This is a genomic window from Parasynechococcus sp. (assembly GCF_042954325.1).
Taxonomy (GTDB): domain Bacteria; phylum Cyanobacteriota; class Cyanobacteriia; order PCC-6307; family Cyanobiaceae; genus Parasynechococcus.
The window spans coordinates 1-51,604 of the sequence record NZ_JBGKDS010000018.1 but is presented as its reverse complement, the minus strand read 5'-3'; the positions used below and the strand labels follow the sequence as shown (position 1 = coordinate 51,604).

The 51,604-nt window shown below is 59.9% G+C and carries 48 protein-coding genes; 20 read left to right on the top strand and 28 right to left on the bottom strand.

Going from position 1 to position 51,604, the window contains the following annotated elements:
• Positions 1–690: 690 nt before the first annotated feature.
• Both ACGVKB_RS03215 and ACGVKB_RS03210 read right to left on the bottom strand, forming a co-directional pair.
• Positions 691–1,671 carry a molecular chaperone DnaJ gene (locus ACGVKB_RS03215; protein ID WP_392345313.1) on the bottom strand — a complete coding sequence of 327 codons (981 nt, stop codon included), beginning with the start codon at positions 1,669–1,671 and terminating at the stop codon, positions 691–693.
• A 59-nt stretch (positions 1,672–1,730) separates the two neighbouring features.
• Complete coding sequence (locus ACGVKB_RS03210) at positions 1,731–3,242, bottom strand: DUF3370 family protein (protein ID WP_392349835.1); 1,512 nt, start codon at positions 3,240–3,242, stop codon at positions 1,731–1,733.
• Between the two features lie 138 nt (positions 3,243–3,380).
• Here ACGVKB_RS03210 and ACGVKB_RS03205 point away from each other — a divergent pair, with 138 nt between their 5' ends.
• Positions 3,381–3,566 carry a hypothetical protein gene (locus tag ACGVKB_RS03205; RefSeq protein ID WP_392349834.1) on the top strand — a complete coding sequence of 62 codons (186 nt, stop codon included), beginning with the start codon at positions 3,381–3,383 and terminating at the stop codon, positions 3,564–3,566.
• Here ACGVKB_RS03205 and ACGVKB_RS03200 read toward each other — a convergent pair.
• The 3 genes from ACGVKB_RS03200 to ACGVKB_RS03190 all read right to left on the bottom strand — a co-directional run bounded on the left by ACGVKB_RS03200 (position 3,545) and on the right by ACGVKB_RS03190 (position 5,987).
• Positions 3,545–4,177, bottom strand: a complete 633-nt coding sequence (locus tag ACGVKB_RS03200) for a sigma-70 family RNA polymerase sigma factor (protein ID WP_392349833.1) — start codon at positions 4,175–4,177, stop codon at positions 3,545–3,547. The genes ACGVKB_RS03205 and ACGVKB_RS03200 overlap by 22 nt on opposite strands.
• 69 nt (positions 4,178–4,246) lie before the next feature.
• Positions 4,247–5,101 carry an ATP adenylyltransferase gene (locus ACGVKB_RS03195; protein ID WP_392349832.1) on the bottom strand — a complete coding sequence of 285 codons (855 nt, stop codon included), beginning with the start codon at positions 5,099–5,101 and terminating at the stop codon, positions 4,247–4,249.
• Positions 5,091–5,987 carry a SpoIID/LytB domain-containing protein gene (locus tag ACGVKB_RS03190; RefSeq protein ID WP_392349831.1) on the bottom strand — a complete coding sequence of 299 codons (897 nt, stop codon included), beginning with the start codon at positions 5,985–5,987 and terminating at the stop codon, positions 5,091–5,093. Before ACGVKB_RS03190 ends, ACGVKB_RS03195 begins: the two co-directional genes overlap by 11 nt.
• Positions 5,988–6,035: 48 nt before the next feature.
• Here ACGVKB_RS03190 and ACGVKB_RS03185 point away from each other — a divergent pair, with 48 nt between their 5' ends.
• Positions 6,036–6,809 (top strand): SDR family oxidoreductase, encoded by a 774-nt coding sequence (locus ACGVKB_RS03185; RefSeq protein WP_392349830.1) that lies wholly within the window; start codon positions 6,036–6,038, stop codon positions 6,807–6,809.
• On the opposite strand, the gene ACGVKB_RS03180 is transcribed toward ACGVKB_RS03185, so the two are convergent.
• A complete protein-coding gene (locus tag ACGVKB_RS03180) occupies positions 6,791–7,186 on the bottom strand; it encodes a DUF2237 family protein (RefSeq protein ID WP_392349829.1) in 396 nt (131 codons plus the stop codon). The genes ACGVKB_RS03185 and ACGVKB_RS03180 overlap by 19 nt on opposite strands.
• 111 nt (positions 7,187–7,297) lie before the next feature.
• Here ACGVKB_RS03180 and ACGVKB_RS03175 point away from each other — a divergent pair, with 111 nt between their 5' ends.
• Positions 7,298–7,528 (top strand): hypothetical protein, encoded by a 231-nt coding sequence (locus tag ACGVKB_RS03175; RefSeq protein WP_392349828.1) that lies wholly within the window; start codon positions 7,298–7,300, stop codon positions 7,526–7,528.
• A 21-nt stretch (positions 7,529–7,549) separates the two neighbouring features.
• Here the strand turns inward: ACGVKB_RS03175 and ACGVKB_RS03170 are convergent, their stop codons facing one another.
• From ACGVKB_RS03170 to ACGVKB_RS03160, 3 genes are all read right to left on the bottom strand, one after another.
• Positions 7,550–7,822 carry a DUF4090 family protein gene (locus ACGVKB_RS03170; RefSeq protein WP_392349827.1) on the bottom strand — a complete coding sequence of 91 codons (273 nt, stop codon included), beginning with the start codon at positions 7,820–7,822 and terminating at the stop codon, positions 7,550–7,552.
• Between the two features lie 63 nt (positions 7,823–7,885).
• Complete coding sequence (gene metH / locus ACGVKB_RS03165) at positions 7,886–11,524, bottom strand: methionine synthase (protein WP_392349826.1); 3,639 nt, start codon at positions 11,522–11,524, stop codon at positions 7,886–7,888.
• 47 nt (positions 11,525–11,571) lie between these two features.
• Positions 11,572–12,486, bottom strand: a complete 915-nt coding sequence (locus tag ACGVKB_RS03160) for a branched-chain amino acid transaminase (RefSeq protein WP_392349825.1) — start codon at positions 12,484–12,486, stop codon at positions 11,572–11,574.
• Between the two features lie 58 nt (positions 12,487–12,544).
• Between ACGVKB_RS03160 and cobN the strand changes: the two genes are divergently transcribed.
• Positions 12,545–16,285 (top strand): cobaltochelatase subunit CobN, encoded by a 3,741-nt coding sequence (gene cobN / locus ACGVKB_RS03155; protein ID WP_392349839.1) that lies wholly within the window; start codon positions 12,545–12,547, stop codon positions 16,283–16,285.
• On the opposite strand, the gene ACGVKB_RS03150 is transcribed toward cobN, so the two are convergent.
• Genes ACGVKB_RS03150 through ACGVKB_RS03120 form a run of 7 tightly spaced genes read right to left on the bottom strand, consistent with a single transcriptional unit; the run spans position 16,275 to position 22,405 of the window.
• Positions 16,275–16,826 (bottom strand): hypothetical protein, encoded by a 552-nt coding sequence (locus tag ACGVKB_RS03150; RefSeq protein ID WP_392349824.1) that lies wholly within the window; start codon positions 16,824–16,826, stop codon positions 16,275–16,277. The genes cobN and ACGVKB_RS03150 overlap by 11 nt on opposite strands.
• 27 nt (positions 16,827–16,853) lie before the next feature.
• A complete protein-coding gene (locus tag ACGVKB_RS03145) occupies positions 16,854–17,507 on the bottom strand; it encodes a PHP domain-containing protein (protein ID WP_392349823.1) in 654 nt (217 codons plus the stop codon).
• A gap of 1 nt (position 17,508) precedes the next feature.
• Positions 17,509–18,081, bottom strand: coding sequence for a protoporphyrinogen oxidase HemJ (hemJ, locus tag ACGVKB_RS03140; RefSeq protein WP_392349822.1), 573 nt, complete (start codon positions 18,079–18,081; stop codon positions 17,509–17,511).
• Positions 18,082–18,116: 35 nt separating this feature from the next.
• Complete coding sequence (locus ACGVKB_RS03135) at positions 18,117–19,604, bottom strand: cryptochrome/photolyase family protein (protein WP_392349821.1); 1,488 nt, start codon at positions 19,602–19,604, stop codon at positions 18,117–18,119.
• Between the two features lie 8 nt (positions 19,605–19,612).
• A complete protein-coding gene (locus ACGVKB_RS03130) occupies positions 19,613–19,903 on the bottom strand; it encodes a hypothetical protein (protein ID WP_392349838.1) in 291 nt (96 codons plus the stop codon).
• 54 nt (positions 19,904–19,957) lie between these two features.
• Positions 19,958–21,898: an excinuclease ABC subunit UvrC gene (gene uvrC / locus ACGVKB_RS03125; RefSeq protein WP_392349837.1), complete on the bottom strand. Its 1,941-nt coding sequence runs from the start codon at positions 21,896–21,898 to the stop codon at positions 19,958–19,960.
• A gap of 24 nt (positions 21,899–21,922) precedes the next feature.
• Entirely contained in the window at positions 21,923–22,405 is a 483-nt protein-coding gene (locus tag ACGVKB_RS03120; protein WP_392349820.1) for a flavin reductase family protein, read from the bottom strand.
• Positions 22,406–22,477: 72 nt separating this feature from the next.
• Here ACGVKB_RS03120 and coaD point away from each other — a divergent pair, with 72 nt between their 5' ends.
• A complete protein-coding gene (coaD, locus tag ACGVKB_RS03115) occupies positions 22,478–22,978 on the top strand; it encodes a pantetheine-phosphate adenylyltransferase (protein ID WP_392349819.1) in 501 nt (166 codons plus the stop codon).
• The gene (locus tag ACGVKB_RS03110; protein ID WP_392349818.1) at positions 22,971–23,903 is read left to right on the top strand and encodes a hypothetical protein; all 933 of its coding nucleotides are present in this window, start codon (positions 22,971–22,973) and stop codon (positions 23,901–23,903) included. Before coaD ends, ACGVKB_RS03110 begins: the two co-directional genes overlap by 8 nt.
• Here the strand turns inward: ACGVKB_RS03110 and dacB are convergent.
• Genes dacB through dapF form a run of 5 tightly spaced genes read right to left on the bottom strand, consistent with a single transcriptional unit; the run spans position 23,848 to position 28,745 of the window.
• Positions 23,848–25,170, bottom strand: a complete 1,323-nt coding sequence (dacB, locus tag ACGVKB_RS03105) for a D-alanyl-D-alanine carboxypeptidase/D-alanyl-D-alanine-endopeptidase (protein WP_392349817.1) — start codon at positions 25,168–25,170, stop codon at positions 23,848–23,850. The genes ACGVKB_RS03110 and dacB overlap by 56 nt on opposite strands.
• Entirely contained in the window at positions 25,167–25,673 is a 507-nt protein-coding gene (locus tag ACGVKB_RS03100) for a DUF4330 domain-containing protein (RefSeq protein WP_392349816.1), read from the bottom strand. The genes dacB and ACGVKB_RS03100 overlap by 4 nt, the downstream gene beginning before the upstream one ends.
• A 60-nt stretch (positions 25,674–25,733) precedes the next feature.
• Positions 25,734–26,447, bottom strand: a complete 714-nt coding sequence (locus ACGVKB_RS03095) for a DUF1995 family protein (protein WP_392349815.1) — start codon at positions 26,445–26,447, stop codon at positions 25,734–25,736.
• 26 nt (positions 26,448–26,473) lie between these two features.
• On the bottom strand, positions 26,474–27,649 hold the full coding sequence (locus ACGVKB_RS03090; RefSeq protein WP_392349814.1) for a cysteine desulfurase family protein: 1,176 nt from the start codon (positions 27,647–27,649) through the stop codon (positions 26,474–26,476).
• On the bottom strand, positions 27,636–28,745 hold the full coding sequence (gene dapF, locus ACGVKB_RS03085) for a diaminopimelate epimerase (RefSeq protein ID WP_392349813.1): 1,110 nt from the start codon (positions 28,743–28,745) through the stop codon (positions 27,636–27,638). The genes ACGVKB_RS03090 and dapF overlap by 14 nt, the downstream gene beginning before the upstream one ends.
• A 26-nt stretch (positions 28,746–28,771) precedes the next feature.
• Between dapF and ACGVKB_RS03080 the strand changes: the two genes are divergently transcribed.
• Both ACGVKB_RS03080 and leuS read left to right on the top strand, forming a co-directional pair.
• The gene (locus ACGVKB_RS03080) at positions 28,772–28,993 is read left to right on the top strand and encodes a hypothetical protein (RefSeq protein ID WP_392349812.1); all 222 of its coding nucleotides are present in this window, start codon (positions 28,772–28,774) and stop codon (positions 28,991–28,993) included.
• A 37-nt stretch (positions 28,994–29,030) separates the two neighbouring features.
• The gene (gene leuS / locus ACGVKB_RS03075) at positions 29,031–31,646 is read left to right on the top strand and encodes a leucine--tRNA ligase (RefSeq protein WP_392349836.1); all 2,616 of its coding nucleotides are present in this window, start codon (positions 29,031–29,033) and stop codon (positions 31,644–31,646) included.
• 23 nt (positions 31,647–31,669) lie between these two features.
• On the opposite strand, the gene ACGVKB_RS03070 is transcribed toward leuS, so the two are convergent.
• Complete coding sequence (locus tag ACGVKB_RS03070; protein WP_392349811.1) at positions 31,670–33,268, bottom strand: glucose-6-phosphate isomerase; 1,599 nt, start codon at positions 33,266–33,268, stop codon at positions 31,670–31,672.
• Positions 33,269–33,379: 111 nt separating this feature from the next.
• Here ACGVKB_RS03070 and ACGVKB_RS03065 point away from each other — a divergent pair, with 111 nt between their 5' ends.
• The 3 genes from ACGVKB_RS03065 to ACGVKB_RS03055 all read left to right on the top strand — a co-directional run bounded on the left by ACGVKB_RS03065 (position 33,380) and on the right by ACGVKB_RS03055 (position 38,510).
• The gene (locus ACGVKB_RS03065; protein WP_392349810.1) at positions 33,380–34,159 is read left to right on the top strand and encodes a helicase DnaB; all 780 of its coding nucleotides are present in this window, start codon (positions 33,380–33,382) and stop codon (positions 34,157–34,159) included.
• A gap of 526 nt (positions 34,160–34,685) precedes the next feature.
• Entirely contained in the window at positions 34,686–38,264 is a 3,579-nt protein-coding gene (gene mfd, locus ACGVKB_RS03060; protein ID WP_392349809.1) for a transcription-repair coupling factor, read from the top strand.
• 81 nt (positions 38,265–38,345) lie between these two features.
• On the top strand, positions 38,346–38,510 hold the full coding sequence (locus ACGVKB_RS03055) for a hypothetical protein (protein ID WP_392349808.1): 165 nt from the start codon (positions 38,346–38,348) through the stop codon (positions 38,508–38,510).
• A 51-nt stretch (positions 38,511–38,561) separates the two neighbouring features.
• Here ACGVKB_RS03055 and ACGVKB_RS03050 read toward each other — a convergent pair whose 3' ends face one another.
• Genes ACGVKB_RS03050 through ACGVKB_RS03035 form a run of 4 tightly spaced genes read right to left on the bottom strand, consistent with a single transcriptional unit; the run spans position 38,562 to position 42,165 of the window.
• Complete coding sequence (locus ACGVKB_RS03050) at positions 38,562–39,908, bottom strand: S41 family peptidase (RefSeq protein ID WP_392349807.1); 1,347 nt, start codon at positions 39,906–39,908, stop codon at positions 38,562–38,564.
• Positions 39,909–39,942: 34 nt separating this feature from the next.
• Positions 39,943–41,166 (bottom strand): (E)-4-hydroxy-3-methylbut-2-enyl-diphosphate synthase, encoded by a 1,224-nt coding sequence (ispG, locus tag ACGVKB_RS03045; RefSeq protein WP_392349806.1) that lies wholly within the window; start codon positions 41,164–41,166, stop codon positions 39,943–39,945.
• Between the two features lie 22 nt (positions 41,167–41,188).
• Positions 41,189–41,758 (bottom strand): uracil-DNA glycosylase, encoded by a 570-nt coding sequence (locus tag ACGVKB_RS03040; RefSeq protein WP_392349805.1) that lies wholly within the window; start codon positions 41,756–41,758, stop codon positions 41,189–41,191.
• Entirely contained in the window at positions 41,755–42,165 is a 411-nt protein-coding gene (locus ACGVKB_RS03035) for a VOC family protein (protein WP_392349804.1), read from the bottom strand. The genes ACGVKB_RS03040 and ACGVKB_RS03035 overlap by 4 nt, the downstream gene beginning before the upstream one ends.
• A 65-nt stretch (positions 42,166–42,230) precedes the next feature.
• On the opposite strand from ACGVKB_RS03035, the gene ACGVKB_RS03030 reads away from it, so the two are divergent.
• The 6 genes from ACGVKB_RS03030 to ACGVKB_RS03005 are packed head-to-tail and all read left to right on the top strand — an operon-like array spanning position 42,231 to position 47,475.
• Positions 42,231–43,409 carry a pyridoxal phosphate-dependent aminotransferase gene (locus ACGVKB_RS03030; protein WP_392349803.1) on the top strand — a complete coding sequence of 393 codons (1,179 nt, stop codon included), beginning with the start codon at positions 42,231–42,233 and terminating at the stop codon, positions 43,407–43,409.
• Between the two features lie 40 nt (positions 43,410–43,449).
• Complete coding sequence (locus ACGVKB_RS03025; RefSeq protein WP_392349802.1) at positions 43,450–44,367, top strand: putative selenate ABC transporter substrate-binding protein; 918 nt, start codon at positions 43,450–43,452, stop codon at positions 44,365–44,367.
• Positions 44,364–45,071, top strand: coding sequence for a phosphonate ABC transporter ATP-binding protein (locus ACGVKB_RS03020; RefSeq protein ID WP_392349801.1), 708 nt, complete (start codon positions 44,364–44,366; stop codon positions 45,069–45,071). Before ACGVKB_RS03025 ends, ACGVKB_RS03020 begins: the two co-directional genes overlap by 4 nt.
• Positions 45,050–46,576: a PhnE/PtxC family ABC transporter permease gene (locus ACGVKB_RS03015; protein WP_392349800.1), complete on the top strand. Its 1,527-nt coding sequence runs from the start codon at positions 45,050–45,052 to the stop codon at positions 46,574–46,576. Before ACGVKB_RS03020 ends, ACGVKB_RS03015 begins: the two co-directional genes overlap by 22 nt.
• 3 nt (positions 46,577–46,579) lie before the next feature.
• Positions 46,580–47,263 carry a GDSL-type esterase/lipase family protein gene (locus tag ACGVKB_RS03010; RefSeq protein WP_392349799.1) on the top strand — a complete coding sequence of 228 codons (684 nt, stop codon included), beginning with the start codon at positions 46,580–46,582 and terminating at the stop codon, positions 47,261–47,263.
• Between the two features lie 53 nt (positions 47,264–47,316).
• A complete protein-coding gene (locus ACGVKB_RS03005) occupies positions 47,317–47,475 on the top strand; it encodes a hypothetical protein (RefSeq protein WP_392349798.1) in 159 nt (52 codons plus the stop codon).
• Position 47,476: 1 nt separating this feature from the next.
• On the opposite strand, the gene ACGVKB_RS03000 is transcribed toward ACGVKB_RS03005, so the two are convergent.
• Positions 47,477–47,761 carry a PCP reductase family protein gene (locus ACGVKB_RS03000; RefSeq protein ID WP_392349797.1) on the bottom strand — a complete coding sequence of 95 codons (285 nt, stop codon included), beginning with the start codon at positions 47,759–47,761 and terminating at the stop codon, positions 47,477–47,479.
• Between ACGVKB_RS03000 and ACGVKB_RS02995 the strand changes: the two genes are divergently transcribed.
• The gene (locus ACGVKB_RS02995; RefSeq protein WP_392349796.1) at positions 47,760–48,446 is read left to right on the top strand and encodes a sigma-70 family RNA polymerase sigma factor; all 687 of its coding nucleotides are present in this window, start codon (positions 47,760–47,762) and stop codon (positions 48,444–48,446) included. The two genes, ACGVKB_RS03000 and ACGVKB_RS02995, sit on opposite strands and share 2 nt — an antisense overlap.
• On the opposite strand, the gene ACGVKB_RS02990 is transcribed toward ACGVKB_RS02995, so the two are convergent.
• Entirely contained in the window at positions 48,436–49,155 is a 720-nt protein-coding gene (locus ACGVKB_RS02990; protein ID WP_392349795.1) for a TIGR00297 family protein, read from the bottom strand. The two genes, ACGVKB_RS02995 and ACGVKB_RS02990, sit on opposite strands and share 11 nt — an antisense overlap.
• 85 nt (positions 49,156–49,240) lie before the next feature.
• Here ACGVKB_RS02990 and ACGVKB_RS02985 point away from each other — a divergent pair, with 85 nt between their 5' ends.
• Both ACGVKB_RS02985 and ACGVKB_RS02980 read left to right on the top strand, forming a co-directional pair.
• Positions 49,241–49,693, top strand: a complete 453-nt coding sequence (locus ACGVKB_RS02985) for a hypothetical protein (RefSeq protein ID WP_392349794.1) — start codon at positions 49,241–49,243, stop codon at positions 49,691–49,693.
• Positions 49,694–50,604: 911 nt separating this feature from the next.
• Positions 50,605–50,970, top strand: coding sequence for a hypothetical protein (locus tag ACGVKB_RS02980; protein ID WP_392349793.1), 366 nt, complete (start codon positions 50,605–50,607; stop codon positions 50,968–50,970).
• Positions 50,971–51,604 lie beyond the last annotated feature (634 nt).

The window sequence follows — 51,604 nt, the reverse complement described above, 5'->3', positions numbered from 1 at the left end:
ACTCATTGCGAGATACAGTCAAGACAAGCAAGACATAGCAAGCGGCTGTCGCTTGCTTTGGCGATGGCGATGGCGAACCAAGGCAGTTGCGGCGGAATCCGACCAGGGCGCGGCGCCTAACCCCGACAACACACAGCCTTGACTATCGCAAACGAGACGCAGATCCGGACTAAACCCGAGTCTCAAGCAATTTTTCTGCGACAGACTGTCGGCGCTCCTTTGCAATCGACACAAACCCCATCCGAGCCAGCCTGTCCAAACGCTGCGTACCTGCTTCTTAAGCAGGTACGCGACACCCAAAAAGACTGCTATAGCTGACATCACAACGGGACCAACCAGGACTGGACAGCGCCAGGACAAGCCCAAAGACCACTCGGAAGCAAGCCGCCACCTTCAATCATTGGAAAAGGCACATTTCTCCCCCGACACACGGACCAGGAGTAGACAACATCGCCACAAATAAAAATTCGATGAAAACAATTCAGTTGATTTAGCAGGGGCCTTGATCAAGACTCATCGCAAGACCCATGACGCGGCTTGACTGAGAGGCCTGAGACAGAAGAAGGCCGTCGGACTGGCCGACCACAGAGCAATGGACGAGGACGCGAGAGCCCATGCACGACCAAGACACAGATGCCTTACATGAGACCCGTCTTGAGTCCAGCAACTAGACCCAAATGAGATTGCTGATTAGCGGCTGCGGTACAGCTCGCGAAGCAACTTATAGGCTTCATTGAGGCGACGCATGCCATCCGTGGAGCCACCGGCGTCCGGATGCTCCTCCAAGGCACGACTTTTGTAAGCATCGCGAATCGATGTCAGCGTCATGGATGCACCGGGCTTGGTCGATAAACCAAGCAGCTTCAGAGCACCATGCACAGTCATCGTGGACTCAAGCGTCTCAAACGATGTGACCTTGCGGCTCCGGCGGAAGCGATTCACGAATCTGCGAATCATGGTGGGCATCCGCTCGGCCAGTGACGCCGTTGCGAAGGGGTCTTCCAGCGCTCCAGCAATCACCATGACCCTGCCAAGCGATGGCGGTTGCTCAACCCAACTCAGACAGAGCTCTTGAAGGGAGCGATTGGCTGAGGTCCAGGTAAACGGTTTCCCCTCGCTCGCATCAACGCTCGGCCAAACATCCTTGGACAACCAAGCCATCGCTGCTTCAACAACTGTTTCGCCGGGATCCTGGCCGTAGAGCGAGCGCCAATGAGCTTCCGCAGCTGCTCCGGCTTGGCTGAGATCCTCCCCAGACACCGTTGAGACGGGCAGGTCGACGGGATCCCGGACCGGCTTGGACTTGGCTTGAAGCGTCTCTTTGATTTCCGATGTTCGACGTCGGACGAATCCAGGGAGGTCAATGCCGGACCCACCGCTGGCTGGACTTGCCGCGTCAATCGGGTCGAACGTCTCAGACAGGCTGTTGTTCGTTGGATCATCGACACGGGTGATCAGAACGAGGCTGGTGGTCTCGTCCTCCACAGGCGAATCAGCGTCATCCTGGTCAACGCCATCGTTCACCAGAGCAATCGTGGAGTCATCCGTGGAGTGCTCTGGATCGGGAAGCAGCTCCTCAATCAGGCGTTCAACAACGGTGCCCCGGGCACGCATTCCCCACTCCGCCTTGAGTTGATCAATCAGATCAACGAGCTGACTGGACACCGTGATGGTGATTTTCCTGGCTTTGGTTCCGTCTCCAGACAAACGATCGACCTCTACTTCGGACCTTATCGGAGTTGAAACTGGTCCAGCCACTGCTGTTGAGACCGGATGGCTCCCTGATAGCGCATCGGCAGCACCGCCGGAACCGGTTGAGGAACAGGAGTGCGAACTGGTTGAGCCGCTGGCTGAACTGGGGCTGGAGGGGCCAGCTTTGGACCCACACGACGCCCCTTGTCCGTCTCAATTTTGCTCTTGGCGAGGGCCTGCTGTTGCCGGCGTTGATTGAGCAGGGCAAGTTGCTGAACGGGAACCACACTCAACAGATGCCCAGGGGTGGCATCGGCTGGATACACCAGGCTCAGCCTCACCCGCTTGTGCTCACCGGCGTTGAAACGAAGATCGCTGAGGGGAAGACTTTCACCTGAGCGAAGACCAACATGGACTTCCTGAACTCCCTCAGACGTTTCGATGCGCAAAGAACCACGAAATGCCGTGAATTGCTTCTTGCCTGACACCACAGGGTGACTCATCACGAGATGGTGATCCCCCTGACCTTGCAGATTCAAATCGATGTCATAACGAACGCCATAGGTACCGATATTGTTGACAGCAGAATCAATCATGCGCGTTGCCAATTGATTGACCTGGATATCACGCGTCCCGAAATGATGTCGGCGTGTGCTGGTCAAAGGAACATGCAGTGGCCCTTGGCCCAGGTCATGCTCAATCGAAGCTCGGTAGTGATCACCGAGGGCGACACCGGCCACGCGTGAGAAGACCCGTCCAAGCTCAATCTCCCGCACACGGCTGAGATAAATCCGACCCGGAGCCAACCGCCCGGAGTCCAAAACCTGCATGAGCTCCGCATGGCCGTTGGCTTGCTCAGCCGCCACAACCGCCATGGTGAAAGGTCCATCACTGGTTCCATGCAACAGCCCATTGGCAATGCCGCGGGCCGGAAGCTGCGTACTGACGATGACGCGACGGCTTCCGGCTGGAATCGTGACGGTGGTCGACAGTTTCCGATCGAGCTCGTTTCTGAGAACCTGAACCGCTGTGGCATCACCGGGACCGGTGTTCCAAGGACGCTTGCCTAGGGGTTTAACACCCATCAACCGATTGGGGAGATAGGGCGCCTCAAAACTATTTTTTACCGAACCTTTTTCGAACCTCAACGTGACTGGATCTGTCCCAGGATTGGTTGCGATGAGGGCGAGTGTTAGCAATCCCCGCTGACGGTGGCCCCCCAATTTGCTGGGATCAGCCGGGTAATACTTGTGGTGCATATGGACACCAAAAGCACCGTTAAAGGTGTACGAAGCGTTGCGCAAAGGTTGGTTGGTTTCTGCAGCAATCGCCTGGCCAGGGGCCGTATTCACCAGGATTCCTGGTCCTGTGACAATCTCCGGCTGATTGCTATGCAGCACTGGAACATTGTTGAAAGTTCCATTGAGAGGGCGGGCATTTTGACCCGCCATCAAGGCCACATAGGCCATCCCAGACGACGGGCAGACAACATCAACCGTCGCAAGCGAGACGCAAGCCGAGACCAAAGATAAGACTCGCTTGAGATGCATGGAAGAGGGACGGTCGTGCGTGTCGGCCTCGGCCATCCAGCACCTTCATCCTTCAACTTAATCACGCTCTCCATGCGCGCCAAGCAGGCACGGATCAGGTTCAGATCCGCCACGATTGGAGCGTCGATTCGCTTTTCAATGCTTCCTCCTTTCTGCGGCAGCAACACCGACCATCTGGCGATGCGCCGCCAGCACCAGGAACGCAAGCTGGCCATGCTGACCTTCTGGCGTGACGGTCTCGAGCGTCAACTGGCCGCATTAAACGCATCGATCAACACCCTGGAATCCCAGATCAAGCGAGATCAGGACACCCAGCCCAGCTGAGACGGATTCAAAAGCTCTGACAGCCGTTTGAGTCCACGTTTCAGCCGACGCTGAATCGTCATCGCCGAGACGTTGGCCCGATCGGCGGCGCTGCGAAGGCTGTGACCTTCCAACACCACGGCGGTGACGGCTGCCCTCTCATCGACAGAGAGGGCCATGAGCGCCTGTCTGACCTGTCGGTGCTGATCCTGTCGATCAAGCTGCTCCAACCGACTCTCAGCCCCATCGTGATGATGTTCCTGCAAGGCTGCCCATCGGGTCTTGCTGGCGTAGTGCTGCATCAGCAAATCGTCCTCCGGTGAGAGGTCTGCTGCGGGATTCCGTCGCAACTGCTGAACGCGTTCTTCCACGCGGCGCGGGAGGCGCACCAATCCGGCTTGATCGCGGAGGTAATGGAGAATCGCCCCGCGAATGTGTGGACGGGCATAGGCGCTGAAAGGCCGTTGATCGTCCTGTCGAAACCCCGATACAGCCTTGATCAGCCCGAGTCGTCCGACTTGCACAAGATCATCGTGGTCGTGCCCGGTCCGAATGGCGTAATGCCGTGCAATTGGCTGAACAAGCGCCAGGTGGTCATGGATGCAACGCATCTGACGGCTGGTTGGTTTCATGGCTGAACGGAGTCGGTGGGGTTGGTCCTTCCAGCCAGACACCGATTCGACGATCAGCCATCGGTGATCTCACGGAATGGGACGGACGACTTCACGCAACAACGCATCAGGCCCCTGGGTCTGAAGCCACTCCCGATCAGATCCGTCCGTGCTGAGGAGATAACCGGCAAACCCCAGGGCATTGACACTGAAGCCGTGAACACCGTCGCGTTCCCGAAGGATTAACGCCATCCACTGGCGCCCGATCAGCAGGTTGTAAGCCTGGCGGGGAAGTGGATCGAGGTCGGGCTGGCCAACACCCGCACGAGCGCAGAGGGACAAGTAGGTGCGTTGAAGTTCCTCTGGGCCGATGTCGTCGGTGGAGACGGAGGCCACCACACAACTTCGATCGAGAGGATCGGTCCCCTCGGCACTGCCCCCCCCCGTCCGTCGGGATGCGAACCAGGCGTCACGGGGACACAACGGATCACACGATCGGCGGGGCAGCAGTTGCAAATGCCGATGGGGCTGGCTGGCACCAGCCACGGGTCCGCAGTTGAAAAACCACAGACCTTTGACCTGGTCATTGACGGCGTTCACAGCACGCCAATCAGCGGCATCAAGCCAGCCGAGCTGGGGGGCCCACTCACGGGTGATGAGAAGCAAATGACCGATTTGAACCGGATATTTGTTGAGGATGACCACATGGCTCTGACCCACGGGATCAACTTCCAAGCGCGGGTCCCAGGGGCGAAAGGGATTCGGCTTCGGTCCTGCAGGCTTGAGGTGACGCGGTGGGGACCCGTTGAGATGGCGGAGATCAAAGCGACAGCCCGTATCGCCATCGATCTGTTCCATGCTCGTGGACAGCGGAATCAGGGCTCCGGCAGATCTGGCGGATTCACTGCGGCGAAGCGCACGATCGAGGAGCGGCTCAGTCGTCATCCCGGCGCAATGTTTTGAGTTGGGTTCCCGGGTAGAAATGGGCAAGGATCGCCGGGTAGGTCAGGCCGCGCTCGGCGAGATCTCTGGCACGGGTCTGACTCATGCTTGCCCCCAGATGGCGATGGGCAACGTCTGCAATCGCATGGGTTGCGGCATACAGACTTTCAACGACCCTTTCATCCTGGCTGAGGATGATCCCACGGGTGCCATGGGTTGCGCGGCTCGCTGCAGCCGAGCGGCTGCTGGCACCGCGATAGACCTGCCAACGGGTTGAATCTCCCAGGTGATAGCGCTGCGTTGCCGGACGGATCAAGTGGGTCAGCGCATAGGACCGCGCAGCGATGGCTTGCGCTTTTAGGGCCTGGGAAGGCCACGAGCTCGGCATCTCAGCGCCGACCACCGAGGCGACATAGCGCTCCAGTTCAACGGTGTGAATGGCCAACCAATCCAGCTCGGATCGTTCGATTTCAAGCCGACCCCAATAGCCCACACCATTGAGATGAATCCACCCGCCCGTGCACAACAGAGGCGGAAGCGATCCGGCCCGCAATCCGGCCTCGATCTGAGGCTTGAAGAGCTGTTGCTGAGATCCCGTCTGCGACTGGCAGATCACACCCTGGCCGAGGTCCACCCGTTGCAGGGGGCGTCGCTCAAGAAGTCCAACCCGGACCCACCAGCGCGGCTCGGACGCGGCCGTGATCTCCGTTGGAACCACCGTCGCTTGTGCTGGGACTGGGTCTGGGGCTGGGACTGGAGCTGTTGCTGGGGTCCAGGCGTGATCTGATTCCTCCTCGATCGCCCCTGTGATCGTGATCAAGGCAGCGAAGACAGCGCCGGAAAGCGCGAATGACACCACGGCGATCACCGGGGGAATGATCGACTGCACCCGTCCGCCCCCAAGCTCGAGCCCCAGTTTGTTGGCGTTCCCGTCAGCATGCGCGGGTCCGGTCAGGATCCTTTGCAGATCTCTTCCTCTCCCTCCACACCAAGCGAGACCTCCAACTGGTCCGGTCTGGCGGTCGTGGTCGGCATGGGCGGCATCGGCAGCGCTGTGGCCGACGCGTTGACGTTGCACTGCCCGCAGCTTGAGATTCTGCGCTGCAGTCGCCAAGGACACCCCCAGGCGGATCTCGCGGTGGATCTGGACCATCCCGACTCTTTGGACGGGTTCCAAGCCGCGTTGAAGGCCGATGGGCGACCTCTTCGCCTGGTGTTCAACTGCACGGGTCGCTTGCATGGACCGGGCTTGACTCCGGAAAAGCGCCTCAGCCAGATCCAACGTCCAGCCCTGCTGGAACAGTTTTCCATCAACGCCATTGGTCCGATTCTGTTGGCCCAGGCGGTCGAACCACTGCTCCAACGGGAGCGACCGTTCCATTTCGCCAGCCTGAGCGCCCGGGTCGGCAGCATTGGAGACAACCGGTCCGGCGGCTGGTATGGCTACCGGGCGGCCAAGGCGGCACAGAACCAGCTCCTGCGCTGCCTCAGCATCGAATGGGCGCGGCGCTGGCCCCAAGCCACGATCACCCTGCTTCACCCGGGGACGACGGACACCCCCCTGTCCAAACCGTTTCAGACATTCGTCCCCGCCGACAAGCTGTTTTCACCGGCTCGAGCCGCAGAGCAGCTCGTGAGGGTCTTGCTGGAGCAGCAACCGGAGCACAGCGGTGCCTTCCTCGCCTGGGATGGTCAGTCGGTTCCCTGGTAAGCGTGTTCCTTCAATTGGTCGATCGAGACCACGTGGAGTGCGGTGTCCTCTGTGGCTTCGAGTCGCACCGGAGGAGCCATCCCATCGTCGTAGGCCTGTTTCCAACGCGGTGCGCAGACACACCAGTGGTCACCGGGTTGCAGCCCCTTGAACTGAAACGCCGGCACCGGGGTTGAAAGGTCGTTGCCCTGGGCCTTGCTGTAGCTGAGGAACTGATCGGTCATGACACAACAGATGCTGTGCTGGCCCAGGTCAGCGGCATCCGTCTGGCAGAAACCATTCCGATACCAACCGGTCATCGGCTCGCATCCGCAGACCACAAGAGGCTGCCCAAGAACATTCTGAGGAGAGGACGAATCCGTGCTGGTGGCGGTCATCGAAGCGGTTTTGATGCAGGGAGTCTGCCGAAGGAGTGGCACATTTTGACGACAGGTGGTTGACGTACCCCAGGGGGCAGGCGTTAAAGGTCGTTCAGTTATGTCCACTCGATGGATTGGGAGTTCACTGAAGACGCTGCGTTTCTGGCGCTCTGCGATGCCTTTCGTGAGAGCGGCGAAAGCTCGGCGATCGAGTTCCTGGCCAACGGGGAAGGGGCATTTCATTTCCAGGACCTGGCTCAAAATGCAGCAGGCGAAGGCCTGGATCTGAGCGAGTCCAGTGCCCTGGACGACTTCCAGCAGGACGTGATCGACACCATGGAAAAACTCTGCCAGGGGTGAGCCCCCTGACAGAGGCGGAAATCAGCCGTAGAAAAACGCGATTTCCTTGTCTTTGAGACCATCCCAACCGGCGTCGATCAAACGTTGGTTGAGTGTGCTCTGGTCGAAGTGCTTGGCACCGGTTTTGACGACGCGGTTGCGCATCGATTTCAGCACCCCACTGCGCGCCCGCTGACTTTCGAGGTCCATCACCTCGTTGTAGAGGCTGAGCTTCTCTGCGGGAATGGGGGTTCCATCGAGATCAACTCCGGCCTTGATGGCTGCATCGACTCCATTCGGTCCTGCAATGGCCATGGTCTGAATCAAAGGCGCCTCAGGTTATTGGCCGGCGCCCCATGGATTCAGACACCGACAGCATCAGGCACTGAAGTAACGGGCTTTGCTGTGGATGGCCACCAGGGCTGTGGTGCTCTGTTCCGGGGACAGCTGGTCACTGGCATCCATGCTGAGCCCAATGCGATCGGCCTCCAGCCAGTCCAGCTGCTGGCGTGAGTCTGCGACGTTCGGGCACGCCGGATAGCCAAAGGAATAACGGCTGCCCCGATAGCGCTGGGCCAACACATCACGAAGGGGCATCTCGGTGGGATCAGCGAACCCGAGTTCTCGACGGATCCGAGCATGCACCCATTCGGCCATGGCCTCCGCCATCTGAACGGCGAGCCCATGGAAATAGAGGTAGTCGCTGTACTGGTCTGCCTTGAACAGCCTCTGAGCCACTTCACTGGCCTTCTCACCCATCGTCACCGCCTGCATGGGCAGCACGTCGCTCGGTCCGTTGGTCTTGGACAGATCGTTGTAGAAGTCGGCGATGCAGTACCGATTCCCCGAGCGTTGACGGGGCAGATCAAAACGACCCAATTCGGTCGTTCCTGCCGGATCAAACACCCGCAGGGCATTTCCGTCCCGGCCGACGGGGAAGTAGCCGTAGACCGCACGGGGCGTGAGCAGAGACTCGCTCACACAACGCTCCATCCAGTGCTGGAGAACCGGTTCAGCCTTCTCGAGCAGCATGGCCTCGTACTCCTCCCGGCTCTGCTGCTTGGTTTTACGGATCTGCCACTGACCCGCAAACAGGGCATTGCGGTCGAGGTAGGCAAAGATCTCCTCAAGGGCCACATCGGCCTCAGTGATCAGACGGCCACCCAGGAACGGAGGTTCTGGTGCGGCTTCAGCCGGTACGGCCTCCGAGCGCTCGCAACTGACTGGACCGTTGTCCGGTGAAACACGATCACTGGACCCACTGGAGCTGGTCTGTTCCGATGGGGAGTCACCGTCGACGTCATCAAGGCCAACACCATCCGGGGCTCCATGGAGGAATCCAGCGGTGTTGGTCCAAGCATCCGCCCCCTTGGCCGCCATCAGCGCATCCATGAAGCGGAGGTCCGCAAAGGCATCACGGCCGTAGACCACCTTGCCGTTGTAGACCTCGCGGCAATCTTTCTGAACGAAGCGGGGTGTCAAAGCTGCACCCCCAAGAATCACCGGAACATCAATACCGGCGTCGTTGAACGCCGACAGGTTGTCCTTCATGAAGGCGGTGGATTTCACCAGCAATCCGCTCATCGCGATGCAATCAGCCTGGTGATCCCGTTGGGCCTCAACAATCGCTTCACAGCTTTGCTTGATCCCCAGATTGATCACCTCGTAGCCGTTGTTGGTGAGGATGATGTCCACCAGGTTCTTGCCGATGTCGTGGACGTCGCCTTTCACCGTGGCAATCAAGAATTTGCCCTTGCTGCTGCTTTCGCCCTCTGTCGTCTCCATATGGGGCTCAAGATGAGCCACCGCTGATTTCATCGTCTCGGCGCTTTGAAGCACAAAGGGCAACTGCATCTGACCGCTGCCAAACAATTCCCCGACCACTTTCATGCCGTCGAGCAGGAAGGTGTTGATGATCTGGAGCGGTGGGTAGGTCTCCAACGCTTGATCGAGGGCAGGCTCGAGGCCAATGCGTTCACCGTCAATGATGTGCTGCTTGAGACGGGCCTCGATCGGCAAATCAGCCAAGGACGGACCCGAGGCGCGGGCTTCCTTGGTGCTGACGCCTTCGAACAGCGTTGTCAGTTCCGTCAGCGGGTCGTAGACGCAGATGTCGTTTTCAAAACGACGGTTGTCGTTGATCAGATCGCGACAAACACGCTGATGCTCCTCAGTGATCTTGACGAGGGGAAGAATCTTGGCGGGGCTGACGATGGCCGCATCCATCCCGGCTTCGCAGCAGTCATGGAGAAACACCGAATTCAGGGTGATCCGTGCCGCCGGGGAGAGACCGAAGCTGACATTGCTGACCCCCAACACCACGTGAACGCCGGGGAGGTTCTCGCGAATCATCCGAATGGAATCAACGGTGGCGCGGCCGTTGAGACGGTCCTCCTCGATGCCGGTGGAAATCGGAAGCGCTAGCGGGTCATAAAAGATTTCATGGGCGGGGATCCCATATTCCAGGGCATCCCGATAGGCACGTTGGGCAATGGAGAACTTGCGTTCAGCCGTCCGGGCCATCCCCTCTTCGTCAATGGTTCCCACCACAACGCCAGCCCCGTAGCGGCGGGCAAGCTCCAACACCTTGAAGAAGCGTTCATCGCCGTCTTCGTAGTTGGTGGAATTGAGGATGCACTTGCCTCCAGCCACCTTGAGGCCCGCTTCCATCTTCTGCCACTCGGTGGAATCGAGCATCAGCGGCAGGTTCACGTTGGTCACCAGCCGGCTGACCAACGCGTGCATGTCCTTCTCGCCGTCCCGCCCGACGTAATCGACGTTCACGTCGAGAACATGGGCGTTCTCCTTGACCTGCCCACGGGCCACAGAAACCAGGCCATCCCAGTCTTCTTCGGCGAGAAGTTCGCGTACCTTTCGGCTGCCACTGGCGTTGAGCCGCTCGCCAATGATCAGGAAGGAGTTGTCCTGGTGATACGGCGTGACGCCATAGATCGACGCCGCCGCTGGCTCGTAATTGAGTGATGCACGAACATCGGCGATCGCGGTGGCATCAGCGTTCTCAAGCCGTCGGGAAGGGCGTTGGGCCGGGGTGAGCTCTGAGGCCAACTCAGCCAGTGCGCCGATATGGGCCGGGGTGGTTCCGCAGCAGCCACCAATCACCTGAACACCGAGGTCCTCGACGAAGTGCATCAACTGCATCTTCAACTCGAGCGGTTGCAGGCGGTAATGGGCAACACCACCAACGTTTTCGGGGAGGCCTGCATTGGGAATGCAGCTCACCGTGAATGGAGAGTGATCCGAGAGGTAACGGATGTGCTCCTTCATCTGCTCGGGGCCCGTCGCGCAGTTGAGGCCGAGGATGTCGATGGGGAAAGGCTCGAGGATCGCCACGACAGCCGCGATATCCGAACCGACCAACATCGTGCCGGTGGTTTCCATGGTCACCGACACCATCAAGGGCCGGCGTTCCCCGGCTGCGCTGAAGGCCTCTTCGATGCCCTGCAGGGCGGCCTTGATCTGCAGAACGTCCTGACAAGTCTCCACGATGAAGAGATCGACATCCCCTGCAATCAGCCCTTCGGCCTGCTCGCGGAAGGACTCCCGCATCGTGTCGAAATCAATGTGGCCCAGGGTGGGCAACTTGGTTGTGGGTCCCATCGACCCCGCAACAAACCGGGGCTTCTCCGGTGTGCTGTATTCATCCGCCAAGGCACGGGCCAACTGCGCGGCCCGCTTGTTGAGTTCAAACGCCTTGTCTTCGAGGCCGTATTCAGCCAGCACAATCGAAGCGGCACCAAAGGTGTCGGTCTCGATCACGTCGCAGCCGACCTCCAGAAATTGACGATGGACCGTCTGGACGGCGTCGGGCCTGGTGATCACCAGATTTTCGTTGCAGCCCTCAAGCTCCGCCCCACCGAAATCCTCTGCGGTGAGATCGAGCTGCTGAAGGCTTGTCCCGGTGGCACCGTCGAACACCAGCACCGGGCGCCGGGGGCTGTGCAGATGATCGAGGAAGCGGGATGCGACGACAGGAGATTTGGTAACCGTCGCCGACATCACACTTCAACAAGTTGATGCAGTCTAAGAAAACCCCCTGAGGCCCATCAGCTGAGTTTGATGCGGTTCACCCAATGCTCGAAAGCAGGGTCAAGGCCCTGGGTGATGGCCACCAGGCGATCCTTGAGGGATTGCATCACTGGACGGTCACTGTTCAGCGTGGTGGTTTCGATCTGACGGATCGGTGTGATCTTTGCTGCGGTTCCGGTCAGGAAGACCTCATCGGCAATCATCAGTTCGGTCTTGTCGACCGGGCGCTCCACCACTGGAATACCCATAGTTTTCGCCAGTTCGATCACACTTGCCCTGGTGATGCCCTCAAGGATGTCCTGGTCAACGCCGGGGGTGATCAGCTGGCCATCGCGCACCAGGAAGAGGTTCATCCCACTGGCTTCACTGATTTTTCCGCGGCTGTTAAGCAGCAGAGCCTCATCGAAGCCGCTCTGAACCGCCTCGGTCTTGGCCAGTGAACTGGTGATGTATGCCCCGCTGATCTTTCCGCGCAGGGGCAGGGAACGGTCTTCCTGACGTGTCCAGCTGGAGATCCGACAGCTGACCCCCTCGGGCGAGAGGTAATCCCCCAGCGGTAGGGCATAGATCAGAAAATCCGTCTCGATGTTGTGAAGACGTGGAGCAATCCCGAGATCGCTCGTGTAAACAAACGGCCTGAGATAAATGGGCTGTGTTGGCTTGTTGGCCTTCAGCAGTGCTGTGATGGCCCCGAGGATGGTGTCCTCGCTGAGGTCGGTCAGCAGCAGGCGAGCGCTCTGGCTCAGACGTCGCGCATGACGATCTGCTCGGAACAGCAGCATCGTGTCCGCGTTGTTTGGATCGGGAATCGCCCGCATCCCACCAAAGGCCCCGGTTCCGTAGTGCAGGGCATGGGTGGCAATGGAGATCCTGGCCTCCTCAAAAGGAACGCACTGGCCCTGAAACCAGGCGTAGGGCAGGAACTGTTGCATGGCTGGAATGGCCCGATGGCTGAATCTTCTCACCACCGGTCACCACCACAATGACGGGATGCATCGACTCGCCAGCTGTCCCGGTGTGGATCCTCCCGAGGATGTTGTCCTTGTGGAGCAACCCGCCGCTGACGTTCTCTTCCTCAGCAGCGCCGGTACCGACCTCAGCACCCTGAGTCGTCTGCTGGGGGAATCCGGCACGCAGCACTGGAAACACAGGATCCGGGCCCTGTCCCTCAGTTGCCTCGACCATCCCGCTCAGCTCGATCACTATCTGTCGACAACGGCCAGTCGTGCCCGAGTCATCGTGGTGCGTCTGCTGGGTAGCCGGGGCCACTGGAGTTATGGGCTGGATCAGCTGCAGGACTGGCAAGCGGCGGCAAACGATCGCCAGCTGATTGTTCTGGCCGGAACCGAAGACCAGGACGCGGCCCTGAATGCTCTCGGGTCCGTGGATCCACGCCTCGCTGACGCACTGGCGGCACTGCTGAGGGAGGGGGGACGCCAGAACATGGCCGGGTTGCTCACGGTGTTGGAGCAACTGCTGAACCAACAGACCCCGGACCCCGATGCCGTGGTGTCACATCCCCTGGCCGACCCCCTGCCTTGGGACTGGCGGGACGACCCTGGGGCCAGGGTGGGGGTGGTGCTCTACCGCGCCCTGCTTCAAGCCGGAGATGAACAGCTGGCAACAACCCTGGTCGAGGGCCTGCGTGTGGCGGGCCTCTGCCCGCGTCTGATCTGGGTCAGTGGCCTGCGTGATCCCGCGATTCAGGCCGGGGTACGCGACCTGCTGATGCGCGAGAACGTGGCCGTGGTCATCACCGGCACCTCCTTTGCCTCGGTGCGCCATGAGGACGCCGGCCTTGGCAGTCCGATCTGGGAGCACTTGAATCGACCTGTGCTGCAACTCCTGAGCAGCTCCCGACCTCGCGCTAACTGGCAGAACAGTTCCCGTGGGTTGGACCCCCTTGACCTGTCCCTGCAGGTGGTGATGCCGGAACTGGATGGTCGCATCACCACCCGACCCTGTGCATTCCGCGACCTTCAAGCCGACCCCCACGGCTTGGCCACGGCCATTCCAAGCTTGATCCCGGAGCCCGATGGCATCAGCTGGCTGATTGAGCACGCCCGACGCTGGGTCGCGCTGCAACAGACCCCGACCGATCAGCGACGCATCAGCCTGGTGTTGGCGAACTACCCGGTGCGGGATGGACGGCTGGCCAATGGCGTGGGACTGGACACCCCCGCCAGTTGTGTCGCCATCCTCAATTGGCTGCAGGCCGATGGTGTCGACCTCGGCGACCATCCCTTACCGGACAGCGGTGATGCTCTGATGCGCGCCCTGGTGAAGGGACGCACCAACGATCCCGAGAGCTTCCACCGAGCCGCACTGGATCACCTGCCACTGGCTGAGTATCTCGCTTGGTGGCGAACGATCCCAGACGCCGCGAAGGCAACGATCCGTGCCCGTTGGGGCGATCCAGAACAGGCCTGTGACCTCAGCGCAGAGGGCTTTCCGATCCATGGCCTGCGTTTCGGACATGTGGTCGTGCTGATCCAGCCCGACCGGGGCTACGACCCCGACCAGATCGCGGATCTCCACTCACCGGACCTTCCGCCACCGCATCGGTACCTGGCGCAGTACCTGTGGCTACGTCAACGGCAACGGACCCAGCTGTTGGTGCACGTGGGCAAACATGGCAGCGCTGAATGGCTGCCGGGCAAAGGGGTTGGGCTCAGTCCAGCCTGTGGACCTGAGCTGGTGCTCGGTGCCATCCCGCACCTGTACCCCTTCATCGTCAACGACCCCGGGGAAGGGTCCCAGGCCAAACGGCGTGGGCAGGCGGTGATCCTCGATCACCTCACACCACCGCTCGGTCGGGCAGGACTGCATGGACCCCTGCAACGTCTCGAGTCTCTTCTCGATGAAATGGTCGATGCACGGCAGATGGGGGCCGAACGGGCAGGGCCGCTGCAAAGGACCATCCTGACCGCACTGCGGGAGCTGAACTGGCAGAACCTGCCCACCCAGAAAGCGCTTCAGGACAACCCAGAAGCCCTGGAAGCCTGCCTGGATGACGCCGAAACATATCTCTGCGAACTCAAGGAATCGCAGATCCGAACGGGTCTGCACCGTCTGGGACAACGGCCCGAGCGAACGGCCGAACGTGAACTGTTGATCGCCCTGGCACGGGCTCCGCAGCAGGGGTTACGGGGCCTGACCCAAGCCATGGCTGAAGCGCTGGGGCTGACCTTTGATCCCTGGTCCCAGGAAGACGGAGACCCGCTAAAAGAATCCGATCAGGATCGTTTGCATCAACTGGGGCTGGGCGCGGCTCGGCGTGTGGCTGATGGCACAGCCTGGCTGGAAGAACAAGCGCTTCTGCTCGTGGAAACGATGCTGGAGGACAGCCGACCCCAGGGGCTGTGTCCAGATCTCCACGACTGGATTCACCAAACCCCCCAGGCCGCTGAACTGATCCTGCTGAACGACCAGCTCTGGCCACGCCTGAAGGCCTGCGCCGAGGCGGAGCGCAACGGTCTGCTAGCGGTCACGCAAGGCTTGCGCCTGGCTGCTGGCCCGTCGGGTGCTCCCAGCCGCGGGCGAACGGATGTGCTGCCGACGGGCCGGAATTTTTATTCCGTCGATCTGCGGGGTCTGCCCACTGAAGCCGCCTGGGATCTTGGACGCCGCTCGGCGGAACAACTGCTCGATCTACATCTTCTCGATCAAGGAGAACCATTGCGGCATCTGGCCCTCTCGGTCTGGGGGACCGCCACGATGCGCAACGGCGGAGAGGACATTGCCCAGTTACTGGCCTTGATCGGTGTGCGTCCGGTCTGGGACGGTCCGACCCGACGCCTCAGCGATCTCGAGGTGATCCCGCTGTCTCTTCTGGGGCGGCCCAGGGTGGATGTGGTGCTGAGAATCTCCGGCTTGTTCCGAGATGCCTTCCCGCAACTGGTGGGTTGGGTCGAGCAAGCGCAACGGATGGTGGCCGCCCTGAACGAATCGGAGAACGACAATCCCCTGGCCGCACTGACCCGGAGCCAGGGCGCCCAGCCGCGGATTTTTGGATCGGCGCCAGGGGCCTACGGCGCCGGACTCCAGGCCTTGATCGACAACGGCTCCTGGAGCGAGCGCGGCGATCTCGGGGAGGCCTTTCTGGAATGGAGCCAGTGGCGGTACGACGGCAGTGCCGACCCAGTGCGGGATCGAGAGTCCCTGCAACAGGCCCTCGGTCGGGTTCAGGTTGTTCTGCACAACCAAGACAACCGAGAACACGACCTGTTGGATTCCGATGACTATTACCAGTTCCAGGGCGGCCTGTCCGCGGCCGTAGAAGCGGTGTCAGGCGAGCGCCCGGCCCTTTGGTTCGCCGACCATTCCCGACGAGAACGCCCACGCATCCACAAACTCGAACGCGAGTTGGACAAGGTCATGCGCAGCCGGCTACTCAACCCCCGCTGGCTGGAGGGGATGCAGAAGCACGGCTACAAGGGCGCCTTTGAGATGGGTGCAAGCCTGGATTATTTGTTTGCCTACGACGCGGCAACCGGACGCGTACCCGACTGGAGCTATGGCGCCATCTGTGAGCAATGGCTCAATGATCCGGAGATCGTTGACTTTCTGGCTACCCGCAACCCCTGGGTGCTGCGTGACATGGCCGAACGCTTACTGGAGGCCGCCAATCGCGGCCTCTGGAACAGTTCAACCTCACAACAACAGGATCAGCTCAAAGACCTCGTGGGTCGGAGTGAAGCCTTGGTGGAACGGGGGGGATTTACTTGTTGAGGTCGCGAACCATCTGACGGAACGGATCGATCGATCCTGGCTTGGTTGATGGCGCTGCGGAACCGACCGGTTTGACCTCTTCCTTGGCCTTGAGCTCCTCCTTCCGCGCGACGGGCGCTGCATTGGCGGACGCCGGAGTGTTCACACCACTGATGGCTGTGCCCTTCAGCCGCTTGTTCATCTCTGCGGTCGAGACCTGTTCGGCGAAGGTCTTCTTGACGGGTTTGGGAATACCAGCGGTGAGGTTGACGCTCTCATCTTTGACGACGACGTCACCGAGACCTTCACTGCGTTTCTCAGTGCGTTCGGTTTCCGCAGCGACCTCGATGATGCGCTCCTTGGTTCCGGGGTTGTCGACGGTCCCCGGGAAGGTGCGACGAATCGTCTTGGATTCGCGCATGTAGTTCACGTCGCCCAGGGACGACGAGGAGTCCGCATCGAGGAAAAATTCTTCGGGCTTGTCCTTCTTGGGAGCACGAGGCTGAATCGTGCCGTCCGAATCCTTCGAATCGCTTTTCAATAGACGATCAAAGAAGCCCATGCCGACGGGAACTGGATTGGCATGAACTTAGCGGCCACGAAGGTCAATTCCATGGCTGTCGGTGCCAGACGTACGCAAAAGGCCAAGGTTCTCCAACTGTGCAGCGATGGCGTCGCAGACCATGGGACTGGGCGACCACGTTGAATTCATGTCGTAGTCGTACCAGGCCTCACCCCCGTCAAAACCCAGATCAGCAGCGGCATTGATCAGTTCAACGGGGCCGAGTCGATAGCGGGCCGGATGGGCCAGCACCGCCAGCCCACCGGCGTTGTGGATGGCTTGAACCACGGATTGGGCCCGCAGGGGCTCACCGACAACCGCATCACCACGGCAGTAGATGCGCAACGCCGGATGGTCGAGCTCAAAACCCAGGGCCAACACATGGACCAAACATCCCTTGAGCAGGGCACTGATCTCAACCCCGGTCCAGAGGGTGGGAACGGACACCCCCTGCTGGCGTTGCTCGGCCAACCAATGCTGGATCGGCCCAATCGCCCTGGTGCTGTGGTGATCCGTCACAGCCAGATGGCTTAACCCCAGGTCACTGGCCTGACGAATCAGATCAAGCGGCTCAAGACTGCCGTCGCTGCAGATGGTGTGGCAGTGGAAATTGATGTGGTCTGGACAACGCTCGGGGCCGCTTTGTTCCAGAACCGCTCGAAGCGGATGCGGAGTGCTCATCTCACGACTGTGCAGCAGCCTCGTTGCGCAGGCGGCGCCAACGGGCATAAAACTGAATGGACGCAGCCATGAACACCACAAGCGCCACGATGAACCAGGTGGCCGCACTGGTGGGGAACTGGGATTTGAACACCACCAACATCACCACGATCACCAGGAACAGCGTCGGGAGTTCATTCAAGGCCCGCAGCTGTTGACCGGACCACTGACAAACCCCGTTTTGAAGCTGACCCATCAGGCGATAACAAAAAGCGTGATAGGCCAACAGGGCAGCGACAAATCCGAGCTTGGCGTGCATCCAGCCCTGCTGAAGCCAGCTGGGTTGCACCACCAGTAACCCGATGGCCATGCTCACGGCCACGACCATTCCAGGCGTGGTGATGATGTTGGCCAGCCGACGCTCCATCAGGCTGTATTGGTCGCGAAACGGCCCCTGCAGCTCCGCTGAAAGCTGTTCAGTCTCAGCGTGATAGATGAAAAGACGAACGAGATAAAAGAGACCTGCGAACCAGACGACAACTCCAACGATGTGGAGGGTTTTGAACCAGAGATAAGCCTCAGGTGGCAGCGCCATGGATGAAAAACACGTCCAACGACCTTACGCAGGGTTTAGGTGAGCCCGTCAAGGAACTGCAAGGCTTTGGATTGATGCGTCCGGAGGGTTTCAGACGACATCCTGTCCAGATTGCGAGCCATCATCGCCAAACGATATTGGCCGCGGAAGAAGTCCTCATGGCGTTTGATGAAGCTCCAGAACAATCCATCCCAGATCTCGCACCAGTCACCTTTGCGGTAATCGGACATCTTACGAACGTAATTCGAACCCGACAGATAGGGCTTGGTTGTAAACAGACCACCATCGGCGAATTGACTCATGCCGTAGACATTGGGGACCATGACCCAGTCATAGGCATCAACAAACATCTCCATGAACCAGGTGTAAACACTGTTGGGATGAAATCCACAGAGTTGCATGAGATTGCCGAGCAACATCAGCCGTTCAATGTGATGGCAGTATCCGGTCTCTAATGCATGGTGAATCGCATCATCAATGGGCGGCAAACCGGTGGATGCGGTGTAAAACGCATTCGGAATCGGTCGCTCTTCAAACCCCCAAAAATTGCCAGATCGCATGGTGACCCCGTGGCGTCGATACATGGCCGCCATGAACTCGCGCCAGCCGACGATCTGTCGGATGAACCCCTCCAGTGAATTCAAGGGGAGGTCACCTTGCTCAGCCCTGTGGAGCGTTTGATCCAACACCTGTTGTGGGGTCAGCAAACCGATGTTCAACATCGGGGTGAGCACGGAATGCCACATCACCCGATGGTGTTGGCTGATGGCGTCTTCATAGGCGCCGAACTGAAGAAGACGGTGGTCGAGGAATTGCTCCAACCAGCGCGCAGCATCCCCATGGGTGACGGGATACACAAAGTTCTCCCAGCTGCCGAGATCCCCCAGCCCTTCGTGCAACAGCTCCTGACGGGCCTCCTGAACGACGCTGGTCTCAGCTTGACCCGGCGGATCGGGCACCTGAATGCCCTTGGGCAACTTCTTGCGGTTGTCGGCATCAAAACTCCAACGGCCACCGACCGGTCCGCCGTCACCATCCAGAAGAAGACCCATGCGACGGCGCTGCATTTCATAGAAACGCGCCATGAATGGTTTTTTACCGCTCGAAAAGTGCTCAGCGATGACGCTGTCCGGCGTCAGCAACAGCGGTGTTGGATACAGCGTCAACGCAACATCGCGTTCCGCACAAAACCGCTTGAGACGACGTTCCAGGAGATCGTCCACCGGATCCGCCAGATGGATCCTGCGCATGCCGTCTTGCCAAAGCAAAGCCAGGTGTGCCTCCGTGGAGGCCGCCAGATGATGCGGGCAGTGTCTGACCTCAAAACCACGGGCCAGCAATTGCTGCTGATAGGCCTTAATCGACGCGCGATGCAATAGCAAACGCTGCCGATGGACCCGCAACGGCCAACGCGCATCGGTGCCAAACAGCAGGGGATCCTCAAGCAGCACCACCGCACGCCCGGGACTCAGCGCCGGATGGTCAGCAAACAGCTGATTGGGAAAGATCAGGGTGATCTCCATGGCTTCCTTCAGCTGACCTCTCCAGCCAGACGGCAAGCCCGCCGTCCGATGGCCGTGGCATAGCCCCGTTCCACCTGGCCGGCCCGTGGGCTGAGCACGCCCGCACGGCAGTCCATCACGACCTTCTCGCGATGACCCTGCTGATCATTCAGTCGAAGCACGAGCTGCCAATGGTTCTTGGCGCTGCGGGTAATCCCATCAGCACACACCGGACCGGTGCAGAGTCCCGGCGATGCCAGGGCACTGGGCGCGAGACTGAGACCGATGAGCACAGCGACTGTCAGCAGGAACCGGCGCATCACCGCATCGATCAGGGTCACCACTCTGCTGGTTGCCGGGCAGCGTTGTGGGCCTCAAGGCACCGGGGCCAGATCCGCTTCGGGTTCATCGACAGGATGAAAGAAAGCATGGATCTCCTTCGCCATGGCCGGTCCGACCCCCGGGGCGTTGGTCAGGGTTTCGATCGAGGCGAGTTGGATGGCATCGATCGAATGGAAGTGGGCGAGCAGATCCTTGACGCGCTTGGGCCCCACCCCTGGGATGTCTGAAAGACGCGATCGCTTCATGCGTTCTCCGCGCTGCTGACGATGGAAGCTGACCGCAAAGCGGTGGGCTTCATCGCGTAAACGCCGCAGGAGTGCAACTCCCAACTGATCAGGCTCACTTTCAAGGGGATTGGATTCGCCCGGAAGGAACACTTCTTCCCGCTGCTTGGCCAAGGAGCAAACGTTGAGATCTTCATGGAGATCGAGTTCCCGAAGAGCCTCCATGACCGCGGAAAGCTGGCCCTTCCCCCCATCGATCATCACCACATCCGGCCAATCATTGAGGCCGTCGGTCTGCAGGGCAGAACCTCCTTTGTGACGGAGGGCTCCGAGGTCGACCCCCTCCGCCTTGGCACGGGCCCAACGGCGAAAGCGCCGCCGCATGATCTCGGCCATGGCCATGAAGTCATCGCTGTGTCCCGCACGAATGCTGCTGCTGCGGATCTTGTACTTGCGGTAGTGCTGCTTCGCCGGCAGGCCATCGATGAAGACCACCTGTGACGCGACTGCATCACTGCCCTGGATGTGACTGATGTCGTAGCCCTCAATCCGACGCGGTGGGATCGGCAACTCGAGCAGCTGCGCGAGATCTTCGGTGGCCAACGCTTGCTGCTCTTGGCCTTGTTTGGCACGGAGCAGTTCGAATTCGGCATTGCGTTGCACCAGTTCGATCAAATCAGCTTTCTGCCGGCGCTGCGGACAGTGCACCTGAACCCGCCGCTCGCGCTGCTCCCCGAGCCAGTCCTCCATCAGCGCTTGCTGAGGGAGCGGATATTGCACCAGCAATTCCGGAGGAACCTCCACAGCATCCACCTGGCTGTAGTGCTCCTCGATCACCCGCTGCAGGATCAGACCGGGCTCCAAACCCGAGGCGTCGGCGGTGTACCCAAGGCGACCCACCAGTTTTCCGGCCCGCATCTGAAACAACTGGACGGCGGCGACGCGCTCATCACAGGCCATGGCCAAAACATCGCGACTCACCGATGAATCCGGCAGCGTCATTTTTTGGTCGGCCGTGAGTTGATCTAACCCCTGCAGCTGATCACGAACCCGGGCCGCCGACTCGTAATCCATCCGATCGGCATACCGCTGCATCTGCTCCTGCAGCAGCTGTTGCAACTCATCGCTGCGCCCCTGGAACACCATCGCCACCTTGCGCAGGGTGCGGTGGTAATCCTCTGAGCTGATTTTTTCCTGGCAGACCCCGGGACAGCGGCCGATGCTGTAATTCAGGCAAGTGCGATCCGGATGCAGCGGCCGAGGTCGCTGACGGAGTGGGAACACCCGTTTGACCAGAAACAAGGTTCGACGCAGCAAACCGACATCGACATAGGGGCCGTAAAAACGGTCGAGGGGACTGCGAAAGCGACGCCGGCGGGTGATGAAAATCCTGGGGTAAGCCTCACTCCAGGTGATGCAGAGATAAGGATATTTTTTGTCGTCCTTCAGCAGCACATTGAAGTGCGGCTGGTGGTTCTTGATCAGGTTGGCCTCCAGCGTCAGCGCTTCCGCTTCGCTGTCGGTCACGATGAATTCGATTTCACAGACCTGGCGCGTCATCAAGCGGATGCGCGGCGACAGGTCATGTCGGCTGCGGAAATAACTACGCACACGCGTGCGCAAAGATTTGGACTTGCCGACGTAGAGGATCTGATCCTCTCCATCGCGCATCAGATAACACCCTGGCTCGAGTGGAATCTCCTTAAGGCGTTGCTCGAGCCGTTCTGGCTCGAGCAGCAGAGGGGTCACTGACACGCGTGCAGTCCAGCCCGATCAGCCGCCGTAGTTCCAACCGGTGTTGGCCAGGTCAAGAGCATCGCCATCGGCGATGAGACGAGCTGTCTTGACTTCACCGACAAACACGGTGTGGTCACCATGCTTGATCTGGCCCACCAGCTCACACTCCACCCCACCGATGGCATCGTTCAACAGAGGGAGTCCGAGCTCTCCTTCGCTGAATGGAGCCGCATCAAAGCGACCACCCATGGCCTTCTGAGGCTTGAAGAACACCGCTGCCAGATCCTTCTGATCAGCCCTCAAAACGTTGAGAGAAAACCGGCCGGTGGATTCGATGATCGCGTGGCTGGCACTGTCGGCGCGGACACCCATGACCACCAAAGGGGGTTCAAATGACCCCTGAGTCACCCAGCTGGCGGTGAAACCGTTGACGTCATCACCATCACGGACGCCGCAGATGAAGAGTCCATGGGGAATCTTGCGCAGCAACACTTTCTTGGCGTCGGCGTCGAGGCTCATCGGTTCCAGGAGGTTGGCTGGAATCTAGGCAGGGATGGGGTTCATAGGATTCCGATCAGCGCGTCATCGCTCATGCGGGCCCTTTATCCCGGCAGTTTCGACCCGTTGACCAACGGGCACCTTGATCTGATCGAACGGGCGTGCAACCTCTTCGGCGAAGTGATCGTTGCGGTGCTCTCCAATCCCAGCAAGCAACCCGCCTTCAGCGTCGACCAACGCATTGCCCAGATCCAAGCGTCAACCCAGCACCTGAGCGGTGTGGAAGTGATCAGCTTCGACGGTCTCACCGTGAACTGCGCGGTCACCCATCGCGCTGATCTGATCTTGCGGGGGCTTCGGGCCATGAGCGACTTCGAATACGAACTGCAGATCGCTCACACCAATCGCTCCCTCGCTGAACAGCTGGAAACAGTGTTCCTCGCGACCTCAGCCCGTCACAGCTTCCTCAGCAGCTCGGTGGTGAAGGAGGTGGCCCGATTCGGGGGGTCAATCGATCACATGGTGCCCGCAGAGGTGGCCAAGGACCTGATCAGGCTCTTTAATTCAGCTTTCACACCGCACCGCCATGAGTGACATTCGGTTGACAGTGCTGGATCAGCTGGATCAACTCGAAGAGATCATTCTGGATGGCAGTCGGATTCCCTTCACGGGAGGACGTCTGGTCAATGAAGGCGATGCCGTGGAGGTGCTCGACGCCGTACGGGAGGTTCTCCCCCAGGAATTCGAGAGTGCTGGTCAGCTGTTGAAGCGCCGCGATGAGTTCATCAGCACAGCGCGTCAGCAAGCCGATGAAATCGTTGTACAGGCCAAACGCCAGCGGGATCAGCTGGTGAACAACGCGGCGATCCGACAGGAAGCTGAGCGCCAGGTCAATGAGCTGCGGGAACAGACCCGTCAGCAATGCGAACAGCTGCTGCAGACCACCCGGCAGCAGAGCGCAACCCTTGAACAGGATTGTCAAGGCAAGCTGGCCAAACTGGAGCAGCAATACGCCGCGCGACGTCAGCAGCTGGAACAGGAAGCCCTGCAGCGGCGCCAACAGCTCGACCAAGAGGCGGTCGAACGCAAACAGCAACATCTGGAACAGCACGAAGCGGCACGCCAGCAGTCGCTGCAGGATCTCGACACGATCCGCCGGGAAGGGCTTCGACTGCAAAAGGAAGCCCGTGATGAAGCTGAACGCCTCCACAACGACGCCCTGCAATTCCGTCAACAGACCCAGCAGCAATGCGAAGGTTTGATCCAACGCAGCCGTCAGGAAGCGGTGAGTGTGCAGGACGGAGCCAATCGCTACGCCGAGCAGACCCTCGGTGAGCTGGAAGTCCGCCTGAAGGAAATGGCCCAGGTCGTGATCGCCGGCCGCCACGAACTGGTCAAGATCCAGTCGATTCGCAGCCAGGAGGTCAAGGCCCCTGCCAACTCCGAGGACAAGACCGTCCCGATCAACCGCGCACGGCGGGCGGCCTCACGGCTGCGTTCGATGAAGAGCACTGGCTGAACCTCTGGGAAGCCTCCAACACGTCACCCATCACGCTGTTGGGGGCTGATGCCCCATTCGAGAGCATGCTCACGAACAGCGGTCCATCCTCAGTGTCCAAGATTCCAGAGATGGTGCGCACACCGGTGAGCGTTCCGGTTTTACCGCGGAATCGTCCATCCAGGCTGCTGCCGCGATACAGCCTCCTCAGGGTTCCGCGCTCACCGGCAATGGCCATGGAGGCCTGGTAGTAGGCGCTCAGGGGGTGCTGGGCCATCCGGAGCAACAGAGCGCTCAGCGTCCGGCTTGTCAGCCGATTGCCTCGCGACAGGCCGCTGCCATCTCGAATCCGCAGGCCAGCGATCGGAATGCCTTGACTCTGCATCCATCGGGTTGCTGCCATGGACGCCCGATGCACATCCCAGTCGTCCGCCGCTTCTCGGAGCAGAACTTCGGCCGTGAAGTTATGACTCTCCGTATTGGCCAGACTGAGCAGGGCATGCATCGGCGCTGAACTCTCGCTGTGCAAGACAACGGTCTGATCAGGGAGCTCACTTCCCTGTTGGGTCGAAATTGGGGCTGGAGGCAGAACAACCGTCTGCAGGCGGCCGCCCTGTCGCCGTGCTGCGGAGTCGAGGATGCGCTGCAACCGTGCCGCAGGATCCATCACCGCCATATGCAAAGCATTGCTGGTGAGAGCCAAGCGGGTAATCGGTGCCCCATAGGCATAGCTGCGATCGGAAGGGTGCCAATCGCTCGGCCACCAATTGCGCCGGGGTTCTTCCCTGACGAACAGCTTGATCTCCGGCCCCGCACTGCCGACCGCGGGATTGCGAGAACCGCCATGGCCGAGGGCCACCATGGCAAAGCGTTGGATCTCCGCAACGCTGAGATCAGGGTCGCCTTCCCCCACCATCTCCAGCGAGCCGTCCCCGTGCCGCAGAAGCCTGGTCATCAGGCGGAAATCGGGACCGAGCCGATCGAGGGCAAACGCCGTCGCAATCAACTTCTGGTTGGAGGCTGGGACCCTCGGCACAGAACCGTAATGGTCGGCCAGGAGACGACCGCTCCCATCGACCACGCTGATACTCCACACCTGGGGCTGGCCTCCCACCGCCCGTTGCACTGCACGCTGCAGTGGGGCACAGATGGCAGGTCTCAGGTCAATGCGGCCGAGCGGCGCCAGCGGCGGGGGTTCCGGGAGCAGGGGCGGCTGGGCCTGAAGTGGAGCATGACTGAGGGCCAGGGATGCCGCCATGCAGGCGGCCAGAGAGACAGCACGGGTCATGGCAGGACCACACCACTGACGGTGCCATTGACCCTGTAAAGCGTTCCTTCTAACTCGACGGGGCTGCCGATCTTGAGCTTGGTCCCCCCGAAGACGATGCCCGAGGGACCGATCGTTGCCTGCGCCTCAAGGTTGAAGCGCACATGGTGGAGCAACGGAGATGTGGGGTCGTCATCCTGGATGACCTGACCATTCGGTTGCAGCTCCACCAACCGGCGTCGCACCTCGTCGATGGCCAGAACCTGAACGCGGCCGGCCGGTTGATTGCGAACAATCAAACTGAGACTCTGATCATCCCGAGCCGATTGAAGAAAGGCCGTGGGATCCGCAAGGGGAAGATTGCGCGCATCAACCTGAACCTGCACCGCCTTGACGGATCCTGTCGCCTTCGCCAACTGGTTATTCAGCTTGGGCGACCAGACGACACCCGCCAGAGCGGCCACGGCAATGCTTCCTGCAATCGCATCGAGCAGCGACACCTTGCGACCGAACAGTGAAGCCATCAGATCGTTGATTGAAGCCAAACCTTACGGAGGGCAGGCGATCGATACAAGGGAATGGGCTCAGTTGCGCAAGCCATCTAAAAAACGATCGACATTGCCGAGTTGCTGCTTCAGGCCGGGCCCGTCCTCGCCCGCAAGGATGGCGTTGATCGTTTCAGGGTCCGGGCGCGTCTCCAGCTCTGCGACAGCGCGATACCCATCGGGATCGGCGCGATAAACATTCCAGGATTCGGGGTGGACACGCATCACGGCACCACCGTCGATCGGTTCCAGCCAATAGGCCTGAGACCAAACAGACACAAATCCTTTGCGCCGCTCGCGGGCGACGCTGCCGATCCCGACGGCCGCATCCTCGAGCCGACCATTCAGCATCAACACCGGTCCGGAATGGGAAACGCAAATCTCAGCGAACTCGTCGTACTCCGAGGGTTGCGGTGCCACCACAAGCAGCAGGGCATCAGCCGGCGGGTCCTCCTTGGACGACCACTGCTTGAAATCCAGCACACGCTCGGCCAGATCCTCGGCATCCCGTCGCGCCAGGGCCGCGGCACCGGCATCTGGCCACAGCAGGACCACGGGACGGCCAGCGTCGATCAAGGCACGGGCCAGGCGCAGGGCGACCGGCAACACCCGCAGATTTTCAAACCGGAGGGCAGCGGACCACCGGGTGCTGTCGCCGGAGGTCAGCGCCGAGCTACAGGCCTCCAGAAGATCCTGTTCAGCGGTCGCGAGATCCGGCGGAAGAGGGCGCTGCCCAGGGGTTGTCGTTGTCATCACCCAATTGTCACCGCCCAAGCATCTCAGGTGCAGGCCGCCCGTGCGGCATCAAAACGCTCCGGAATGCTCTCGAGCTCATCTGCGCTTAACCAGGGCCCCAGCGAGAGCCGCAGACCGGAGCGACGCAGCGAGACAGGCAGGTCCATGGCAGTCAGCACCGGGCTGTCCTGGCTGCGGCCTGAACTACATGCACTGCCACTGCTGGCGGCCACACCATGGCGGGCCAGTTGACGGACCAGCTCGCGGCCGCTGATTGGTCCGCCTGAGACATCCTTCACCACCAGGGAAATGTGATGCGGTAGACGGTGATCCACGCCGGCACCGGTCAACTGCACACCCTCGCGGTCCAGAAGCTGCTCGAGCAAGCGATCACGGGAAGGGCGCAGGTCCGGCGTCACCCCTGCAGGTGCTTCCCGACCGGTGATGGGACGGTGCAGCGGCAACGCATCCAGGGCTTCCGCCATCCCGGCCGTCAGGGCTGTGGCTTCGGTGCCACTCCGCCATCCCTGTTGCTGACCTCCACCACCAAAAAGCGGCTGCTGGAGCACACCATGTCGGAACAACAGCAAGCCCACACCACGGGGGCCCTGGAATTTGTGGGCTGAACCGCTGAGCAAATCCAAAGGCAGGGCGTTCCAGTCGAGACGGGCCTGCGACAACAGCTGGGTGGCATCGGTGTGGCAAACAATCCCGCGACGGCGACAGGCATCACCGATTTCGAGCATCGGTTGCAGGGTGCCGACCTCACTCTGGCCCCAGTTCAACGACACCAGCCGGGTCGGCGGTTCGAGGATCGCGTCGAGCAAATCCATCCTCAAGTGCCCGTCCGGGCCAACCGGCCAGATCTGCACATCCCAGCCCTGGGAGCGAAGTGCATCAGCGGCGGCGAACACGGCCGGATGCTCCAGTGCACCGATCACCAACCGAGCCGGAGAGGTCCGGGCCGCGGTGCCAAGAAGCGCCAGATGGACCGATTCCGTGGCACCGGAAGTGACGATGAGCTGATCGGCGGCGGCACCCAGGGCGTTACCAATCCGCTGACGGGAGCGCTCCAACATCTCCGCGGCCGCCAGCCCATGGCCATGGAGGCTGCTGGGGTTGGCCCAGGCCTCGCGATAGACCGCCTGCATCGCCTCAAGGACCGCCGGCAGCGGTGGCGTCGTCGCCGAGGCGTCGCAGTAGAGCTCAGCCAAGGCCACGGTCAATTCGAGCCTGGGTGCGCTGTTCCAAGGTGTCGCTGGCGAGATTCAACATCGCATCGAGCGACGTGCTGTTGAGAAAATCCTGCACCTTGCTCTGGGCTGCATCCCTTAGGCAGTTGTCAGGACGCTGACAGGTCTGCTCGCAGTCGCGAGCACAGTTGAGCTCCTCAGACACCGCTGGACGGATGACCGGCGACACCGCTGCAGCGGGGGCAGCGCTCACGGACGCTGCCGGCACCAGTTCAGGGGTGAGCACTCCATCGAACACGGCCTCCGCCGGACCGGTCATCCACACGGAGCCGGTCTGATCGGGCCAAGCGATCTGCAGAGGACCACCGGGAAGCAGCACTTCGGCATGGTCGTCGGCCAGGCCGAGCAGGGACGCGGCAACCAGGGTGGCGCAGGCACCGGTGCCGCAGGCCAGGGTTGGACCTGCCCCCCGCTCCCAGACCTTGATTTCCAGATGTGTTCGGTCGTGAACCTGGAGGAAATGGACATTGGTTTTGGCCGGGAAGACCGGATGACACTCCAAAGCAGCCCCCCAGGCATCAAAGGGGATCGTGCTGAGGTCCTGAACCGGAACCACCACGTGGGGATTGCCCATGCCAACGGACGCAACCTCCATGGTCTGGCCGTCGAGGGCAAGCGCACCCTGGGGCAAGCGATCTTCGCCAACCTCAAGGGTTGTGGGCACCTGATCGGGGCTCAGGAACGGAGCGCCCATGTCCACCTTGATCTGACCATCGCTCTGCAGTTCAGGTTTGATCATCCCGGCGGGGGTCTCAATCGCCCAGCGGCGCCCCGGCGCATCACCATCGCTGTCAGCAAGGAAGCGGGCCAGGCAACGGATGCCGTTGCCACACATTTCCGCTTCGCTGCCATCGGCGTTGAAGATCCGCATTCGCAGATCACCGTCACGCTGCGGCGGTAACGCCAGGATCACACCATCGCCGCCGACCCCGAAACGACGGTCGCAGACGGCACGGATCCAGTTCGGGTCCGGATCCACGATGTTGGCGGCAAGCTGACTGGCACGTCCCTCAAGGATGAGGAAGTCGTTGCCAAGTCCCTGATACTTGCTGAACTGCAGCATGTCGGCCTCGATTTGTACCGAATCCTATGGAGACCTCACCATTGAATCCGAGTCTTCCCGGTGTGAGGCTTCTTCAACACTGGATTCGTGAACAACGTCCCCTCAGCCTTGACCTGGTCAGTCACGGTCGATTGGAGGGGCGACTGGTGTGGCAGGACTCGGAATTCCTCGCCCTTGAAATCGAGCCCCAATCGGAACTGACCCTGGTGAACCGTCAGCATGTCTGCGTGATCCGCCCACTGGGCTGAAGGATGGGGTGTGGCACGATCGCCTCGATTCCGTCGACTGACGCGCGTGTCCGCTTCCGCTTCTTCCGCTGGTGCCACCGATCAGTCGGGCCGCTACCAACCGACTGAGCTGGAAGAGCGCTGGCAGTCGCGATGGAAAGAGCAAAGCCTTGATGCCACCGATAGCGACCCAGACAAAGACCCGTTTTTCGCGCTGTCGATGTTCCCGTATCCGTCGGGAACCTTGCATATGGGCCACGTGCGTAATTACGTCATCACCGATGTGATTGCGCGGGTGCAACGCATGCGCGGCCATGCCGTTCTCCATCCCATGGGCTGGGATGCCTTCGGCTTACCCGCAGAAAATGCTGCGATTGAGCGCAATGTCGATCCGGGGGACTGGACCGATCGCAACATCGATCAGATGCGTGACCAGCTCGATCGCCTCGGGCTGTCGATCGACTGGAGCCGAGAACAAGCCACCTGTCATAGCGATTACTACCGCTGGACCCAGTGGTTGTTCCTGGAGCTCATGGAGGGCGGTCTCGCTTACCGCAAAAACGCAACAGTCAACTGGGATCCCGTTGACCAGACCGTTCTCGCCAATGAGCAGGTCGACAGCGAGGGACGCTCCTGGCGATCAGGGGCCGTTGTTGAGCAGCGCCAACTCAATCAGTGGTTTCTCAAAATCACCGACTATGCGGAGCCTCTTCTCAACGACCTCGATCAACTCGACGGTTGGCCGGAGCGCGTCCGCACGATGCAAGCCAACTGGATCGGGCGCTCGGAAGGTGCGGAAATCAGCTTCGCCATCGAGGGATCCGACAGCAGCGTCACCGTGTTCACGACCCGGCCCGACACGCTGGCTGGCGCCAGTTACGTGGTGCTGGCACCGGAGCATGCCCTGGTTGAGCAGCTCACCAGCAGCGCCCAAGCGGATGCGGTGGCCGAGTTCCGGACAGCCGTCGCACGATTGAGCACGATCGAGCGCACCAGTGACGACCGCCCCAAGCGCGGCGTGCCGATTGGGGCGCAGGTTCGCAATCCACTGACCGGCGAGACGCTGCCGATCTGGATTGCCGATTACGTGCTGGCGGATTACGGCACCGGTGCCGTGATGGGTGTCCCTGCCCATGACCAGCGCGATCTGCAATTCGCGACCAGCCATGGTCTGCCGGTTCGGCAGGTGATTGATGCCGACGGTGCCGCCGCCGCGATCGCTGACGGTCAGGCCTGGAGCGAACCGGGGGTGTTGATGCAGTCGGGGACATTTGATGGCACCCCCTCTCAGGACGCCAAGGCTGCGATCACCCAACACGGTGAGCAGGGCGGTTGGGCCACAAGCAAGGTCACCTATCGCTTGCGGGACTGGTTGATCTCACGCCAGCGCTACTGGGGCTGCCCGATCCCGGTGATCCATTGCCCGGACTGCGGCGTTGTGCCTGTTCCACGCGACGAGCTACCCGTGGAACTGCCCCGGGGGATCGATCTGTCCGGCAAGGGCGGCTCGCCCTTAAGTCAGCAACAGGACTGGGTCAATGTCAGTTGCCCTTGCTGTGGTGCTGAGGCCAAGCGCGAAACAGACACCATGGACACCTTCATGTGTTCATCCTGGTATTTCCTCCGGTTTGCTGATCCCCACAACGAGACACAACCGTTCAGTCGTGAAGCGGTGAACCGCTGGCTTCCCGTGAAGCAATACGTGGGTGGCATCGAACACGCCATCCTTCACCTGCTCTACGCACGCTTTTTCACCAAGGCACTGCGCGATCGCGGGCTGATTGACGTGGGCGAACCCTTTGAGCGTCTGCTCACCCAGGGGATGGTGCAGGGCGTGACCTATCGCAACCCAGCCAGCGGGCGATATGTGGCTCCAGGAGATGTTCAGGATCCCGAGAAGCCTTTGGACCCAAGCAGTGGTGAACCACTCGAGGTTCTGTTCGAGAAAATGTCGAAGTCGAAGTACAACGGCGTCGATCCGGCGGCGGTGATCGATCGGTACGGGGCCGATACGGCACGGATGTTCATTCTGTTCAAGGCCCCCCCGGAAAAGGATCTGGAATGGGATGACGCCGATGTGGAAGGTCAGTTCCGCTTTCTGCAACGGCTCTGGCGCCTTGTAGAGCGGCTCAAGGAAACCATCAAGGTCAACGCCGATCTCCCATGGCCCACCACGCTCAGCGACGGGGAACGGGATGTTCGAAGGGCCGTCCATACCGCCATCGCGGAGATCTCGGAGGATCTCAGCGGTGAGATCCAGCTGAACACGGCGATCTCAGAGCTGATGAAGCTGACCAATGCCCTCACCAGCGCTGATCTGGATCAGCTCCAACCTGCGGTTGTTCAAGAAGCACTTTCGACATTGGTGCGACTGCTGGCACCGTTTGCACCGCATCTGGCGGAGGAGTTCTGGAGCCATTTGGACGGGCAGGGAAGCATCCACAGGCAGGCATGGCCGGTGGTCGATTCCGACGCGTTGGTCCAGGACAGCATCGATCTGGTGATTCAGATCAAAGGCAAAGTGCGCGGCACGCTTCGGGTTCCAGCTGATGCCGATAAGGCAACACTTGAGGCGCTTGCCCTCAGCAGTGACATCGCCGTGAAATGGCTGGAAGGAGCAGCCCCCCGTCGCGTGATCGTCGTCCCCGGGAAGTTGGTGAATCTGGTGCCCTGAATCCCTGCCGGATCAGGGTCTGATCAGCTTTTGGCGAACCGCATCGAAGCCGGATGTGCCCAGTCTCCCTGGGCCACATAACCGCGTTTGTTGCCAGCCAGATGACGAAGAATCCAGAAGATCGGCTCATCCGACTCTTCACCAATCACCTGACGAATCTCGGACACAGAGCGGGACACCCGATCAGCGAGAACCGCTTCAACCTTGGCCTGCAGGCCAAGAACAGCCGCCGCTGCCTTCTTGCCCGCTTCGACACCGGGCTGGTGATAAGCATTGACATTGACCAGCTCGCCGTAGAGACCAACGGCCCGTTCAAACAAGGCGATGAGCGCACCCAAACGGCGGGCATCAAACCGCTGCATGCTGATGCTCATGTTCTGGCGATCGCTTTCCGTCAGCGCAGAGCGAGTTCCCTGTAAGAAACCATCCAAGAAGTCCCCTGGACGCTCCTGATTGATCGCGGGAATGTCGTCACTATCTTCAAGCACTTCAATGAACGTGACGAAGAAGTTGTCAACGCCATCGCGCAATTGCTGAACGTAGGCGTGTTGATCGGTGGAGCCTTTATTGCCGTAAACCGCAATGCCCTGATGGACGACCTTGCCATCGCGGTCCTCACGCTTGCCGAGGGATTCCATCACAAGCTGTTGGAGATAACGGCTGAACACCTCCAACCGGTCGCGGTAGGGCAGCACAACCATGTCCCGGCGGCCACGGCCGTCACCTGCGACGTGCCAGGCCGCTGCCATGAGAGCAGCGGGGTTCTTGCGGAGATCAGCCACACGGGTGGCTTCATCCATCTGTGCAGCACCCGCCAGAAAATCGCGGATATCGGACCCGATCAACGCCCCAGGCAACAAACCAACGGCACTGGTGATGCTGGTCCGACCACCCACCCAATCGAACATGTCGAAGCGCTGGAGCCAATCCTCCGATTGCGCCTGCTGATCAAGACGGCTGTCCAGCATCGTGACCGCCACCGCCTGCTTCGCCCAGACACCACCTGCGGCCTCGACGCGATGGCGTGCTTGCGCCATCCCCATGTGGGGCTCTGGGGTGCCACCGGATTTACTGACAGTGACCACGAGCGTGGTTGCCAAGCGATCTTCCAGACCGCTCAGGACTGCACTGATGCCATTGGGATCGACATTGTCGAGGAAATGGAACGGCAGACCCTGCCCGGTGGTTTGCAGGGCGCGGATCATCAGAATTGGACCGAGGCCACTGCCACCGATGCCAACCCAAAGAACATCGCTGAAGGGCTGACCATTCGGAGCCTTGATGGCACCGCTGAGGATGTCCCGTCCGAAGGCCTCAATGCGATCGACCTCGGAGGAAACATGCTGAGACACCTCTGGCTCCGGTGCCAAGGATGGTGTTCTTAACCAGTAATGGCCGACCTGACGTTGCTCGTCGGGGTTGGCAATCGAACCGGACTCAAGGGCCTGCATGGCCTGGAACGCTTTGTCGAAGCCCGGTTCAAGGGCTGTTAAGTGATCGGCATTGACATGCATCCGGCTGATGTCGAGCCAGAAGCCGAGATCATCGTGGTACCAGAGCAGATCACAAAATCGCTGCCACTGAATCTGAGCATCGCTACCGCTGAAATCCGGGAAGCTCATCGAGTCCTGGGTACCCACCGGCAGACGCTATCGGTGTTTTTCAGAGACTCATGACTTTGTGGGCCAGCCCAGCTAGTTTCATCACGTTTCCGTTTCTGGAGCAAACGATCGTTGCTGGGCAAACCTCTGTTCACGGCTGCGTTTGCGGCGGTGGCTCTGGCGATCGCTTCAATGGTGCTCGGTCACGATCTGTCTCGAAAGCCTGACTCGACCGACTTTAAAAACCATTCCACTGGGATCACCGGCCTGAATCCAACGGATTTCAGTCCCGAGGAACTGCAGGAGTTGCAGCGGCGCTTTGGGGTCCATGGGCCCCAAACACCGATTGCACAGCTGTTCACCCAGGGTGTCGATCAATTGGAGCCGCTGCGGGCACAAACGCTCTCAAAACTCGAGCGGCTTGAGCCGATCATTCATCGCGAATGCAGGCGCCAGCACGTCAACCCAATGCTGGTGACGGCGATTCTCTTTGACGAGATCCAACACTCCAAACCCGGAGAAGACTTTCCGCTGATTGCCCATTCAGGCTTGGTCAAGACCCATGGCCTGGCTCAAATCGGGATCAGCGAACTGATTCACCAGAACCGACTGCCCAAAAATCCCACCAAAGAAGACATTGTGTGGGCACGGGAACAGCTTCTGGATCCAGCGATCAACATCGAATTACTCACTGGAAAAATTCGCCGCCTGAAACAAGAATTGGGATTCCCGGACGATTACGTTCTCATTGCTAGTCGCTCCTACCTGGAAGCCAAGGCCATTGCAACTTTGACGTACTTGCACAATGGAAAATTAGATTATCCAGCGAGAATTTTGCGCTACATGCAAGACCCAGAGCTGCATGGGTTGATGTACGGCGATCGAGTTGAGGACTATTCCTGGTTGATTTGAGTGATGCCGTTTGGCTTACATCACCAACGGTGACTGAGGTTGCCGCTCATTGGGAGGGGGCACCGTCAAACGACGGGGCTGAAAGAGACTTGGCAATGACGATGCAAGCAAAACAGTTGTAATTCCAAGGAAGACAGCCATTGGAATGGGCTTGACCCAGGGCAGCCGCTCGAGGGGTGTATGACATTCGCTACAAATGGGTATCGCGCCCTTGGGTGGCCTCAACACAATCGAGGGACCACAACAGCAAGTAGGACAGCGAAAACGAGGCATCTATTTCATCCGATATTTCCACTTTAGCCGCGGCTTATCGCAGTGGCATCTCGATCATTTTTTTGGCATCAACAAAACATCTTCACAGACCAGTCCCGAATCGATTGTTTAGAAGAGCAGGCCAAATTGCCCTTTGACGAGCCACGATGAATTGAAGGCTGGATGGATGGCATCGCGGCAGGGCGGCCATCCACGGCCTCAGTAGAGGCTCATTGGTTGCGAAGATCGTCACCTCGCAAGCCGTTCTCCACCCATGCCACTCCGCTCGATGGTGCGTCAGCTGCAGGATGCAGCGCTCACCGGAGAACTGCTGGAGCGTTGCGGCCGTACCGATCGGTTGCTGATGCGTGGAGCAGGGCGTGGCAGCCGGGCCTTGGTGGCCAGCGCCTTAGCCCAACGCCATGGCAGTCCCCTGTTGGTGGTGGTGCCCACCCTGGAAGAAGCCGGACGCTGGGCGGCCCTGCTGGAATTGATGGGATGGCCAAGCGCCAGCCTGTATCCCACCAGCGAAGGATCGCCCTATGAGCCCTTCGACCCCACCAGCGAGATCATCTGGGGGCAGCTTCAAGTCCTGAGTGACCTGATTGGGTCTGGGGATGCGGGGCGCTTCGCGATCGTTGCGACGGAACGCTGCCTGCAGCCGCACCTCCCACCTCCGGACGCGCTCACGACCACCTGCCGCACCTTGCGACGGGGCGATGACATCGACCTTGAGGATCTCTCAGAAACCCTGGCCCAACTCGGCTACGAGCGGGTGTCCACCATTGATCAGGAGGGCACCTGGAGCCGACGCGGCGACATTGTTGATATTTTTCCGGTCAGCAGTGAACTGCCCGTCCGGCTTGAGTTCTTCGGCGAGGAACTCGACAAACTGCGGGAATTCGACCCCGCCACCCAGCGGTCGCTGGATCCGGTGGATCAGCTCCGACTGACTCCCACGGGGTTCAGTCCACTGATTGCCGATCAATTGCGCAATTCGATGCCGGAGGGCCTCGATCGCCTGCTCAGTGAGCAGGCCCTCGACGACCTCCTCGAAGGCGGGACGCCCGAAGGCATGCGGCGATTGATGGGGTTGGCCTGGCAACAACCAGCGTCTCTGCTCGATTACCTGCCCAGCAGCACAACGGTGGTGATCGATGAGCGGCGGCAGGGTCTGGCCCATGGCCAACAGTGGCTGGACCATGCGGACGAGCATCACCGCGAGATGGCAGCCGAATGTGGGCTGAGCGACGCCGAACGCGACCAGCTGTGGCCCGCCGTGATGCATCGCCCGATCGCCGGGGCCTATGCCCTAGCGGACGATTTTCACGGTTTCGACCTCGCTGAGCTGCTCGAAGACGACGCGCACCCCAACAGTTTTGATCTCGCCAGCCGTCCAGTGCCGGCCTACCCCAATCAGTTCGGCAAGCTCGGGGAACTGATCAAACGCTGGCAAACGGAGCGAACGGCGGTCTGGTTGATCTCGGCCCAGCCCAGCCGAGCGGTTGCATTGCTTGAAGAGCATGACTGCATCTGCCGCTTCATTCCCAACAGCGGCGATCGACCGGCGATCGAACGCCTGATCGAGCAGAACACCCCCGTCGCCTTGAAAGCCAAAGGCACCGCGGAACTGGACGGTCTTCAGTTGCCGGCCTGGCGCGTGGCGCTGATCACCGACCGCGAATTCTTCGGACAACAAACGCTCACCTCCAGTGGCTATGTGCGCCGAAGGCGCAAAGCCGCCAGCCGCACGGTCGATCCCAACAAGATGCGGCCCGGGGATTTCGTGGTGCACCGGAACCACGGAATCGGACGCTTTAAGGCCATGGAGAAGTTGGCCGTCAGTGGTGATGTGCGCGACTACCTCGTCGTCCAGTACTCCGATGGAATTCTCCGTGTGGCTGCGGACCAACTGGGCAGCCTGGGCCGGTATCGCGCCACCAGCGACTCACCGCCCCAACTCAGCAAGATGGGAGGCGCCGCCTGGACCAAAGCCAAGGAACGAGCCCGCAAAGCGGTGCGCAAAGTGGCCTTGGATCTGGTCAAGCTCTATGCCGAGCGCCAGAAAGCCGATGGCTTCGCCTTCCCCATCGATGGCCCATGGCAGACCGAGATGGAGGAATCATTCCCCTACGAACCGACCCCCGACCAGCTCAAGGCCACCGTCGACGTCAAACGCGACATGGAAAAGGCCGAGCCGATGGATCGGCTGGTCTGCGGTGACGTTGGCTTCGGCAAAACCGAAGTGGCCATCCGCGCGATTTTCAAAGCCATCACCGCCGGCAAACAAGTGGCGATGCTGGCCCCCACCACCGTGCTGGCCCAGCAGCACTGGCGCACCTTGTCTGAACGCTTTGCGCCTTACCCCATCAAGGTGGCCCTGCTCAATCGATTCCGTACAGCGTCGGAACGCAAGTCCATTCTCGACGGCCTGAGCAAGGGAACCATCGATGCGGTGGTCGGGACCCACCAGCTGCTCGGGAAAGGTGCAGCCTTCAATCAACTCGGTTTGCTGGTGGTGGATGAAGAACAGCGCTTCGGGGTGAATCAGAAGGAAAAGATCAAGGTGCTGCGCAAAGACGTTGACGTCCTCACGCTTTCAGCGACACCCATCCCACGCACGCTCTACATGAGCCTTTCCGGGGTTCGGGAGATGAGTTTGATCACCACCCCACCGCCGCTGCGGCGTCCGATCAAAACCCATTTGGCCGCGTTGGATCCAGAGGCGGTTCGCAGTGCCATTCGCCAGGAGCTCGACCGGGGCGGTCAGGTGTTCTATGTGGTTCCGCGGGTGGAAGGGATTGAGGACGTCGCCAGTGGACTCCGGGCGATGCTGCCCGAACTCAAGCTGCTGGTGGCCCACGGTCAGATGGCCGAAGGGGAACTGGAAAGCGCCATGGTCGCCTTCAATGCCGGTGAAGCCGATGTGATGCTCTGCACCACAATCGTGGAAAGCGGCCTTGATATCCCTCGGGTCAACACGATCCTGATTGAGGATGCCCACCGCTTCGGCCTGGCTCAGCTGTACCAGCTGCGCGGACGGGTGGGCCGCAGCGGCATTCAGGCCCATGCCTGGTTGTTCTATCCCGGCAACGCCAGCCTCAGCGATGCGGCACGCCAACGACTGAGGGCGATTCAGGAATTCGCCCAGCTCGGCAGTGGATACCAACTGGCCATGCGCGACATGGAGATCCGCGGAGTCGGCAACCTGCTCGGTGTGGAGCAAAGCGGCCAGATGGAGACGATCGGATTTGATCTCTACATGGAAATGCTCCAGGAGTCACTCGCGGAGATTCAGGGTCAGGACATTCCGTCGGTAGACGACACACAGGTGGATCTACCGGTAACGGCTTTCGTGCCGGGAGATTGGATCACCGACCCCGACGAGAAGATCGGGGCTTACCGCGCTGCGGCCGACTGCACATCATCGGAAAGCCTGGTGGAACTGGCCGCAGGCTGGACCGATCGTTATGGAGCCTTGCCTGCTGCCGTGCAATCGCTGTTGCAGCTGATGGAGCTGAAACTGCTGGCCAAACGTTGTGGCTTTGCACGCATCAAACCCGAGAAACCCAACATCGTTTTGGAGACTCCCATGGAAGAACCGGCCTTCCGCTTGCTGCGTCAGGGGCTCCCGCAGCATCTGCATGGCCGGCTCGTGTACCAGGCCGGTTCGGGCATCCAGCACAAGGTGCTGGCCCGAGGCCTTGGGGTGCTTCCGATGGAGAAGCAGCTCGAGCAACTGATGGAATGGCTTCGGCTGATGGTGGCTCAGATTCCCGATGCCGAGGGCTTAACACCAGCCCAACGGGAGGAGCAACTGAAGCAACAGAACGCAGAGGTGCTGCGGGTCTGACCTGAGTCGCGTCCGTTTCTGAGAACAGTTCCTCACAATGCGCAATTCTTCGTTACACTGAATAGAGATTTCTTAACGACCATGGGCGAGTTCGTCGAAATCAGCAGCTCCGGCTCCTTCGGACTTGTCAGTGGTGTGTTCTGCGCTGCAGCCCTCGCCATCTACGCCGTGTTCCAGCCAGACGCCAGTGATGACGACGATTCCAACGGTGGTGGAGGCGGTGGCCTCATGCAACCTGTCGCCTGAGATCCGAATCACAATCCCGGTGACACCAACCGGGATTTTTAATGGGATCTATTAAAGAGCGCTGTGCAAGTTGGCTGTTCCTGGTTGATAGCTCAAGCCGGAGTCCAATCGGCGAATTTCTTTGACAAGAGTCGTTTCCGCCACGCGATATTGAAGATCATTTTTGGTGCCAAAGTCTTTTAATTCAAAATTCTTGAGCTGCTTTTCCGTCAGTTTGGCTTGAATGTCTGGCTTGATGCCATTTTTGTGAATATCTGTCCCATTGGGAGTCAGATACTTGGCGATCGTAACTGTGATACCGGAACCATCCGCCAAACCACGCACCGATTGAACAAGCCCTTTGCCGAAGGTTTTCTGGCCGACCAATTTGGCGCGGTTGTTGTCCTGTAATGCACCGGAAAGAATTTCACTCGCGCTGGCAGAACCTTCATTGACCAGAACAACCACCGGCTTGTCCGTGATAGCGCTTCCCGTCGCCCGGCGAACATCACGAATGCCTTCCCGGGTTCTCGTGCTCACAATCGTCCCCTTGTTCAACCAATGGCGAGCAATGTCGATGCTTGCATCGAGCAAACCACCAGGGTTGAAGCGAACATCAAGCACATAACCATCAACACCGTCCGTCTCAAAGGTACGGATGGCATCTCGCATCTCCCGCGATGCATTGGCATTGAACTGCTTCAGACGGATATACCCCACGCGGGTTCCATCAGCCAATTGATTGAGGCTGGTTTCCACCGCATGGATCTCAATCCGAGCACGGGTTAGCGGCACGGTGACAACGGATCCCTTCCGGCGCAGACCCAGAATGACCTCACTTCCCTCAGGCCCTCGAATCAATTTGACGGCATCTTCAGTGCCCATGCCCTTGGTGCTTTGACCATCAATGGTGACAATCACATCCTTGGGCTGGACACCAGCTTTTGAAGCCGGTGTTCCTTCAATGGGAGAAACAACAATCAACTCTTTGCTGTCTTTATCCAGCGACAGTTGAATCCCGACACCCATCAGTTCACCTGAGGTGTCGATCTGCATTTCCTTGAACTGTTTAGGATCAAGGAAACGGGTATAAGGGTCATTCAGACTGCCCAACATGCCCCGAATCGCCTCATAGGACTCAGCGGGACCGGCATAGGAACGGGCGAGCAGATCCCGTCGCAATGATTTCCAGCGATCTGGGGAATAACTTCCACTGGAGTCAAGGAAATCGCGATAAACGATTTGCCAGACTTGATCAATCACCTCCTTCGGACTATTGGTGATCGATCCGCCGGTGGCACTCGGCAAGGTCAGGCCCGGACCAGCCAGGACAACAGCCGTCGACACACCGGCCAGACCGAGGGTCACCAACAAAGGGGCTGAGCGAAAAAAGCGACGAGCGTCGGAACCGCGGCTCATGACCCCACAGGACTGATTCTTCAGCCTAACGAGTTCAGTCGGGATCCACCCAGCGTCCGTCGTCCTTAATCAACTGGATCAGGGCCTCAACACCCTCTGATTCAGGAACTTTACGGATCTCATCCCGACCGCGATACAGAGAGATCACCCCAGGGGTTTTGCCAACGTATCCATAATCGGCATCGGCCATTTCCCCAGGCCCATTCACGATGCACCCCATGACAGCAATGTCGAGGCCGGTGAGATGCGATGTGGCATCGCGCACTTTGTTCAAGACCTCCTCAAGGTTGAACAGCGTGCGGCCACAGCTGGGACAGGCCACATATTCGACCATCGTTTTGCGCAGACCCAGCGCCTGAAGGATGGAGAAACAAACCGGGATTTCTTTTTCCGGGGCTTCGGTCAACGACACCCGAATGGTGTCCCCCAGCCCCTCGGACAGCAGCGTCGCAATCCCCGCTGTGCTTTTGATCCGGCCGTAATCGCCATCGCCAGCCTCCGTGACACCGAGATGCAAGGGGTAATTGAACCCCTCCCGATCCATGGTGTCGGCCATCAAGCGGTAAGCGGCAAGCATCACCGGAGCCCGGGATGCCTTCATTGAAATCACAATGTTGTGGAAGTCGAGTTCATCGCAGATCCGCACGAACTCCATGGCCGACTCCACCATGCCCTGGGGTGTATCCCCGTAGGTGAACAACATCCGCTCCGCCAGGGACCCATGGTTCACACCGATGCGCAGCGCCTTGTTCTGGTCCCTGAGCAAGGTCACCAGAGGTGCAAAGGTCTCGCGGATGCGGGCGCCGATCGCGTCGAACTCGTCCTTGGAAAACTCCTGACGATCCGGATCGGGCTTATCAAAAACGAACAGACCAGGATTGATTCGAACTTTGTCGACATGCTTGGCGACCTCCAAGGCGATCTTGACGCCGTTGTGATGCACGTCCGCCACCAATGGGACCATGCAGCCCTGGGCACGCAGGGCTGAGCGAATCTCGCCCATCGCTCGTGCGTGCGCCATCGATGGCGTCGTCACCCGCACAATCTCGGAGCCGGCATCCGCCAGTCGCCGGATTCCCGCAACGGCAGCGTCGATGTCCAACGTGTCCTCGTTGATCATCGACTGCACAACGACAGGATGATCACTGCCCACCGGCACATCACCGACCATCACCGTTCGGGTGACGCGTCGATAAATCTGTGTGTCATAACGGCGGTCCGAGCTGGCCGCAGTGGTCGAATCCAGAGTGGCGGTCATGGCTGGCAGCGCCTGAAGCGCTTCAACGTTCGCACAAGCGTTGACGAACCGCGATCAGATCCAACCGCGTCAGGGCAACCGGAGCGCCGTCGGCAGTGGATGGATTTCTCAAGAGGTACGAGGGATGAAAGATCGGCATCACATCCCTGCCCTCCCAGCGCTGCCATCGACCGCGCAGATCGGTCATGCGTCCCTTGCTGCCCAGCACCGCCTCCAGCGCCGTCGCGCCGGCCAGAACAATCACCTCAGGGTCAATCAACGCCAGCTGGTGATCCAACCACTGACGACAGGCCTCCAATTCAGAGCGCCGTGGGCGTCGGTTGCCCGGTGGGCGGCACTTCACCGCATTGCAGATGTAGCAATCCTGATCTGGAGACAAACCGACCTCAACCAGCAGTCGATCCAGCGCCTGGCCCGATCGTCCGACAAACGGCAATCCAGTGGCGTCCTCCCGGGCACCGGGGGCCTCGCCGATCAACATCAACCGAGCCTCAGGGTTGCCTCGACTCACCACCACTTCCTGACGGGTCTTGGCCAGATCACAGCTGCGGCAATGGCGGCAGTCGTCGAGATCAAGGGAGGCAGACGTCATCGCTTGGACACAGCCGGAACAACCACCAGCACGGCATTCTCCTCCGGATCAAGCAGCCAGCATTCCGCTCCAAAACTCTCCAGGCGGGGAGATTCAGCAATCGAGGCCCCAGCAGCGAGCCAATGGGGAAGCATCCCTTGCAAGTGCGTCAAGGGATCCGCTGAGGCCTTCAATCTCAGACACGGAGCAAGATGACGGCCCCTGTCGGGGAAAGGGCGTTGACGGGATGGCCGGTAGATCTCAAGGGAAAGGCCTTCGGCCAAATCAATAACCCAATGGGTGGCACTCCAGCCGGGTGCAGCATCACGATTCAGCAACCTCGAATAGAACGCCGCCAGGCGGGAGGGGTCATGACTGGCCAGAACCCAGCTGATCTGATCTGGTTTGTTCAAAGGCTCTTCATCCACGGTTGTCTTGGGCCGGACATAAGGCAGGATGAGATTTTTAACGCGCTGTGGAAGGTGCGTTGATGATGCCCGGATCGCCAGCACTCTCGTATCGGGCCAAGGCCCTCAAGCCTTCGCTGACCCTTGAGATTGCGGCTCGAGCGAAGGCCTTGCAGGGCGAAGGGCGCAATATCTGCAGTCTGAGTGCTGGTGAACCTGATTTCGATACACCGGAATTCATTGTTGAAGCGGCCCGTAGAGCCCTTCTGGACGGTTACACCCGTTACGGCCCAGCAGGCGGTGATCCAGAGCTTCGTGCTGCGGTTGCCGAGAAACTGAGCCGCGAGAACGGCCTTGCAACCAAGCCCAACGAGGTGATGATCACCAACGGAGGCAAGCAGGCGATCTACAACCTGTTTCAGGTTCTGCTGAACCCGGGCGATCAGGTTTTGATCCCAGCGCCGTTTTGGCTCAGCTACCCGGAAATTGCAGCGCTGGCTGGTGCAGACGTCGTCACGGTCCCGTCCTCAGCAGCGGATGGATTCGTGCTGGATCTGGCGCAACTCGAAGCCTCAATCACGCCCAAAAGCCGGTTGCTGGTGCTCAACACACCCGGGAACCCCACGGGTCGGGTGATGGCGAAAGACGAGCTGCTTTCCTTGGCTGATGTGCTCCGGCGCCACCCGCAGATGCTGGTGATGAGTGACGAGATCTATGAATATCTGCTGGCTGAGGGGCACAGCCACCACAGCCTTGCGGCCCTCGCACCCGACCTCAAAGACCGTTGTTTCACAGTGAACGGATTCGCCAAAGGTTGGGCGATGACGGGGTGGCGCCTGGGTTATCTCGCAGGCCATGCCGATGTGATCCGTGCTGCAGCTGCACTGCAGAGCCAGAGCACAAGCAACGTGTGCAGTTTTGCCCAACGTGGAGCGCTTGCGGCCATCCAAGGCTCACGCCAGTGCGTGCAAGACATGGCCGGGAGTTACAACGGGCGGCGCAAGCTGTTGGTGTCGGGTCTTCAGGCCATGGATGGAATCACCCTTGTGCCTCCTCAAGGCGCTTTTTACGCCTTTCCCCAACTGCCTGATCACATCACGGACTCCATGGAGTTCTGTCGACGTGCCCTCGATGTCGAAGGGCTAGCCGTGGTCCCCGGCGCTGCCTTCGGAGATGGACGCTGCATCCGGCTCTCCTGTGCCGTGTCGCGTGAGACCATCAGCGATGGGCTCGAACGACTTTCACGTGTGCTCCAAAACTGGTGAGCTGACCGGGTCCCCACCATCTTTCTCTGGACACCGCTTGATGGCTTTCACGATGTCACAACGGCGCACAGCGAAGCGACGCACAGTTGCTGTCACCGGTTTGGCCCTGCTCGGTGCCTTGTCGATGCCAGCTGGAGCGCTCGCCGAAACGCTCCGCATCGGTGCCATTCCTGACCAGAACCCTGAACGCCTGAACCGCCTCTACGGCGCTCTGTCGTCGGAACTGTCGGAAACCCTCGGTGTTTCGGTGCGGTATGTGCCAGTCAGCAACTATCCGGCTGCCGTCAGCGCTTTCCGGACCGGCGCCTTGGATCTCGTCTGGTTCGGGGGACTCACCGGCGTTCAAGCCCGCCTGCAGACCCCCGGTGCCCGGGTGCTGGCACAACGCGATATCGACGCGAAATTCACCAGCGTGTTCATCGCCAATGGTGCCAGCGGCTTACGGCCTCTCAAAAGTCAGGATCAACTCAAGCGACTGCGCGGCAAACGCTTCACCTTTGGCTCGGAGAGCTCCACATCCGGCCGGCTGATGCCTCAGCATTTCTTGGCCCAGGCCGGGGTCACCCCCAATCAGTTCCAGGGGCGGCCGGGCTTTAGCGGCAGCCACGATGCCACCATCGCCATGGTTCAAAGCGGCGCCTATGACGCAGGTGCCCTGAACTCGCAGGTTTGGAAAGCCCAGGTCAAAGAAGGCCGGGTTGATCCAGCGAAGGTGTCGGTGATCTGGACCACACCCACCTACGTGGATTACCACTGGGTGGCTCGTCCGGATCTCAATCAGCGCTTTGGGAAGGGATTCACCAAACGGCTCAAGACCGCACTGATCGAACTGCGACCCGATACAGCACGACGCCGCACAATCTTGGATCTGTTCGGTGCCGCAAAATTCATCCCCGCGCAGAAGGCCGATTACGCCGCGATTGAGCAAGTGGGGCGTGAACTCGGAAAGATTCGTTGAATCCATCGCTCAAGTTCGATCGAGTCAGCCTCAAAGGCCGGCTCGATTCAGTTGATCTCGAGCTCCGGGGCGATCAGCGCACCGCTCTGCTGGGCAGCAGTGGCGCTGGTAAATCAACCTTGATTGCCCTCGCCAACGGCAGTCTGCGACCCGATCAAGGGCAGGTGTTCTGGGCTGATCAACCGATCAGCCAGTTACCCCGTCGGCGCCGGCGCGAGATCGGCACCCTCTGGCAAGACCTGCGGCTGGTTGAAGAACTCACAGCCCTGCAAAACATCAATTCCGGGGCCCTCGGGCGTCACTCCTTGGTCTGGGCGCTGCGCAACCTCTGTGACAGCACGCTCTGTCGATCGACCTGTCGGGAGCTGATGGCCGACGTCGGCTTGAGCGAGCAGCTTCTCGACCAGCCCATTCAGCAGCTGTCGGGCGGCCAGCGTCAACGCATCGCCATGGCGCGGCTGTTGCGTCAGCAACCCACCTTTGTCCTGGCCGATGAACCGCTTTCAGCCTTGGACCCCGTCCTGGCAGAAGACGTGATCCGAATTTTGCTGAACCAGACCGGCTGCCTCGTCAGCCTGCACCGACCGGATCTGATCAGCCGCTTCGATCGAGTCCTTGGACTTCGTCACGGCGCCCTGGTGTTTGACGTCCCCGGAGATGGCCTCAGCGCTGAGGAGATCGCATGGCTCTACAACAGCAACTGAAACCGGCCCTCCCACTCATCCCGCTGTTGCCGGGGCTGGCCCTACTGCCCCTGGTGTTGATTTTGCTGCGGGATCTGCATGGTGGGGGCTCGGCCTTACTGGGCGATGCACTGCGCTCGGTTGTCCAGCCATCCTTTGACCCGGTGGTCCTCACGAGCCTGGTGCAAGGGGCTCAGGTCACCCTGCTGACCGCTCTGCTGGCCTGGTGCCTCAGCTGCATCGCCGGAACGGTTCTCGGCATTCTCTGTTCCGATACCTTTTGGCAGCTGCTCGGGGCACCAAGGCGGATCGCAACCGTCATCCGCCTTCCTCTGGCCTTGATCCGTTCCATGCATGAGCTGATCTGGGGATTGGTGTTGCTGCAGTTGCTGGGCCTGAGTTTCTGGGTGGCTGGTCTGGCAATCGCGATTCCCTACAGCGCCTACATGGCTCGGTTGGTACGTGATCTGATCGACACACGTCCATCGCCTCCATGGCGGGCTTTGATCAATTCAGGAGCTCCGGCCTTGAGTGCCGTGCTCACGGCCATAGCCCCATCGATGGCACCGGAGTTGGTGCAGCAGATGGGCCAGCGGCTGGATTGCGCCTTGCGATCAGCCGTGATGCTCGGAGTCTTCGGCCTCGGTGGGCTTGGCACAGACCTGCTGCTGAGTCTGCAATCGCTGCGGTTCGAGGAGGTCTCCAGCGGTCTTTGGATGCTGGCGGCCCTGATGGCAATCGTCGAAACAGCGACCCGACAGATGCGTCGGCGGCTCGGAGCACTGCCTGGCTTGCTGGTTGCAGGGTTGCCTCTCGGTGTGGTCTGGGCCAACCATCTTTCCCTCGATCTGACTTGGCCGCGCTGGACCCCGCTGCCGATCACCCCCAACCTGAGTGGGGTGATCGAAGCGATCACCCAGGCCCACTGGCCTGAACTGATCGGTGCCACCCTTTTAATCACGGTCTGGTCGACCGCCATTGCCATCGCCGCACCACCTCTGTTGCTGCTGCTCTGGCCCAGCCGGATGGGACGAAGCGTTCAGCAGTGTTGTTGGCGGCTGTGTCGGATCTGCCCCGTACCACTCACAGCCCTCTTAATGCTTTTGCTGGTCAAACCCAGCCCCATGGTGGCGGCGGCAGCCCTCGGGGTGCACCACGCCGGCGTCACCGGTCGAATCCTGCTGGATGCCGTGGATCAACGCCAGGATCCTGCTCAGATCAGTCTGCTGGCCTCAGGGAGCAGCCAACGCAGTGCCGTGCTTTATGGGCCACTGGCCCATTTGAGCCGCAATTACCTCGCCGTCGGCGCCCAGCGCAGTGAGGTGATCTTGCGTGACACCGCCGTCGTGGGACTGGTCGGGGGTGCGGGGCTGGGTTGGGAACTGATGGAGGCACTGTCGAGTTTTTATTGGGAACTCGTGATCGCGCTCTTGATCAGTTACGCCCTCGTCACGATGGCCGGTGAGTTGATCACCGACCAGTTGCAACGGATCTGGGCCTGCCAAGCTGACGGGTCGACAGGTTGATCCATGCAAACCCAGGCTCCCCCAAGGCAGTTGCTGGTGATCGGCGACAGCGGTGTCTTTGGTTGGGGCGATCGTGAGGGTGGAGGTTGGTGCGAACGCCTCAGACGGGAATGGATGGACACCCCCAATGCACCGGTGGTTTATCCATTGGGGGTTCGCGGGGATGGTCTCGAACGGGTCGCGCAACGCTGGCAAGGGGAGTGGAACTGCCGCGGAGAGCTGCGCCGCCAACAGCCGGAAGCGATCGTGCTGAGTGTGGGGCTCAACGACACCGCGCGCGTCGGCCGTTCCGATGGTCGACCTCAACTCAGTGAGGCGGCGTTCGGCTTCGGGATGCGACAGCTGCTGACCGAGATCAAGCAACACTGCACGGTGTTTGTCGTTGGCCTGACCCCGGTCGACGACGTTGCCATGCCGTTTGCCGGGTGCCTCTGGTACAGCAACCAGATGATTCAGGGGTATGAAGCCACCCTGGCGGAGGCATGCCAGGAGATCGATCTCCCTTTTCTTGCCATCCATGACGCCATGACGGCGGAACCGGACTGGCTGCAATGGATGGAGCCCGATGGGCTGCACCTCAATGAGCGTGGCCACCACTGGCTGCATCGGCGGGTGTCGTCCTGGCCGCTCCTGCAGCAGTGGGCGGGGCTGGTGGCCCAGAGCACAGCGACTCCCTTGGCGGCTTAACCGCCACCCGCTCGGCAATTATTGTGAGCGAATCCTGACATCGCTCCAGGGACGTGGCCCACAAGCGCTCTGCCGACCAACAAGGCTCAATTCGTTCGGCCCAACGAAAAACCACGCTGAAGTGGGACAGCAACGGCGAACTGACCGGGATCGACATGGCTCGGATCATTGATCAGTTCAAGGACCGCAGCCTCAAGGAATGCGAGCTCTGACTTACTTCGGAGCCATCTTGTCCCGAGCATCCCGGTAGAACTCCACCGAGATCTGGTCAAGGCCGGCGTCCTGGGCCATGGCCTCGACACGCTTTCGCACGGCGGGCCGCACAAAGAAGGGAACGTCTTTTTTCAGGGACGCCTGGGCGTCATCGTTCCACTGCATGCCATGAACTGAAGCGGCCAAGACCCTATCCGGCACTGGAGTGCCGAAACTGAGCACGGGAGTGGCTGTTGGATCGCGAGCATCGACCTGACGGTGGGAATGACCTTGTGATTCCCCCATGGATCAAGCCTTTATTACCCGTCGAAATCAAGCTGTGCTGGCCCATCTCGGGCTCGCCCGCCATGTGAGCCGTCAGGAGCAGCGCAAAGGAGCGGAGTTATACGAGGACCTTCTCCAGGAGGCCTCCCTCGGCCTGGTTCGCGGCATGGAACAGTTCAATCCGGACCTGGGCTTCAAACCGAGCAGTTATCTCGTTCGCCGCTGCCGGGGCCAGATTCTCCACTACCGGCGAGATCGATCCCAAACCATTCGCATTCCTTGGAGGCTGAGGGATTTAGCTGTGCGCGGCCGTCGACTGCAGGAACAACGGCACCACAACGGTCTGCCCGAGCTCGGGGCCAAGGCAATCGCCGAAGCCCTTGGAGTGAGCCCAGAGCGCTGGATGCAAGCACAACTGGCCAACACCCATGGAGCAGTGGTCAGCCTCGATGGCCCCTTGCAGGACAGGCACCCCACAGCAGCGACGGACGACCCCCAACGGGAGTGGTTAAAGCATGCCTTGGAACAACTGGACAACGAACAACAACAGCTGCTGAAACGGCATTACATCGATGGCATCAGCTTGCGAGCCTTGGCCGAGACGATGGCGCTCTCACCAAGCAAGGTCCGAGCATCGGTCCGCAATGCCCTTGGTCGATTGCGCCAGATGGCTGAACATTCCAGCGACGTTGCGATTACGGGATAAGCGCCACCAACGCGACCATCAACACAGCGGCAAAGCTGGTCTGCAACGCATTGACCAGCTCATTGCTCATCCATGACAAGCGCGTTTGGGCCACGGCGCCCAGAACACTTTCGGCAAGGGTCGCCACAAGGCCAACCACGGCGACCAGCCACATCCAGGACAGCGACGGAAGCAAAGCCAGCGCCCACATCACAACGGCCATCAACAAACTGCCAACGGCACTGGCCAACGTTCCCTCCATGCTGATCGCGCCTTCCGTCCCTGGTTCAACCCGGCGCAGGGTGGTGATCAACCGTGGGGTACGGCCCCAGCGTTTGCCGATCTCACTGCCAAAGGTGTCGGCCAGCTTGGCGGCAAAACTGGCGGCGAAAGCCGCCAACAACCAGGGCTTGGGCTCGAGACCAGCCGCGATCAGCAGCGCCAGAGAAGCCCCGGTGGCCGCGGAACCCCAAACGTTTAGAGGGGAACGGCAACCTCCTCGGGCTTCCGCCAGCCCACGCCTTTGCTTGTCGCTGAAGCCCAACTTGGTGACAGCGCTGCCAAGGCCGAGATAAAGGACAACCGACAGCCATCCAGTCCAGCCCAGGCTTCCCCAGAGCACCGTTCCAAGGATTCCGGCGTGCACCCAGCCCCAACGCGTCAGCAAAGGCAGGCGTTGGGCTAGCGCGATCAAAACCGTATTGACGATCAGGGCCTGAAGCCAAACCATGCCGCTGTGTTGCACTGCTGTAAGGATCGTCGGTGAAGATCCCTCGACGCGAGAGAATCACGACGGATTTTTCTTTGGAGCCGGAATGGTGCTGAACGGCAAGAACGGCGGATTCTTCCTCGACCTCGACTCCAGTGATGCGAAGCCCGTCACCTTGGATCTCGGACCAGACAAGGAGCCGGAAGAAGCCCCACAGGAAGAAGCCTCTCCGATGACCCTCACGGTGGACCGGGCAGAAGGCAGCACCGCACCTTCCCCCGCAGCACCACAGTCCCCAGCTCCCAAAACGACGACGGCGAGCTCACCCGCGAAGGCAACAAGCTCGGCCAAACCCGGCACACCAAAACCTTCCCTCACCACAGCTGAGGCCATCGCAGCAGAACTGGCAGCAGCCGAAGCTGCACGGCCCGCCGTTTCGTTGTCGACCTTTGCGCCCGACAATCTGCTTCCCGGTAAAGCCCTGCGTCAGCGCAACCGACGCCCAGGCTCCAATCTGAAGGGTTTCAAGGACATGGCCGGAGACCTGTTCAAAAGCTGATCGGCACGATTTCAACCCAGTCATAGTCTTAGTTCTTGAGGGTCAAGATCAAGTCAGACTGGGTTGAATGACAACAGAAATAACCTGAAAAAGACCACGTTTGGAGCACTGGACTCAAACGTGGTCCAAATCATTTCACCCTTGTTCGATCAATCGGAACAAAACAGCCTCTCGGCGCGATGGTCAAGCAACACTATGGGGTCTTCAACTCGTGCGAAGCAAGGACCAGCAAAGGTGATCACTTCGATCCACCTTGAAGCCTCCCAATGCCCAACCGACCAGACATAGAGACATCAATCTAAAAATCAATCGCCAGCAAGGAAGCACCGTGATTGACACCTAAATAGAAAAACTCCAGGGACAAGGCAGACAAGCCCACTCAATTAAATTCAATGGACGTGCGATCCCATTAGAAACACCGGAGCAAGAGGAATCTGTCAATTAATTAGAGACAAAAGTCTCAAACTGTTGTGAATAGCGACAGAACACAGGCAGCACAAGGCCGACCTGCGGCAGCCCACCAGACACAACGAGGCCAAAGCCCTCCGAAAAGCTCGGTGCCAACTCCGCCCTTTGGCTTCAACTCAGCGAGAAAGCGGACTTCAAGCCTTCATTCCGCTGAGCTCCAGGGACCACACCATACGTTCCTTTGCGCCACTCCTTGAGCTTGTTGTCAATGTCCAAAACCAGTGTTTCATCAGCAGGGCCAACACCTTCGAATGCACGTGAGCCGCTTGAAGCGCAATCTGAAGGACGGTCTTGTTTGGGGTTGGCGGCTCCAAGCGACTGCTTGCCAAACAACCCGCTCCTAACAATGACCCACCTGGATCCACGACAGATCAGAACACAATAATTTGTACTTTGACCAGCTGTATTCAATTTCATCGAACAATTGCAAGTCCAAACTGTAAATGGCCCAAGCGTTCTCATTGAGCGCTAGGGCAAATCAATGGGGAGGCTTCAGCATGTCTAGTCGTCAAAGCATCAAGCAAGGGGTTATTGCACTTTTGACAGCTGCGGCTTTTCCTTCGATTGCTTGTGCTCAGCTGACTGAAGAACAGGAAGTCCTTTTAGCCAGCGGGCTTACTGCTGGTTCATTGATGACAGCTTGTGTGATGCTCGAAGAAGGTATGCTCTCAAGAGAAGATGTAAGACTTTATGCGATTGGCTTCATTGCCAGCATTAGAGAGTCTGAGACAGGTGCTGGTTTGGCAGGAGCCATGATGGGCCTAGAAAAGAGTAAGAACAATCACCCTCAGTGCCCGCTACCCGACTGACAATGATTCAGATTCACCGTTGAAAGCTTGGGCGGCGTCCGGATTGATTCATTGACCGGCAGACGCAACCTTCATCCTTCAGTCACTCAAGACCTATCGATAACAGCGACAAAGCAATAATCTTCAATAAACATATGGCATTGCAAAGCTGATCCTTGCATCAGACCTGTTCTATTTTCGTGCCTTTTTGGCAAGCAATCCAACAAGCCATGGTTTTTATGGCTTGTGTTTGCATCGCCTACGACATATCGACTGGTGGCAGAAGTGGGACAACCACCCCTATTGGCAGCTGAGGCAAAGGCATCCGACTAATCATGCTGGCCTGACCGGTTGAGCCGCTGAAGATGCACGACTTGGCATACAGGACAGTCGCTGGGCTCAACAGTTGCTGGCTTCATTGGCTAGATTTCATCAAACGACAAACCGCAATGATCCCTGAACCTTACGAACTTTTCGACATCGACAAAACATCGGACAAATTATTTTTAATCACGACCTCATGGATTGTGCTCTTTTTAATGCTGCTCTGAAGCCAACGATTGGGGCATTTTAAGTCGTTTGAACCCACTTTGTTCACGAGTAAATTAGCCCTGACACATCCATCTGTGACCAAACGGCCTTCGACCGATCAATC

What these genes read in the sequence shown, in the direction of transcription:
- ACGVKB_RS03210 (WP_392349835.1), bottom strand. Translation starts at nt 3,242, where the DNA reads ATGCATCTCAAGCGAGTCTTATCTTTGGTCTCGGCTTGCGTCTCGCTT.
- ACGVKB_RS03205 (WP_392349834.1), top strand. Translation starts at nt 3,381, where the DNA reads ATGCTTCCTCCTTTCTGCGGCAGCAACACCGACCATCTGGCGATGCGC.
- ACGVKB_RS03200 (WP_392349833.1), bottom strand. Translation starts at nt 4,177, where the DNA reads ATGAAACCAACCAGCCGTCAGATGCGTTGCATCCATGACCACCTGGCG.
- ACGVKB_RS03195 (WP_392349832.1), bottom strand. Translation starts at nt 5,101, where the DNA reads ATGACGACTGAGCCGCTCCTCGATCGTGCGCTTCGCCGCAGTGAATCC.
- ACGVKB_RS03185 (WP_392349830.1), top strand. Translation starts at nt 6,036, where the DNA reads ATGCGCGGGTCCGGTCAGGATCCTTTGCAGATCTCTTCCTCTCCCTCC.
- ACGVKB_RS03180 (WP_392349829.1), bottom strand. Translation starts at nt 7,186, where the DNA reads ATGACCGCCACCAGCACGGATTCGTCCTCTCCTCAGAATGTTCTTGGG.
- ACGVKB_RS03175 (WP_392349828.1), top strand. Translation starts at nt 7,298, where the DNA reads ATGGATTGGGAGTTCACTGAAGACGCTGCGTTTCTGGCGCTCTGCGAT.
- ACGVKB_RS03170 (WP_392349827.1), bottom strand. Translation starts at nt 7,822, where the DNA reads ATGGCCATTGCAGGACCGAATGGAGTCGATGCAGCCATCAAGGCCGGA.
- metH (WP_392349826.1), bottom strand. Translation starts at nt 11,524, where the DNA reads ATGTCGGCGACGGTTACCAAATCTCCTGTCGTCGCATCCCGCTTCCTC.
- ACGVKB_RS03160 (WP_392349825.1), bottom strand. Translation starts at nt 12,486, where the DNA reads ATGCAACAGTTCCTGCCCTACGCCTGGTTTCAGGGCCAGTGCGTTCCT.
- cobN (WP_392349839.1), top strand. Translation starts at nt 12,545, where the DNA reads ATGCATCGACTCGCCAGCTGTCCCGGTGTGGATCCTCCCGAGGATGTT.
- ACGVKB_RS03150 (WP_392349824.1), bottom strand. Translation starts at nt 16,826, where the DNA reads ATGGGCTTCTTTGATCGTCTATTGAAAAGCGATTCGAAGGATTCGGAC.
- ACGVKB_RS03145 (WP_392349823.1), bottom strand. Translation starts at nt 17,507, where the DNA reads ATGAGCACTCCGCATCCGCTTCGAGCGGTTCTGGAACAAAGCGGCCCC.
- hemJ (WP_392349822.1), bottom strand. Translation starts at nt 18,081, where the DNA reads ATGGCGCTGCCACCTGAGGCTTATCTCTGGTTCAAAACCCTCCACATC.
- ACGVKB_RS03135 (WP_392349821.1), bottom strand. Translation starts at nt 19,604, where the DNA reads ATGGAGATCACCCTGATCTTTCCCAATCAGCTGTTTGCTGACCATCCG.
- ACGVKB_RS03130 (WP_392349838.1), bottom strand. Translation starts at nt 19,903, where the DNA reads ATGCGCCGGTTCCTGCTGACAGTCGCTGTGCTCATCGGTCTCAGTCTC.
- ACGVKB_RS03120 (WP_392349820.1), bottom strand. Translation starts at nt 22,405, where the DNA reads ATGAGCCTCGACGCCGACGCCAAGAAAGTGTTGCTGCGCAAGATTCCC.
- coaD (WP_392349819.1), top strand. Translation starts at nt 22,478, where the DNA reads ATGCGGGCCCTTTATCCCGGCAGTTTCGACCCGTTGACCAACGGGCAC.
- ACGVKB_RS03110 (WP_392349818.1), top strand. Translation starts at nt 22,971, where the DNA reads ATGAGTGACATTCGGTTGACAGTGCTGGATCAGCTGGATCAACTCGAA.
- dacB (WP_392349817.1), bottom strand. Translation starts at nt 25,170, where the DNA reads ATGACCCGTGCTGTCTCTCTGGCCGCCTGCATGGCGGCATCCCTGGCC.
- ACGVKB_RS03100 (WP_392349816.1), bottom strand. Translation starts at nt 25,673, where the DNA reads ATGGCTTCACTGTTCGGTCGCAAGGTGTCGCTGCTCGATGCGATTGCA.
- ACGVKB_RS03095 (WP_392349815.1), bottom strand. Translation starts at nt 26,447, where the DNA reads ATGACAACGACAACCCCTGGGCAGCGCCCTCTTCCGCCGGATCTCGCG.
- dapF (WP_392349813.1), bottom strand. Translation starts at nt 28,745, where the DNA reads ATGCTGCAGTTCAGCAAGTATCAGGGACTTGGCAACGACTTCCTCATC.
- ACGVKB_RS03080 (WP_392349812.1), top strand. Translation starts at nt 28,772, where the DNA reads ATGGAGACCTCACCATTGAATCCGAGTCTTCCCGGTGTGAGGCTTCTT.
- ACGVKB_RS03070 (WP_392349811.1), bottom strand. Translation starts at nt 33,268, where the DNA reads ATGAGCTTCCCGGATTTCAGCGGTAGCGATGCTCAGATTCAGTGGCAG.
- mfd (WP_392349809.1), top strand. Translation starts at nt 34,686, where the DNA reads ATGCCACTCCGCTCGATGGTGCGTCAGCTGCAGGATGCAGCGCTCACC.
- ACGVKB_RS03055 (WP_392349808.1), top strand. Translation starts at nt 38,346, where the DNA reads ATGGGCGAGTTCGTCGAAATCAGCAGCTCCGGCTCCTTCGGACTTGTC.
- ACGVKB_RS03050 (WP_392349807.1), bottom strand. Translation starts at nt 39,908, where the DNA reads ATGAGCCGCGGTTCCGACGCTCGTCGCTTTTTTCGCTCAGCCCCTTTG.
- ispG (WP_392349806.1), bottom strand. Translation starts at nt 41,166, where the DNA reads ATGACCGCCACTCTGGATTCGACCACTGCGGCCAGCTCGGACCGCCGT.
- ACGVKB_RS03040 (WP_392349805.1), bottom strand. Translation starts at nt 41,758, where the DNA reads ATGACGTCTGCCTCCCTTGATCTCGACGACTGCCGCCATTGCCGCAGC.
- ACGVKB_RS03030 (WP_392349803.1), top strand. Translation starts at nt 42,231, where the DNA reads ATGCCCGGATCGCCAGCACTCTCGTATCGGGCCAAGGCCCTCAAGCCT.
- ACGVKB_RS03025 (WP_392349802.1), top strand. Translation starts at nt 43,450, where the DNA reads ATGGCTTTCACGATGTCACAACGGCGCACAGCGAAGCGACGCACAGTT.
- ACGVKB_RS03015 (WP_392349800.1), top strand. Translation starts at nt 45,050, where the DNA reads ATGGCTCTACAACAGCAACTGAAACCGGCCCTCCCACTCATCCCGCTG.
- ACGVKB_RS03010 (WP_392349799.1), top strand. Translation starts at nt 46,580, where the DNA reads ATGCAAACCCAGGCTCCCCCAAGGCAGTTGCTGGTGATCGGCGACAGC.
- ACGVKB_RS02995 (WP_392349796.1), top strand. Translation starts at nt 47,760, where the DNA reads ATGGATCAAGCCTTTATTACCCGTCGAAATCAAGCTGTGCTGGCCCAT.
- ACGVKB_RS03000 (WP_392349797.1), bottom strand. Translation starts at nt 47,761, where the DNA reads ATGGGGGAATCACAAGGTCATTCCCACCGTCAGGTCGATGCTCGCGAT.
- ACGVKB_RS02990 (WP_392349795.1), bottom strand. Translation starts at nt 49,155, where the DNA reads ATGGTTTGGCTTCAGGCCCTGATCGTCAATACGGTTTTGATCGCGCTA.
- ACGVKB_RS02985 (WP_392349794.1), top strand. Translation starts at nt 49,241, where the DNA reads ATGGTGCTGAACGGCAAGAACGGCGGATTCTTCCTCGACCTCGACTCC.
- ACGVKB_RS02980 (WP_392349793.1), top strand. Translation starts at nt 50,605, where the DNA reads ATGGCCCAAGCGTTCTCATTGAGCGCTAGGGCAAATCAATGGGGAGGC.